This window comes from Nitrosomonas sp. Is24 (assembly GCF_033063335.1).
In the GTDB taxonomy this organism is placed as follows: domain Bacteria; phylum Pseudomonadota; class Gammaproteobacteria; order Burkholderiales; family Nitrosomonadaceae; genus Nitrosomonas.
In genome coordinates, this window is the sequence record NZ_JAWJZG010000001.1 from 1325686 (window position 1) to 1383356 (window position 57671).

Below are 57671 nucleotides of genomic sequence, written 5' to 3' on the forward strand. Positions count from 1 at the left end.
GAATTTTCTGTGTGACTCAAAGAGGATAGGAAGGAATTTTGCATGATGAGATTTTTTGAAAATAAATTGGCAGGATGGATAATATTTTTACTTGCTATTGTTTCCACTGAAGTCTGGTCAGCGAATCTGGATAGCGAATTGATCAGTGCCGCCGATAAGGGTAATTTTCCACTGGTAAAAAAGATACTGGATTCTCAACGTATTGAGCAAGAAGAACTCAATGCGGCTTTTCTAGCGGCGGTTAAAAAGGGCCATGCGACTGTAATCGAGCGATTTATACAAGCAGGTGTGGATGTCAATTTAAGAGCGGATGATGACTATACTCCGTTGATGCGATCAGCTCGTGATGGCCGTGATCAGGCGGTGGAAATTTTGCTGGCTGCCGGTGCCGATGTCAATGCGCCGGCTGCGGAAGATGGCACGGCATTAATGATGGCGGCCGAGAAAGACCGCAGGAAAGCCATCGATCTGTTGCTGGCGGCAAAAGCCGAGGTGAGTGCAAAACGCGCCGATAGTATGACGGCGCTGACGCTGGCCGCGCAGCAAGGTCATCGGCAAGTCATTCAGACATTGATCAATGCCGGCGCCGATGTTAATTATCAATTGGAAAATGGCGCGACAGCGCTGATGCTGGCGGCACAGCTTGGCCATTTAGGTGCGGTTCATACATTGCTGGCGGCAAACGCCAATCCCAATCTGAAAGCCAGCAATAGCGCGACTGCACTGACATTGGCCAAACTTTATCATCATAAGGAAGTGATTGAATTATTGATAAAGGCGGGAGCCAAGTAGTCACTACTATGCTATCTTGATGTCCATCCAGATTTGAAAATGCGTTGTTATTGTTATAACCCAATGAATAGAGGAAATTCTAGATGAATGTTTTGGCAGTTTTATTTCTTGCTGCGACTGTTGCATTGCTTGCTGGTTGCGATGGTGAACCGAAAAGTGATAAATCAGAAGCAGGCTCAATATCCGCACCGTTGAATGAGATCACCAAATTGGGTGAGATTCCGTCCATCATGAGCGAAGGGCTGACAGAGGAAGAGAAAGCTGAGTTAAGAGATCAGATTATGCCCGGCGGTGTCGGTGACGTTAAAGCCGCCGAAGAGAAATTTAAAGCATTAATGGCCGATGCCAGAGCAGGCGATCCGGCTGCGCAAAACAGCTTGGGTGTCATGTACTACACCGGGGAAGCCGTATCCAAGACCTTATCCGGTCAAGTGTTGAATACTGATCCGGAATTGGCTGCCGGCTGGTTCTTCCGCGCTGCCGAACAAGGTTATGCCGATGCGCAATTTAATTTAGGATTGATGTACGCGAACGGCGAAGGTGTGCCGCAGGACATGGAACAGGCGGCGGAACTGTTCAAGAGTGCGGCCGAACAAGGTCATGTCGATGCGCAGAATAACCTGGGGGCCATGTATTTCACCGGAGAAGGCGTAGACAGGGATGAGAAAAAAGCGGTCGAGTGGTTTAAAAAGGCGGCCGCGCAAGGAAATGAAGATGCGCAAGCTAATCTCGATGCGATTAAAGCATCCGGAAAATAATGGCTCATTTTTCAGGCCGTGCGCTGTATGGCACGGCCATTTGCTGTCATTCGGCCAGATAGCCTAAGCGATATTGACTTCGTTGGATAAATACACATCCTGAATGGCGTGCAGCAGTTTGACGCCTTCGGCAAAAGGTTTCTGAAATGCCTTGCGCCCGGAGATTAATCCCATCCCGCCCGCCCGTTTGTTGATGACCGCAGTACGGATCGCCTGATGCAAATCATCGCTGCCGGATTCACCACCTGAATTGATCATACCGATCCGTCCCATGTAGCAATTGGCGACTTGATATCGCACCAAGTCGATCGGGTGTTCCGTTGTCAGCTCACTGTATACCTTAGGGTGCGTTTTACCGAATTTAATCGCGTTGTATCCGCCATTATTGGTCGCCATTTTTTGCTTAACGATGTCGGCACCGATGGTTACCGCCAGATGATTGGCTTGACCGGTCAGATCAGCGCTGACGTGATAATCCTTTTCGGTGGTTTTAAACGCGGCGTTACGGGTATAAGCCCACAAAATGGTGACCATGCCCAAGTTATGCGCATGTTCAAACGCTGCTGAAACTTCTTGGATCTGACGGCGGGACTCGTCCGAACCAAAAAAAACAGTCGCACCCACTGCACACGCGCCCATATCAAATGCCTGATTGACGCTGGCAAAAAGTGTTTGATCGTATTTATTGGGATAAGTCAGCAGTTCATTGTGATTGATTTTAAGAATCATCGGAATTTTGTGCGCATAGCGCCGCGCTACACTACCCAGCACGCCCAATGTGGATGCGACACCATTGCATCCGCCTTCAAGCGCCAAATCGACAATGCTCTTGGGATCAAAAAACATGGGATTGGGAGCAAATGACGCACCGGCCGAGTGCTCAACACCCTGGTCTACCGGAAGCAATGACAAATAACCGGTACCCGCTAAACGCCCTTGATTATAAAGCGCTTGTAGATTGCGCAATACGCTGGGTTTGCGGTTGCTCAATGCCATGACGCGATCGACAAAATCAGCACCGGGCAGCTGCAGGCTTTGCTTCGGTATGGTATGGCAGACATGATTGAGCAGCAGCTCGCTTTCACTACCCAGAACGGCGGAAATATTGGTCATTTTTGCTCCTGATTGAGGGACTATGGCTTGGTGCCACTTTGACTTGCTTACGGAGAAGTCATCTTAATCGATGCGCCGGGTTGAGAAAATAAGCATTATGCTTATTTCCATTGCGCATTAACTAAGTTACGCTGTCATTTATGTCTGAATGACGTTATTGTTAATCGCCAGGCGAATCAGTTGTGTGGTATTTTGTAATTGCAATTTTCGCATCAGATTGACATGATGAACACCGACGGTTTTCGGGCTGATGGCGAGTTTTTCCGCGATTTGCGTGCTGGAGTTTCCTTCCGCGATCAGTTTGAATATTTGAAATTCCCGCTTGGTAAGCATATCCAAAGGGTTTTCGCAGGTATCCTTGCGTGTTGCGTTGAGTGCCAGTGTTGCGGCTAACTCCGATTCGATATAAATTTTTCCCGCATTGACTTGCCGCACCGCCTGAACCATTTCTCCAATGCCGCTTTGTTTGCTGAGAAATCCGGTGGCTCCGGCTTTTAATGATCGTTGCGCCATCGTGACATTATTCAGCATGCTGAATACCAGGACGTGTGCCGCGGGATCTCTGGCTTTGATGCGCCGGATGGTTTCGAGTCCGCCGATGCCCGGCATGTTCAGATCCAGAATCGTCACATCCGGTTGATATTCCAAGTAGTATTGGTAACCGGACTCGCCATCGTCGGCTTCCCCGACAACGCAGATATCGGGTGTGCTCTCCAGCAACCGGCGATAACCGGTACGCACTACGGGATGATCATCAATCAACAGGATAGAGATTGGTTTCGTCATAATTTGAGTGTTCAATTGGCAGTTTAATATTGATTTCCGTGCCTTCATTGCATGCGCTGCGCACCGACAATGTGCCACCCATGGCAATGACGCGCTCACGCATACCGAGTAATCCTAATCCGCGAAATTGTTGATTGATATTATATCCCTTGCCGTTGTCTTCGATGGTGAGCAGCAAACAATCTTCCATGCACTCTAAACTGCTTTCACGGCTGAAGCTTATTTGTGCCCAGGTGGCTTCGGAGTGGTTGTAGATATTGTTCAAACCTTCTTGGATGATACGGAAGATGGCGATATTGATCGATTCGTGCAATTTATCCAGTTCACCGCTCAATTTGAATTCAAGAATGATCTGCGGATGGTGCGTGCTCCATTGCCGTTTCAGTTCCAATAAAGCATCGACCAATCCCAGCGTATCCAGCAACACGGGCCGCAATTTATGCAGCATTTCATGGATTACTTCATTCATTTTCTGAGTACAGTCGCGGATTGCGCGCGCACTGGCAGAACTTACCGAATCGGCCGGAGCGTTATTCAGAATGACTTCATTCTCGATGCGAATCACCGTAAGCCATTGCCCTAACTCATCGTGCAATTCACGCGCGAGTGAACGCCGTTCTTTTTCTTGCACTTGAAACAATTCTTTCATTAACCGTCTGTTTTCATTTAATAGGTTGCGATTAAGATTGATGGTTTTCTTAAGCTGACTGATGTCGGACATGATCATGAGGCAAGTGCTGTTATCACACATCACTGTGCTTTGCAGCCTGAGATAGTTTAGATGCTCATCTGCGTTCTTGATTTTTAGATCAACTGTGGTTTTTCCTGTGGTAACGAAAACTTTCTGCAAATAATCGGTAAAAATTTGCTTGTTGATATCAAAAAAACATTCCATGAAAGATTTGCCGATCAGCGATTCCCGGTCATTGTTGAGTAATTTCGCGCCCCTGAGATTGAGCGATAAAATGTGCCCGGTTTTGTCTAAAGTCAAGTAGCCGACTGGTGCATATTCGTAAAGATCTTCAAAGCGGCTGTGAGATTCACTCAATTGCTGCTGTGTTTCTTTAAGTTCCCGGTACTGCATCTCCAGTTCAAAGTGAGACGTTTGCAATTCGCTCAGTAGCTCGGTTTTGCTGAATTTTATATCGTCATCTTTTCTTCTTTGCTCTTCACTTTGCGTCATACTATCTCCTATTACTCATCCTACGCGTATGCTGGAGCTGTGCCCGGTGATTCAAGCATAACTGTATTTCATCTGCTAAGAATACGTAATGTTATAGTACCAAATTATTACAAATCATAACGCTATAATTTTATGAGAAAAATCCTACAAACGAAGGAACTGGAGATTACAGTGAAAGTTGCGGGTGCCGTACTGATGTTTTAAGCATTGATTTGCACGTCATGAAGGTTGAAACGGTTTGTCAGTACGATTAAACATTCTGGCTTTTGTTTTGGGGGTTGGTTTGCTGCAGCAGCAAGCTGACTTGCCCGCACTCGATTGGGCTTGGGGTTTCATCCCGATCCTGGCCGTCAGCGGATTGCTTGCGCGTTATTCATCGGACGCATCGATTACGCTACGCGAAATCTTACTGTGTCTGTTTTTCCTGGGGATCGGGTTTTTCTGGGCTGCGGCTTTGGCACAGTGGCGTTTGTCCGATATCTTGCCGCCAAGCTGGGAGCGGAAGGATATACAAATAACCGGCGTAGTGGCGAGTGTGCAGCACAGCAATGAACGTGGTATCCGCTTCCGTTTTGATGTAGAGCAGGTGATTACACCCGGTGCGATTGTGCCTCAACATCTTCTATTATCCTGGTTCAAAGAGCGGCAAACAGGAACGTACCGTTTGGAGCGGCCAAACCTGCACGCGGGGGAACGCTGGCGTATTACCGTGCGGCTCAAGCAGCCGCATGGCAGCATAAATCCACATGGCTTTGATTATGAAGTGTGGGCGTTGGAGCGTAATATTCGTGCAAGCGGATACGTGCGCCCATCGGTTGATAATGAACTTCTGCAACCAATGGTTTCAGCGCCCAAATACTGGGTTGAGCATATCCGTGAGGATATTCAGCAGCGTTTTGCCGCCAATTTACCCGGCCATGCGTATGCGGGTGTATTGCAAGCCTTGGCTATGGGCGATCAACACGCTATCCCGCGCGATCAATGGCAAATTTTCACCCGAACCGGCACCAATCATTTGATGGCCATTTCCGGGCTGCACATCACGATGATTTCCAGCATGATGTTTGCGCTGGTTTTCTGGTCATGGCGCTGGTCGGCTTATCTGACGTTACGTTTACCGGCACGCCGCGCTGCTGTCGTTGCTGGGCTGGTTGTGGCATTGGCTTATGCGGTTCTGTCCGGTTTTGCAATTCCGGCGCAGCGGACACTCTATATGCTGGCCGTTGTGGCAATTGCAGTATGGCGAGGGCAGCAATCTTCCGCAACAACGGTGCTGGCTTGGGCGCTGTTTTGGGTGGTTCTGCTCGATCCCTGGGCCGTCATGGCGCCCGGATTCTGGTTGTCGTTCGGTGCCATCGGACTCATTATGCTGATAACGGTAGGGCGGATTGGCAAAGTTCACTGGTTTACCGATTGGTTGCGGGTTCAGTGGGCGATCACCCTGGGGTTAATTCCGCTGTTACTGATTTTCTTCCAGCAGGTACCGATGGTATCGCCGCTTGCTAATGCTATTGCCATTCCGTTGATAAGTCTTGTGGTCGTGCCGCTGACTCTGTTGGCAGTGATACCGCTGTTTGACTTTATTTTGCCGGTGGCACACGAAGTTTTAAGCTTCGTTATGACGATATTGCACGCGCTGAGTGATTTTCCACAGGCCGTATGGCAGCAGCATACGCCGCCGCTGTGGACAATCTTGGCAGCCGTTTGCGGAATTTTGTGGATGCTGTTGCCCGGAAGTTTGGCAAGCGGATTCTTTGCAGGTTTCCCAGCACGCTGGCTCGGAGCGGTGGCGTTATTGCCGATGTTTTGGGTATTGCCTGCGCAACCCAAAAGCGGTGAGTTATGGCTGACGATCCTGGATGCCGGTCAGGGATTGGCCGTTGTGGCGCGTACAGCGCATCATACGGTGTTGTTTGATACTGGGCCTGGTTTTGGCGATACCGATAGCGGCAGCCGTATTGTCGTACCATACTTGCGTGGTGAGGGCATACGGAAACTGGATGCCATGATCGTATCGCACGCGGATACAGACCATAGTGGTGGTGCATTGTCGATAATGGATGAAATTCCGGTTGAGTTGCTGTTGTCTTCTTTGAACGATCAGCATCCCATACGACGCACTGCAAAGCATCACGATCAATGCCATGCCGGACAGTCATGGCATTGGGATGGCGTGCATTTTGAGTTGTTGCACCCATTACCGCAGGATTATGCAAATTCACAACGCAAAACCAATTCAAACAGCTGTGTGCTAAAGATCACATCGCTGCATGGCAGCGTATTACTACCGGCGGATATTGAAGGTAAAGATGAATTAGCGTTGCTTAGCCGCGCCAGTGAGAAGCTTCCGGCAACCGTGCTGATCGCGCCACATCACGGCAGCCTGTCATCGTCAACAATGAATTTTGTGCGGCAGGTGAGTCCGGCAGTGACAGTCTTTACGGTCGGTTACCTTAATCGCTATGGCCATCCGCGCGAAGAAGTAATGGCACGGTATCTCAACTTGAACAGCCGCTTGCTGCGCAGTGACAGAGATGGCGCGATCTTGCTGCGTTTTGCCAGTAATGGCTGGTCGGTTGAGAGTTGGAGACAATCAAACCGGCGCTACTGGCATCACAGCACAATCGAATAGATTGGATTGAAATGATGGGACTACTGCAATGAGTATCAATAGGATAGGGTTGGTATCGATAAACGAAGGTTGTCAGTGGGTTTTCCCTAGTGATCGTCATCGGGCAATTCGATATCGTTAAACACTACGGTGAACGAAGTACCCGCGCCGGGTTCACTGGTCACTTTGATTTTTAATTTATTATTTTCTGCCGCGATTCTTACGATGGACAAGCCAATTCCGCTGGTTGCCTTGTTATGCAGTGCCGCCCTGGGCGAATAAAAATATTCGTTGAATATATTCGGTAAGTCTTTATTCTCTATGCCTATACCGTGATCAGTAATGGTGATACTAGCACTTCGGTCCCGCTGATTGATGGCGGATGTAATTTCTACCGCTGTATTATCATGCGAATAGGTGATCGCATTGGTAATAATATTTTCCAGAAGTATTTCCAGTTGATCGGGGATAACCTTGCAATAGAAATTTTCAATCGATAAATTGAATGCGATATGTTTGGCATTGGCAACGAGCGTTAATTTCTCAATACATTTTTGCAGTGTGGTTTGAATGTCGATTGTCTCGAACACTGCGGTATTAAGACAGGTATCTTTCAAGCGCTCGAGTCTGAGCAAGTCGAGAATCAAGCTCGACATACTTTGTGCGCGGCTATCAATCTTGTCCAATGCTTCATTTACGCCGTCTGAAGCATCTCCGCAATAACCCCCTTTAATCAAATTGATTTTGCTGCGGATGGCATCCAACGGCGATTTGAGCTGATGCGTCATCAGCACGGCGTATTGATCTTTTTCGACTTGCGCCTGATTGATTTGCCTATAAGCATCCAGCAGGTGGCGCTCATGCGCCCGGACGATCAGGGAAAGTCTCGACACTACATACCAAACGATAAAAAATAAGATATCGAGAAAAAACATCCATAACATTGCCCCATCTTTACGCGCATTTTCCGACAGCAGATGATTGTTGACCAATGTTGACAGTGGCGTTTGCGTTTGCGTGATCAGGAAGTTATCAACAATGATAACTATCGTATCCATGAGACACACTAAAATGGTGACATACAAGCTTTCGCGGGTAGAAAAAAAGATGCAGGCAAGCGCAATATGCAGCACATAGAAAAATGAAATGGGTGTAGTCGTGCTGCCAATATAATGTACAACAACAGACAAACAGATCAAATCGACAATGATCTGTACCCATAGATTGATCGAGGGGGAGTTATATTTACCCGGTTTGAAACGGTCTAATGCAAAGATGTAAGCAATATTAGCGACAACCAGTACGATGATGATGGCGACCGGCCATTTTTGCTGCTCGCTGATTCCAAATTGCGTCAATACATTCGACGCCGATAGCATCAGGATTTCGAAGAAAACCAAAGTGACAATTAATGCCCAGCGGAAAGTAATAAACCAGCGAATATTACTGATTAATACATCATCGCTGAGCTTGAGTTTGTCGCCTTTTATTTCAAGCAGAATATTTTGACTATTGGATTTATCCCAGGAAAATTCAGTTGTCGCCATTTTCACATAATCCAACTAGGCAGCCTCTCCCGTATGCTTTAATCGATCGTTGATCGTTGCCAATAAGCTTACCGGTTCGACAGGTTTTTCCATGATACACACCCATTCGTGCGAGCCATCCTCAAAATAAGGTCTGATCATATCGCCCAAGGAGGTGAGAAAAATGGTTTGTATTTGTGGAAAGCGTTTGTGAATCTTTGCATAGGTAGTCAAACCGGAATCCATGGATTCGACCATTACATCAAGAATTGCCAGATCAGGGCGTTTGCTTTCATCTTCCAGTGAATCGATAAAATCTTGCATGGACAGATAACTGCTAACTTCATATCCATTCTTGCAAAGAATCCGTTCAACCGCTTCGCGGATATCGGAATCATCGTCAACATGTGCTATTCGTGGTGCCATCATCATTCTCCTAACTTCATCGTGTGAACCCGGTCAGGCTTCTTACAAGAAAGAAACCGTTTGCTCACCGGGGATATTCTTGAGCCGATCATATCTTAGCAAATGTGAAAAATATGTGAAGTATAAAACGGCAGATATCGATAATATATGAGTTCTAGCAGGATATATGCTGTAACTCAATGAACCGTCGGCCCTGCCTCGCGGAATATGGTATCAACCGCCAGCGCATCCAGACGGTACTCACGATTGCAGATGTCATCGTTGACAACCACTTCGCCGAATTCTTTCAGGATTGAATCGACTTCCTCGCGGCCGAGCGAATGTAGCATGGCGTATATCTTGGCGGGATCTTCCCGGCAGCCGTACTGGATGGTTTGTGCATCGAAAATGCGGATGGTTTCTTGATAAAACAGGCGGGTCAGTATTTCTTCCACAGTCAAGTCGAATAGTGCATGATCATGCACTGTCGCCGCCAGTGCTTCGGCGCGCGCCCAGCCGTTGGGGTCTTGCAGATCGGCATTAGGCAGTTTTTGCAGCAATAAGCCAAAAATGGCGGTATCCGTGGTGATCAAAAATAAGCGCGAGGGCAGTTGCTCGGATTGGCGGAAGTAATGCTCAAAGATTTCGGCGATATTGTTGCCGTCGAGCGGTACGATGCTTTGATAACACTCGCGCATCGACGGCATGTCCAATGTGATCAGCAATTGACCATCACCGAGCAGTTCGGACACAGGCTGCGCTGCGATGTTTTCTGCGTGTTTTGCCATGCCGCGAATATGTAAAGTATCGGTGCAGTCGATAACCAACATCGAAACGGGACCATTGCCATTCAATTGGATGGTCAACCGGCCGGCTTGCTTGAGATTTTCGCCCAGCAGCAGGGTGACGGCGCTCATCTCTCCTACCAGCTGGGTCACCGGTTGTGGATAGTTGCGCCCGGTTAATAGGGCTTGCCAAACCGAGTCGAGGTGTACGATGGCACCGCGGATGTCCAGATTTTCCAGAAGAAAGCGTTGTACATAGTTGTTGCTCATTCTAAGGCCTTCGGTTGTAAGAAACCGTCATTATAACCGGTTGTGTTGCAATGCCACCCATGCCTGGCCTAATGCAACTGCGCTGTCATCCGGCAACATCTGCCGTGCGATGAAGATTTGGAGCGGCGATGCAATCAAGTGATGGATCAAGCCGTGCCGCAATATCGCGTTATGAAAACAACCGCCACCCAGCGCTACCTGTGAAATATGATGTTGCTCGGCCGCCTGCACAATCCACGCCGCCAATCCGGCAACCAGTGTGGCATGAAATAGCGCGGCGCCGTAGGCGGCATCATGTCCGGCATCACGGCAATCGATCAATGCCGACAGTAAGGACGAGAAATCCAGTTGGTTGTCAGCGCTGATGCGATAACCGTCCATCAGCGCACCAGTTTCTCCATGTTGTTCGGCGAGTTGCTGCAATTGTATGGCGGCTTGTGCTTCATGCGATTGAATCGCATTGACGTCCAGCAATCCGGCCGCTGCGTCGAACAAGCGCCCCATGCTGGATGTATGGGGACAATTCAGATTTTGTGCCAGCATCGCGGCAACCGTCGCCGCCGCCGGTTGATCTGGAAAACGCGAGGTAATTTCAGCGCTGCGGTTTAAGCGGAATAACGCTGCCGCGGCCATGCGCCACGGTTCTTGTGCGGCCCGATCGCCGCCTGGCAAAGCCAAAGTCGTCAGGTGACCGAGCCGGTCAAAACGAGCGCCATCGACCAATAGCAACTCACCGCCCCAAGGTGTGTTGTCCGTTCCCAGACCGACACCATCCAGCGCCAAGCCTAATACCGGCTGAATCAATTGGTGTTCGGCGCAAATGGCAGCGATGTGGGCATGATGATGCTGTACGGCCAATGCAGGAATACGCCGCTGTTCAGCGTATGTTTGCGCAAATTGCGTGCTGTAAAAATCCGGATGCAGGTCGTGCGTGACGATTTCCGGCTGAATGGAATAATCCTGGCATAGACGCTGCACGGTTCGATTTAGTTGCTGACGAGCTTCTACTGTTGCCAAGTCGCCAATCAACGGAGAGATATGTGCACGATGGCCTTGCGTTACACAAATGGTATTTTTCAGCCAGGCGCCGCAAGCTAGAACGGAAGGACCGCTGATGGCCAGCGGGATAGTGGTACCGCGTGGATTAGCCAAGCGCGGAATCGATATGTTGCGGAGACTCGCTTGCTGCTGCGCGAAGGCATTCCGCGCTAATCCAATCAATCCAGGCCTGCATGCCGCTGCCTTGCGTGGCGGAAATTTGCAGCACGGGTAATCCGGGATGAACGCGGTGCGCATAGTCAATGGTCAAATCGACATCAAAAGTTAAGTGGGGCAGCAAATCGCATTTATTCAGCAACATTAAATCGGCGGCATGAAACATGTCGGGATATTTCAGCGGTTTATCTTCGCCTTCGGTGGCGGACAGAATGACCACTTTGTGCGCTTCACCCAAATCAAAACCGGATGGACACACCAGATTGCCGACGTTTTCGATGAATAACACGCTGTTATCTGCTACAACCATTTGCTGTAAAGCTTGGCCAATCATGTGCGCATCCAAATGACAGCCTTTACCAGTGTTGATTTGCAATGCCGGGACACCGGTTGCGCGGATACGTGCGGCGTCGTGGTCGGTTTGCTGATCGCCCTCGATCACCGCAATCGGGAACCGGTCGCGCAGCATTTCAATCGTTTTGACGAGCAACGTGGTTTTGCCGGAACCCGGACTGGAAACCAGATTCAGTGCAAAAATACCGTGCTCGGCTAAATACCGGCGATTTTCAGCAGCGAATTGGTTATTTTTTGCCAGAATATCACGCTCAATTTTCACCATTCGCGTTTGATTCATACCGGGCGCGTGCGTACCCGCGATGCCGGTGCCGAAATGCAGCGTATCGGCTGCGTGATTGGCTGTTACGGGTGCGGCTACTTTTTCATGCGCATGATCATGCGCGGATTGCAACGGGCGATAGTGAAGCCGGGTATTTGAATGATGCCGCGACCGCATCGATTGACCGTTAATGCGCGTTTGCCCAATGCCGCAACCACAAGTTGTACACATAATCGATTCCTTTTATTCCACTTCCAGTTCCTTGATGCGCATGCCATCGCCTTGCGTGACATTCAGCCCATAGCCGCCGCACTGTGGACACGCCTGATGGTAGGCGGCGATCATAGTAACTTGATGGCATTGATCGCACATCGCCTGTCCAGTGATTTCGATAATTTCCAGCTTGGCCTGCCGGGCGATACTGTCTTCCGTTACCACAGCAAAAAAGAAACGCAGCGATTCCTGCTCGACACAAGCCAGTTGGCCGATTTCCAGCCATACCGTTTTGACTTGTGTGAATTTTTGCTCAACCGCGGCGTCTTCAATGAGCTGTAAGATGCTTTCGGCAAGCGATAGCTCATGCATGTATTACCTCATTATCCGGCGGCTTACGGGATTAATAAAAAACCGCCATAACCGGCAATGATGATACCGCTAAAACGAATCCACCGGGTGCCGGCAAATTTTTTGCACAACAGGGCCAAGCCGATGCCGCACAAATGCAATAGCATCGTCGCCAGCATAAAACCCCCAGCGTAGGAGGGCAGCGATATACTGGGCGGCATTTCGCTGCCATGCGCATAGCCGTGACTGAGCGCAAATAATCCGATCAACAGCAAGCTGACACTGAGCGGTAAATGTTTGCGCCAAACGAGTAGTGCACCCAGCATCACCAGCGACAGCATAATGCCGTGCTCCGCGAAAGCGAGTGGCAGGGTGATCGCGCCGAATAAACCGCCCAAACCCATCACCACGACAAAAATCAGCGGAAAAAGCCAGACAATACGACCATGCGCTTGCGCGGCCCATAAGCCGACGGCAATCATTGCCAGCATATGGTCCAGCCCGCTCAACGGATGCGCGAATCCGTGCAGCCACCCGTTATGCGGTCCGTCACCGGTATGCGCAAAAGCCAGGGGTGATGCGATCAGAATCGGTATGATCAATAACAAAAGCCAAAAAAATTTCAATGGCGGAACCGTTTTTTTCATCGTTGTTGTAAATACCATTGCTGAATTTTTAATATGGCGGCAGCCAGATTTTCATTGGCTTGAATGCTTAAATAATCTCCCAATTCAAAGCGATAACCGCGGATGCGCAGTAGAAAAGCAGGCGGTGCGGTATGCGAATGGATTTGCTGGTAAACATACAGCAACGCTGCCGGTGTTAAGGCATGACTGGTATAACTGCCGTCTTTTTCCGTAGTCACGGCTGAAAATTCAAAAGGTTCCTGGCACGACATATCCGCATCCACAAATATAATCCGGTCAAAGCCCGTTAAATCCGCAGCATGCTCAATCAGCAATTGCATGTCAACAAGGCAAGCGACATCCGCCAGTCGTAACTGAGCGATATGCTCCACTAGCAGGGGGCCTAATGCATCGTCCCCGCGTCCGGGATTTCCATAGCCGAATAGCAATAGCTTGTTCATGCGCTGCCTGAATACATTAGCTGGGTATTTTTATGACGGTGAGATTGTTTCATTAAAACTTTCTTGTGATCTGTGATGGTGATTTTATGTATTGTTTTACAGAAAGTATGATTTTTCTTTGACTGCTTGCGGATTAACTGCCGGTCCTGTTCAAGATTGATCTGTCAACCAGGATGAATAAACCGTCATTTTGCAGCTTGTATACTGGTACATCGCCTATTCGCAGTAATTACGATTGCAGCAATAAATTAGTCACTTACCATATTCAACCGAGCTGTAATCCGATACCGGCCGGGACACTAGCCGCTCACCTCCCGGTTAATCCCAACTACAAACCGACTAGGGCACATTCGGTGCATTCATCTTATTAATTTCATGACACTTTTCCCTATTTAATTCAGAGTGCTTACTGCATCATAGGCAGCATGATTTAGCAGTGAATTGTTTGATGCGCGGGTTAAATTTTAAAGGAGTGAAATGATGCAAAGTTATTTTCGATTGGTAGTGGTTTCTGTTGCACTGTGCTTGGGCTCAGTCACCAGTATGGCTAATGCCGGTGTTTTTGACGGACACACGATCAATTATCAGTACTATTTTCCGAACTTGAGTACGCCGTATGCTTCGGCGGGTAATGGCGATTATCTGGTGAATTCCGGTGTGGAAATATCGAATGTGGTCGATGGTTTCGGTACCATAGACTTCAGCGGCGATGAATTCGTGATTTCCTTTGCGCATAGCGGCAATTTTTCGCCTACCGAATTTAATGGTTTTGCAATTAGTGATGTATCTGCGAGTATCAATCCGTTTGCATCATTCAGTCTGGTTTCCAATACCGCGGTGAGCGGCACACCCACCTTGAGTTTTGATGCAAACCATTTGTATGTGAATTGGGCGGGGCTTAATTTCAATCGGGGCGAACTGGTTTTTTCGGTGAGTTCCCTGACGCCACATTCATATCCACACTCGCATCCCGTCACTTCTTTTTCCCGTACCATCAGCCCAGTTCCGGAACCCGATACTTACGCGATCTTACTGGTTGGGTTAGGTCTGGTAGGCTACAGTGCGCGCCGTAAGCAAATTTAATTTGTGTCTGTTGTCCGATATGTCTTGTGTACATCGGATTATGTAGCAATAAAAAACCGCCACTTCGGGCGGTTTTTTATTTTATGCTTTGTTACTTTAGGGTTAGTGCCCAGGTTTGCTGGTACCACCATAAGGCCGTGGATCTTGTCCTTCTTTGAGACATTCACCATTGCCACCTACGCCAAACTGACAATCGGCATTCGAAGCATTGGGATCACCCATGTTGGCGTTTGAACAAGCGGCTAAGAAAACTAATAAAGTTGCAGCAAAAATTGATTTTTTCATCATTCTAATCGTTCCTTTCTCTTTAAAATACCCAAATTTAATTAGGGATTCGAGTATATAACAGAACTCTAAATATTCAAACAAGTAGTTTACTGTCCTGCTGCTGACTCACAACTGCGAAGGATTTCAATCAGATAGCCGCCATATTTATCAAGCTTGCGCGCGCCGATACCGCTGACTTGGCGTAATTCTTCTTGCGTTTTCGGACACTGCCGCGCCAGTTCGCGCAAGGTCGCATCGTGAAAAATAACATACGCCGGTACACCATGTTCTTTAGCCATTTTTGCGCGCCATGCACGTAATTGCTCCCAAAGATATCGTTCGGTTGCATCCAGCAACATCAAATCACCGCTTTGCCGTTTTTCAAATGCCCGTCCCGCTTGGGTTTGCAGTCGCAGCTGTACGGCTTGCTGCCCCTTCAACACGGCGCGGCTTGCTTCGGTCAGGTGCAATGCGCCATGACTTACACTGTCAGCCGATAGCAGGCCCAGTGCGATGATCTGACGGAATACCGCGCGCCAGGTTTTTTCCGGTAATTCTTTACCGATGCCGAATGTAGTCAACCGGTCGTGATGCCATTCTTTGACACGTTCGGTCAGATTACCGCGCAAAATATCGATCAAATGACCCGTGCCGAAATTTTGCCCGGCGCGGTAAACACAGGATAATGCCTTTTGCACCTCCACCGTCGCATCCCAAACTTGCGGCGGATTCAAACAAACATCGCAATTGCCGCACGCCGTCATATCATCGGTGGTTTCACCGAAATAACTCAGCATGCGCAAGCGTCGGCAGGTGGTTGTTTCGCACAGTGATAGCATGGCTTCCAGTTTGCGGGCGGCAACTTGTTTGAATTTGAGCTGCGCGTCCGATTCTTCGATCATGCGCCGCTGCTGAATGACATCGCCAAGACCGTACACCATCCAGGCATTGGCCGCTTGTCCGTCGCGTCCGGCGCGGCCGGTTTCCTGGTAATAACCTTCAATGCTTTTGGGTAAATCCAGATGCGCGACAAACCGTACGTCCGGCTTATCAATTCCCATGCCAAAAGCTATGGTGGCAACCATCACAATACCTTCCTCGCGCAGAAATCTTTCCTGATTCAGACTGCGCTCCTGCATGCTCATGCCGGCGTGGTAGGCGACCGCGCGCAAACCCTGGGCGGTCAACCATGCCGCGGTTTCCTCGGCTTTTTTGCGCGACAGGCAATACACAATACCGGCGTCGCCGGGGTGTTCCGTTCGCAGGAATGTCAGTAATTGCGCCCGGCTGTTGGTTTTATCGATAATTTGATAGCGGATATTCGGGCGGTCGAAACTGGAAACAAAAATCCTGGCTTCGTCCAATCCGAGCCGCTCAATGATCTCCTTGCGGGTGTCCATATCGGCCGTTGCCGTCAGCGCGATACGCGGCACATCCGGAAAACGTTCGTGCAGTACCGATAACTGTATGTATTCCGGACGGAAATCATGCCCCCATTGCGACACGCAATGCGCTTCGTCAATGGCAAACAGCGCAACCGGAATACGTGCGATCAGATTGAGGAACCGCGCTGTCAACAGCCGCTCCGGCGCGACATACAGTAAATCGTATTCACCCGCCAGAAGCTTCTGTTCAACTTCCGCCGCGGCTTGCTGCGATAACGAGGAATTCAGCACCGCCGCGCGCACCCCTAATTCATGCAGCGACGCGACTTGATTCTGCATCAAGGCAATCAACGGGGACACGACGATGGCAACACCATCGCGCAACAACGCCGGAATTTGATAACACAGCGATTTACCGCCGCCGGTCGGCATCAAAACCAGGCAATCGCCACCGCTGGCGAGGTGTTCGATGACCTCAGCCTGTTGTCCGCGAAAGGCGGGATAACCAAAAACTTCCTTGAGTATAGTGAGTGCGTTGGACATTCCGGATGTGGCTACTACATGGTCTTGATTTTCTTCGGTAAGAAACGCTATTTTTCTGATTTCAGGGGAATAAGCAACACATTCAAGCGATCGCTCCGTCTTGCTATGGTGCGAATCGTAAAGACTTGACTGGCGATAGTACAGTAGAATGCACACCCTGACACTTGGAAGTTTCTGCTGGGTCAGTCCGCAATCGTTTGCATCGTTTCAAATCATTCGCGTTATTGTGCTGGTATAATTCTATCTAATTGCAGCTTTATTTATACAATTTGTCACGCTAGTCTGGAGAGAAAAAATGGTGGTAAATGATGTTTTGAAATTGATTCAAGACAATGAAGTTAAATTTGTTGATTTACGCTTTACCGATACTAACGGTAAAGAACATCATGTTACCGTACCTGCGCATACCTTCGATGCGGATAAATTTGAAGATGGTCATCCTTTTGACGGTTCATCGATAGGCGGCTGGAAAGGTATTCAAGCATCCGATATGTTGCTGATCCCCGATCCGGATACCGCTAACATGGATCCCTTCATGGATGAACCGACATTACTGATGACGTGCGATGTGGTCGAGCCGGCGGATGGCAAGGGGTATAGCCGCGATCCGCGTTCGTTGGCCAAGCGGGGTGAAATTTACTTAAAATCGACCGGGATCGGCGATGTGGCTTATTTCGGTCCGGAACCTGAATTTTTTATTTTCGATTCGGTGCGCTGGCATACCGGTATGTCCGGATGCTCGGTCAAAATTGAATCCGAAGAAGCCGCATGGAGTTCCGCGATCAAATACGAAAGCGGCAATATCGGTCACCGCCCGTCGATCAAAGGCGGTTACTTTCCCGTACCGCCAGTCGATTCGCTGCAGGATATCCGTTCCGCGATGTGCCTGACATTGGAAGACATGGGCATCGGCGTCGAAGTGCATCATCATGAAGTCGCCACGGCGGGGCAATGTGAAATCGGCACCCGTTTCAATAGTCTGGTTAAACGCGCGGACTGGAATCAAGTGCTCAAATATGTCATACATAATGTGGCGCATTCATACGGTAAAACAGCCACTTTCATGCCCAAGCCGATCGTGGGCGATGCCGGATCCGGCATGCATGTGCACCAATCCATCTGGAAGGACGGTAAGAATTTATTCTCCGGCAATGGTTACGCTGGCTTGTCCGAGATCGCACTGTATTACATCGGCGGTATTCTGAAACATGCCAAAGCGCTGAATGCCATATGCAATCCCAGCACCAACTCCTACAAACGGCTGGTCGCCGGATATGAGGCGCCGGTCAACCTGGCTTATTCCGCCAGCAACCGTTCGGCCTCTATTCGCATTCCGCACACCAGCAGCCCCAAGGGGCGGCGTATCGAAGTCCGTTTCCCCGATCCGACCGCCAATCCGTATCTGGCGTTTACCGCGCTGATGATGGCCGGACTCGACGGCATTCAGAACAAAATCCATCCGGGCGATCCGATGGACAAGAATCTGTACGATTTGCCGCCGGAAGAAGCAGCCAAAGTGCCGAATGTGTGCGCGTCATTGGACGAAGCGCTGGATTGCCTGGATAAAGACCGCGATTTTCTGATCCGCGGCGGTGTTTTTTCCAATGACATCATCGATGCGTACATTCAACTGAAAATGGATGAGGTGATTTTACTGCGCACCACGACGCATCCGGTTGAATTTGATATGTATTACAGCTTATAAATTTGAGAATACGGGAAATTCAAATTGATTTTAACCATCGTGACGAGATCGAGAGGCATGAAAAAATAGAACCGTAAAGCGCAATAAGCAGGATTTATTCGCTCTTTTTTTGCTTTTCGTTAGAGAAATCATTGGTAGACTGATCGGGTAGCGGTAATTGTGATCAACATTCTTCTAGCAAAATATGAAAACCGGAACATTATTAATCCTATTCGCCCTTATTTTGTTGAGCTCTATATCGCAGGCTATTGCTGAAACAAACATCTACAAGCATGTTGATAAGGACGGCAATATCACCTTCACTAACCGCCGCATCCCTAACTCGGAAAAAATATCCATTGCGTCGTATTCCAGAAATTCCGAATCCGCTCCGGCCAAATTACAGTCCAATGGAAATGCGCCGCGTATAAAAGATACGACGCAAAAGGAACGCGATACGGTACGCCGCCAGATTCTGCAAAAGGAATTGTCGGCCGAAGAAAAGCATTTCATCGATACGCAAACGCATCTGGATCAATTCGGCGATGCCGCTGAAGCAAACAATCCGCATGAAAAAGTGGTACAGCTTAGGAATAAGTTATTCCAGCATCAAAGAAATATCACTGCCTTAAAGAAAGAACTCGCCAGACTGTAGCTGCTCTATAAATCACAACCGGTCCATAGGGTAATGCATGAAAAGAAATAATTCCTTGTTGATTGTTCTGGCTTTTTTTTCCTATTCGATACAAGCCGGTGTTTATAAACATGTCGACGAGCGTGGCAATGTGACTTATTCCAACGTACCGTCGAGCAACGCCAAGAAAATTGATTTACCGCCGATTGTGGTGGTGCCTTCGGTCGATTCCGGCGATGTCGAAGAAAGAATCGCAAAACGCCGTGAAGCGATGAAACTCGAGGAACAGCGCGAGAAAATACAAAGCAAAATAACGGAAGAAGAGAAACGCCTGGGCGAATTAAAAAGTGAATACAAAGACGGTGCTCCGGATCGCTTGGGCAGTGAGCGTAATTATCAGCGCTATCTCAACCGGGTTGAGCGAATGCGTGAAGAAATGGACGCACGGGAAAAGAATCTGGAAACATTGAAAAAAGGACTTCAGGAAGTATCCCGCAGCAACCCGTAATCTCAACTTAGGCGGTTAATTCGGCCACAACGGGCGCGTGATCCGAAGGGCGCTCCAGCTTCCGTACCGCTTTATCTACCGCGCAGCTTGTACAGACATTGGCGAGCGCATCGCTGAGTAAAATATGGTCGATGCGTAATCCCCGGTTCAGGCGGAAAGCCATCATGCGGTAATCCCACCAGGTATACGATTTCTCCGCTTGCTCAAACAAGCGGAAGCTATCCGTCAAACCCAGCTTCAATAGATCACCGAATGCCGCGCGTTCTGGCTGACTGCACAATACTTTACCTTGCCACAATTGCGGATCGTAGACATCGCGATCTTCCGGTGCGATATTAAAATCGCCCAGGATGGCCAGTTTCTTATAATTCTTCAGTTCCTGTTGTAACCATCCGGTCAAGGCGGGCAGCCAGCGTAATTTGTATTGATATTTTTCCGATTCGACCGTATCGCCGTTCGGCACATACGCGGAAATGACACGCATATCGCCATAGGTTACCGCCACCACGCGTTTTTGCTCGTCTTCAAACCCGGGTATTGCGGTAATGATTTCGCTTCCTTTTTGCTTGCTGAGAATTGCGACACCGTTATAGGTCTTCTGCCCGGTAAAAACCGACTCATAGCCAACCGCGGCAATTTCAGCAGCCGGAAAGTTTTCATCGGTTAACTTGGTTTCCTGCAAACACAGCATATCCGGCTGGTTCGTTTGCAGCCAATCGATTACCTGCGGTAGCCTTACTTTGAGCGAATTTACATTCCAGGTTGCTAATTTCATGATTAATCCTTGGCGTTATGAATAACCAGCTGGTTAAACGGTATGACCCACTGCTGTTGATTACAAACCTCAACCGCATAACGTTGTAGCGCCCGTTTAATGGCGAACAGATCTCCCGCGGCGGTGCCATCGAAAGTGGCGACAATTTTGTAATCCAGCGACGACGTATTGGCATGAGCGAAATGCACCACCAGATCATTCAGTGAGTTACCGAAGGATTCCAACTGTAAACCGCGCCGGATACCCTCACATAAGATTTCCGGAATCACAGTGGCGCATTGCGCTTGATGCTGGTAATCGATACCGAAATCGCTGGTTACAGTAAATCCCAGGGAATAATTCTTCGGCTGGGCGGCCAGGAAATCGGCAATGCTATAGGTGATCGGCATCACGCCGTTGGGCTGCGATAACACGATGCATTCCAGGGTAATGCATTTCACCATGGCAAAGGTGTTATCGGTCAGCATCACGAAGTCACCCCTTTGGCATGGAAACCAAGGCTCGTCTGCGGAGTACGGACGGGAAACGTAATTGGCCAGTTCCGCCAAAGTGAGCCGTAGCTCCAACCCGGGCAGCATAGGATTGGTCAACTTACTGTAATAATTCAAACTTTCCACCAGCAACGGGATACCGTTATAGTTGATGCATTCGCCTTCCCTGACCGATCCGGTATTCAATAGTATCCGCAGCTCATTGATAAAACTGGGAATAGAGTTTTTCAGCAGCAGGATGATGCTGAGCAGCAGTAACACGGTAATACCGATTAATACCTGGTCGTTACGCACACTCAGCACATAAAACACCGCTGTGATCGACAACGCTGCCATCAGAAAATGATAAAACAATGTACTGATGCGCTGATAATAGGTTCTTCTTTCCTCTTTCTTGCGATGATTCAGCCAGTGCAGCAGTTTCTGCAACGATAGCATCGAGAAATACACGGCAATAAAAGCCGTCAGCGCCATCAACAATGTCGCGCCGCGTCCCGCGGCAAATTGCTGCACATGCTCACCCAAGGATATTTCCTTGGCGGATTGCGATTTAATCATCTCCTCGAGTTGTAATTGCGCAACTTCCAGAAGATGCTGGTTTTCCTGCAATTGATCGTTCCATTTTTTGCTGATGCGCTCAAACTCGGCATAAGCCTCTTTTTCAAAACCGGCTGTATTGATTTCCCCGATATGTTTAAGCACTTCAGTGATGACACGGATTTGCGATTTATAAAAATCGATTTTCTTTTGCAAGCTATCGGTTTTACGCTTATTTTCCGTCAATTGGCGCAATTCGCTCATGATCGGCTGCACGATTTCCAGTAAATCTTTCTGCCAATCGAATTCCTTCTTTTCTGTTGTTTCCTCTTTGCTCAGCTCCAAGCCCGCCGTCAGAATCATTTCAAATGACGATTTCTGCTCCGCGATAGCATTGCTCAATTCGGTCAACTCCGCCTGGATTTTGTTTTTCTCCTGCTCCGTCTTGGCTTTTGCCAACGCCTTTGACATCACTTCCGCTTGATCTTGTTGCAGTTTGATGCTGCTGATAATGTCATTGAGCTTCTCAACAGCCAGTTCTTTTTGCAGCTCCCTTTCGGTAGCAATCAAAGGAATGTCCAATGTGCTCGCACCGGCGCCGGAAAGCACCAGTGCCAGTAAAAAGAAAACAAGCCAACGTAAAGCAAAATTAATTTTCATGTTTTTCGAGTCAATAATTGGGTTTTGATTATCAGCACGGCCGTCTTGGGAAACCATCTCAGACAGCAAAGAAACGCTCGACTTCCGCCAGATCGCGCGTGCGTTTCATCGGCGGCAGGCTTTGCCATATTTGTTTGCCATAGGCTTTCGTAGTCAAGCGCGGATCGCAAATCATCAGCACCCCCCGGTCCGCTTCATCGCGGATCAACCGGCCGGCGCCTTGTTTCAGATTAATGACCGCGCGCGGTAATTGATATTCCATAAACGCGTTGCGTCCTTCATGGTTCATTTTATCAATCCGCGCAGCCAGCACCGGATCGTCCGGCGGAGCAAACGGCAGTTTATCGATGATGACCAGCGACAATGCGTCGCCGCGTACATCGACACCCTCCCAGAACGATTGGCTGCCAATGAGCACGGCGTTGTTCAATGCACGAAAACGTTCCAGCATATTGGAACGAGAACCTTGTCCTTGCAGCAGCAACGGAAAATCGAAATCCTCGGCGGTTTGCAACAATTCGTGCACACGCTGCATGGCACGTAAACTGGTGCAAAGGAAAAAGGCACGTCCGCGGCTTGCGCGCAATACCGGTAGCGCCGCCTGAACCACCTGATCGGTGTAGTTCTTCTGCTGCGGCTCCGGCAAACCGGACGGCACGTACAATAACGCCTGCTGCGCGAAATCGAACGGACTTTCCCAGCACGCCGTTTGCGCCGCGGTCAATCCCATTTCGTTATTGTAATGGCTGAAATCCTTTTTCACCGACAAGGTCGCGGAAGTAAAAATCCAGGCACGCGGCGATGAAATCATTTGTCTTTGGAAAATTTCCGCAATCGACAACGGTGTTGCGTTCAGCTGTAAAGCATGGTGATAGACTTCGACCCAACGCACATGTTCCTGCATTTCCGTTTCATCGCGCCAGCGCTGCAGCAGATACAAATGCGCCGCCGCGCGCTGACGGCAATTCTCCAGCCCTTCGGATCGCTCCGCCTGACTTTCCAGTAACTTGACCAGCGTGGTCAGTTTTTCCAGCATATCGCCCAGTGCTTGACCGAAACCGCTATTTTGCTTGGCGGCTGCCAGCGACAAGCGCGTATTCTCTTCCGCAATCGTCAAGCGCAAATCGCGCACGGCTTTTTCCATCGCCGCAATCGCGTCGGGCAATCCGGTAAAATCCCCGGCGGCTTGAACCGCTTCTACCTTGGCATCGCGCGCCAAATCGAGTAATTGGCCGGTACTGATCGATTCGCCAAAAAACAAACTGGCGGTTTCCGGCAGTTGATGCGCTTCGTCAAAAATAACCGTATTGCAGGCAGGCAACAACTCGGACAATCCTTCATCGCGCAGCATCACATCGGCGAAGAACAGGTGATGATTTACCACCACGATATCCGCCGTCAGCGCTTGCTTGCGTGCTTCCATGACGAAACATTTTTTGTAACTGGGACATTCCGAGCCCAGGCAGCTATCGCGCGTGGACGTGACGTTTTGCCAGATCGCGGCATTTTCGGGCACTTCGCTTAGTCCACTTTTATCGCCGCTCTGACTGCGGCTGGCATAACGCTCGATCAGTTGCAGATAGTGAATCTCATCGCGGTTGATAAAGCTGAGGTGGGTATCCTGCAAACTTCTTTCCAGATGGTAGTGACACACATAATTTGCCCGTCCTTTCAGCAAAGCCACCGTGACCGGGATTCCCAACGCCGCGCGCACGGTCGGAATATCGCGATTGAATAACTGATCCTGCAATGTTTTGGTGCCGGTCGAAATAATCACCTTGCCGCCCGCCAGTAACGCAGGTGCGAGATAAGCAAACGTTTTGCCCGTACCGGTGCCTGCTTCGGCCACCAGAATTTGATGCTTGGCGATTGTGTCTGCTATCGCCTGCGCCATTTCCACTTGCTGTGCGCGCGTACGGAAACCTGCAATGTGTTGGGAGAGCACGCCGCCGGGCGCAAAAATGGCATCGATATCAAGCATAAAATCAGAAAAATGGCTGTCCGGAATCAGTCTACAGTCTGCTTTGATGGAACCGCCATGCTCGGGAATGGATCAAGAAAAACTTAATGCATTATACTGCGATGCACACCGGTTAGCGACGGATGTTCGTTGTGCCGGGCAGTATGAGGGAGATAATGCAAATTAGATGAATCATTCAGGGTCTACGCAGGGTGAAATTAACGCAGTCCCTTGTATTCCCGCCATCCTCCAAATTCTGTTATTTCTTGCATCCCCTCGCAAAGATAGGATTCTCCAAGGATTCCTAATACTTCCCGGTTGTCAGCCAAGAGAATTTTTCCAACTGTGAGTCCGGCCGGTTCGCGGCCTAACAATTCACCAATATGGGATGAGTCTATAGACCATATTTCCAAGGATATTTGTCCGCCGCTGGCACAGCGCTGCATTGCGGGGTGCCGATCGTTAATCGACCAAAGGCGATAGAAAGGCGCGGTTAGCGTTTCTTCCACAAATACAGCACCTAACTCCAGCAGATTGTGGTTTAACGCTAAACCTCTCATTAACGTACCGTTCACGGCTAGCTTAATTTTCATAATTGTATGATTACTAAATATATTAAGGCAATGGATTGTGTTGGTTTGTGTTGCGTGGAATTCCTGACATTGCGCTGACAGGATACTTATAAAGTAAAAAAGCACTTAGGATTTTATTCCTAAGTGCTTGTTTTTGGTAGGTCGTGGCAGATTCGAACTGCCGACCAACGGATTAAAAGTCCGCTGCTCTACCGGCTGAGCTAACGACCCAAAGCGCGGCATTATACCTGAATCAATTGCCGATATAAATGGCTTTCTTAGATTGAGCGCTCATTTTTGTCATAAGAAGTGAATATAATGTTTTGTTGACTGACAATATTGCGAGTATCGGATAAAATATTCACATAGGTTGAGGTTGGCAAAGTTAGGTAAAAAATTTACAGTAAATCGCATTAAAAACTCGACGTTGTAAATAATATTCCCTGAGCTATAAATCAAAATCCACATCCCGTTTGGGATTTATTCTGTCTAGGATTAACGGACGTTTTTGGCGTGCTAATCACTATTCTGCGGCAGTAAATGACTACAGGAAAAGTAATCATTTCGTATTAAATGCATCCAAGGCAATTTAATATAATGCTATACCGGCTGCGTTTACCAATAAAGGAAACAATTAATAATGCTGACTCATTTACAGCGCCTTGAAGCTGAGAGTATTCAGATCATGCGGGAGGTGGTTGCGGAATGCGAACACCCGGTGATGCTCTATTCCATTGGAAAAGATAGTGCAGTGATGCTGCATCTTGCGGTGAAAGCGTTTTATCCTTCAAAACCGCCATTTCCGTTGCTGCATGTCGATACCACGTGGAAATTCAGGGAAATGATTGAATTTCGTGATGTTATGGCGAAAAAGCTTGGACTCGAGTTGATCGTTCACATCAATCCGCAGGGCGTGGAAAAGAATATCAATCCGTTCACCCACGGTTCGGCGATTCATACGGATATCTGGAAGACTGAAGGACTGAAGCAGGCGCTGGATAAATATGGTTTTGATGTGGCATTTGGCGGTGCGCGCCGCGATGAAGAAAAATCCCGCGCCAAGGAACGTATCTTTTCCATCCGCTCCGCGCAACACCGCTGGGATCCCAAACTGCAACGCCCCGAACTCTGGCGGCTATACAATGCGCGTAAGCATAAAGGCGAAAGTATCCGCGTGTTTCCGCTTTCCAACTGGACAGAACTCGATATATGGCAGTATATCTATCTGAATAATATTCCTATTGTGCCATTGTATTTCGCCAAGGAACGGCCTGTGGTCGAACGCGATGGCACCTTGATCATGGTGGATGACGAGCGTTTACCGATGCGGGAAGGTGAGCAGCCGATGATGAAAAGCGTGCGATTCCGTACGTTGGGTTGTTATCCGCTCACCGGTGCGATTGAAAGTGAAGCCAATACGTTGACGGCCATCATTCAGGAAATGTTGCTTACTAGAACATCCGAACGGCAGGGACGGTTGATTGATCACGATTCAACCGGTTCCATGGAGAAAAAGAAGCAGGAGGGCTATTTCTAATGGCGCATGTATCTGATTTGATAGCCGAGGACATCGAGCTATACTTAAAAACACACGAGAACAAAAGCCTGCTTCGTTTTATTACTTGCGGCAGCGTGGATGACGGAAAAAGCACTTTGATCGGGCGTCTGTTGTATGAATCCAAGATGTTGTTTGAAGATCAACTGACTCAGTTGGAAGCCGATTCCAAGAAAGTGGGTACGCAAGCCGGAGATTTGGATTTCGCGCTTTTGGTAGATGGACTGACGGCTGAGCGCGAACAAGGTATTACCATCGATGTCGCGTATCGCTTTTTCTCCACGGATAAGCGCAAGTTTATCGTAGCGGATACGCCGGGGCATGAACAATATACCCGTAACATGATCACCGGCGCATCGACTGCGGATGTGGCCATTATTCTGATCGACGCACGCAAGGGCGTATTGACGCAAACACGGCGGCATAGCTATTTGGTGTCATTAATCGGCATCAGGCATGTGGTGCTGGCGATCAATAAGCTCGACATGGTGGGGTATTCGGAAGAGGTTTTTAACCGGATTGATCACGACTATCGTGTATTCGCCAAAAAGATCGGATTACAAAACATTGTCGCCATCCCAATGTCGGCTTTGAAAGGCGATAATATTACCGAGTTGAGCAGGAATACACCGTGGTATAGCGGCGACACCTTGATGAGCTATCTGGAGAATGTGCAGGTAGAAGATGCCGCTGAACAATCCGGTGTTTTTCGTATGCCGGTGCAGTGGGTAAATCGCCCCAATCTGGATTTCCGCGGTTACTCCGGCATGGTGGTGCGCGGTAGTGTCAAACCGGGCGACGCCATTCGCGTTCTGCCATCCGGACGAGAAAGCCGCGTTGCGCGCATCGTCACGCAAGACGGCGATCTGGAAAAAGCTATTTCCGGTCAATCGATTACGCTGACACTGACGGATGAGATCGATATCAGCCGGGGTGATGTTCTGGCAACTACCGATTCACCGCCCGGAGTAGCCAATCAATTTGAAGCCACGGTGGTTTGGATGACCGATGAGGCGATGTTGCCCGGCAGGCCCTATTTGATGAAAATTGGCACAAAAACAGTAACGGCCAATGTCTCAACGCTGAAACACAAAGTGAATGTCAATACACTCGAGCAAGTTGCTGCGACGAAATTAGAGCTCAATGAAATCGGGGTTTGCAATCTGAGTACGGACCAATTGATCGCATTCGATCCTTATAATGAAGATCGCGATACCGGTGGTTTCATCGTGATTGACCGGTTAACCAATAATACCGTCGGTGCCGGTATGTTGCATTCGGCCCTGCGTCAGTCGCACGATAATAGCCAGTGGCAAGATATCTCTGTTAATAAGCAGGCGCATGCCGCGCTCAAAGGACAAAAGCCTTTTATCATCTGGTTTACCGGGTTGTCCGGCAGCGGCAAATCGACCATCGCTATGTTGCTCGAGAGAAAGCTGTATTCGCTCGGCAAGCATACTTATTTGCTGGACGGAGACACTATTCGCCATGGCCTGAATAAAGATCTCGGTTTTACCGATGCCGACCGGATTGAAAATGTCCGGCGTACTGCGGAAGTGGCTAAATTGCTGGTTGATGCGGGGCAAATCGTGCTGGTTTCAATGATTTCACCATTTTCCGCCGAACGCGAGATGGCGCGTGAATTGGTAGCGCAGGGTGAATTCTTTGAAGTATTTGTCGACGCACCGATTCAGGCGGCGGAAGAGCGGGATCCCAAAGGATTGTATAAAAAAGCGCGTAGCGGCGAACTGAAGGATTTCACCGGACTCGATTCACCTTACGAAGCACCGGAAAACCCCGAAGTCCGCATTGATACGATGACTCAAACACCCGAGCAGGCGGTCGAGCATATTATCAATTACTTGCTGGACATCGGTGCTCTCGGTTGATGCAATGATAGTCAACCGTATTGGCAAGAACACAACAGTACGCGTACCGGGATGGCCGGACCGGTGAGATTCCGGTCAATAAGTTGACAAATCAAAGCCCGGCAAGCTTGAATGCATTTCGCTACACGGCAGCTGGAAAATAGCACCTTACGATTCCTGGTGCATTCTTTGGCGCTGCATACCGGTCATTTATAGTCGAGGTCTCACATCATGACTCTTGTTACGGGCGGTGCCGGATATATTGGTTCGCATACTTGCGTGGAATTATTGAATGCAGGGTTTGACATCACTGTTTTCGACAATTTTTGTAACAGCAACCCCGAAGCATTGGTCCGGGTGCAGAAAATTACCGGCAGAAAACCCGCATTAATCACAGGTGATTGCCGTGACCGCGCCGCCTTGGTCAGCGCTTTGCAGAAAAGCAAAGCCAAAGCAGTAATCCACTTTGCCGGACTCAAAGCTGTCGGGGAATCGGTGCAACAGCCGCTGTCCTATTACGATAATAACGTAACCGGTACATTACGGTTATTGGAAGCGATGCAGGAATGCGATGTCAAAACCTTGGTATTCAGTTCCTCCGCCACAGTTTATGGCGATCCGGTGCGGTTACCGCTGACCGAGGATCATCCGCTATCCGCAACGAATCCCTACGGACGCAGTAAGCTGATGATCGAAGAGATTCTGCGCGATGTACAGCACAGCGACGCTTCATTCCGCATTGCCATCTTGCGGTATTTTAATCCGGTCGGTGCGCATGCGAGCGGGTTAATCGGCGAAGATCCACAGGGAATTCCCAATAATTTGATGCCTTTCGTGGCGCAGGTCGCGATAGGGCGAAGGGAAGCACTGAATGTGTGGGGGGACGACTATCCCACACCGGATGGTACCGGCGTGCGCGATTACATTCACGTGGTCGACTTGGCTCTGGGGCATCTGAAGGCGCTGGAAGCGCTTGAAGCCGCGCGCTCCGAGCAAAGTGATCAATATTCCGGTTGTTTGACCGTAAATCTGGGCACGGGGCAAGGTTATAGCGTGCTGGATGTCGTGCGAGCCTACCAGCAAGCGAGCGGGCGGCCTATTCCTTACAAGATCGCCCCCCGGCGTCCCGGTGACATTGCTTCTTGTTACGCGGATCCAAAACGTGCGCTTGAGCTATTGGGCTGGCAAGCAAAGCTTGGACTAGAAGATATGTGTGCAAGCAGCTGGCACTGGCAAAGTATCAACCCCAAGGGCTATCAAAGCTGACTGAAATTTTTGTTTTGGTTTACCGGAATCGCATTAATGCGATAGTGGCGACTTAATATTAAGGAGAACTATAAATGAAAGCGATCAGAAAAGCAGTCTTTCCCGTGGCCGGATTAGGCACGCGTTTTTTGCCAGCAACCAAGGCGAATCCCAAGGAAATGCTGCCTATCGTTGATAAGCCGTTGATCCAATTCGCTGCTGAAGAGGCGGTTGCCGCGGGTATTGATGTTTTGATTTTTATCATCGGGCGTAATAAAAGCTCAATACCCGATCACTTTGATAAAGCGTTTGAATTGGAAGCAAATCTTGAAGCAGGAAGAAAACAGGACATGCTGAACATTGTCCGCAATATTTTGCCGCCGCACGTGGATTGCGTTTATATCCGTCAAGCCGAAGCGCTCGGGCTGGGACACGCTGTTTTGTGCGCGCAATCGGTTGTCGGTGATGAACCTTTTGCGGTATTACTGGCTGATGATTTAATCGATGGCGGTGACCGGAGCTGTCTCAGTCAGATGGTGGATATATACGCGCAGCATCATTGTTCGATTCTGGGAATCGAACAAGTTCCGCCGAATACGGTTAACCGCTACGGCATCATCAGCAGTGCGCCGATTGCCAGTAACTTGTCCAAGGTCAATGCCATTGTTGAGAAGCCGCCGATTGACAAGGCGCCGTCGAATCTCGCGGTGGTTGGCCGCTATATTCTGACACCGCGTATTTTCAAACTGCTGGAAAAAACGGAACGGGGAGCGGGTAACGAGATTCAGCTGACGGATGCCATCGCGAAGCTGTTGCAAGACGAAACGGTGCTGGGATATGAATTTGACGGCAAGCGCTTTGATTGCGGCAGCAAATCCGGGTATTTACAGGCAACGGTGGAGTTTGCTTTACAGCACCCCGAACTTAAACAGGAATTTGAAGCCTACTTGAGCGATTTGGTTAGAAAATTTCCCCAAACGAATTAATACGCTGACCGCATCTCCTCGCGTTAAGTCCAGGTTGCTGCAGGCTGCTGCTCAATTCAGTAGCGGCAATCACAAAGAAACCGGCCGGATAAATCCACAACTGGATGTATCCGGCCGGTTTTTTATTAATGAATTGATCGATTGCTGCTGAACTTAATCAGCTTTCTTTGTGCGAAACGGGATTTTCTTAAACAGTGGAATGCACAGTAGCCCGATCAGTGCGCCAATCAGCATCATGCCATAGTTCTGAAAATTATTATTCGTGAACGACGTAATTTGCCGCACCATTGCGCTTTGTTCGGCTTTATCAGAGACTTTGGGCAGATTTTCCGCTTCGTAAGTATCGTTGATGTTATAGGGCGTTACACCGGGAATACTCGGTATGTTTTCGGCTCCTTTTCCAACAACTAATTGCGCTTTCATGCCTTTTTCCATGTGATGGGAAATGTCGCAATGGACGAGAAACGTATCGTCCGATCCAGGTACGATGATGGTGCCGGAGACCGTTTTGGGCCCGGTTACTTCCAGGTGGAACATGCCATATTTATACAGATACTTGGGTAATCCGTGCATCATGAACTGGTGGCGGATATTATCTTCGTTGACAAAGTGCCAAGTGACTTTGGAGCAAGGTTTGACATGCCATTGCTGTTGATCGAATGCAAAAGCGGTACCGGGAAATTTAGCAGAATACTTTCTGCCGGCGCGCACGGTAATTTCAACTTCCTCGGAAATGCTTTTACAGCTGCTGGGCAGTTTGTCGAGGTTTTGCCCCATGATCATGGTACCTTCGTGATCCATAATATGGTCATGATCCATGTGGTGGTGATGGTGCCCATCGCCGTGTTCCGCGGATTGCGCGCTGGTGTCATGTGCGCTGTGATCAATATGTTGTTCTGCGCTAATGTCATGCGCACCACTATGATCATGTGCAGCACTTTGGTCATGTGAACTGTGATCATGGCCGCTATGATCCTCGGTCTGCTGTTTCTCAGCCGCTGCCGGAGCTTGATTCACGCCATGACCGCTATGACCGGAGTGATCATGTTCAGCACCGTTTGTTTTTTGCTGAGCAATGGCATTCGAGCTGATCGCGAGAATTCCAGTCAGTAAGAAAGTAATGGTTGTCGTCTTTATCATTTTTGGTTACTCCCTTTGGCCCCTTTCAGGCGAGAAACTGCCGCAATAGCACTTTGTTTGATTTGCTCCCGTTTGGCGAAAATCAGATAAATTACCAGTCCTATCAACAGACCGATCACACCATTCAATAATGAGGTCTGTGTTTGTGCGCTGAGACTGGTTTGCCCGCCGGGTGAGCCTAGACTGGACCATTCATCCAGATCCTGCCAGACTGGAATTCTTCTTTCGTAATATTCCTTGGTAAAGAATTTATTGAGATCAATGCCGAAGTGACTAACCTGCGGCAAACCGCTGTCATTCAGGTAGGATTTGTACACAATTGAACTCATACTGCCGCCTTCGGCCATGCCGTTGGTGGTAATCCCTTTTTCCCGGTGATCATGAATCAACCAATCGCCTTCGCCATAACTGTGTTTTCCATCGTTGACGGTTTCCAGTTTCAAGTCAAGGCGTTGCGCTGGCGCCATGTCGAATACGTCGCGCATGATCTGAGCAACCGGATTATGTTCTACGCCGTCATAATGCGTGATCGTGGCATGATGGCCGTGCGTATGAACGGCGATCAGTTCGCCGCCACTGTTGAGCAGACGCAATTTTATTTTTTGATCGGGTTCAACGATGATCAGTGATTCTCTTAACGTATAAGGAAATGACAAACCGTTCAAGGTGTAATAATCCTCGGTTGCATCGGTGATGTCATAGCGTTGATTCATGTCGCGCGCGATGAGTCGCGGATCGTTGTATTTCTGTGTGATTTCACTGAGTTCTTTATCCATCGCGTGGTAGTGAAGATCGTATTCCTGATCGTAATTTTCACGCACGGCAACAGAGGAATGGCGGACATGACCTGCGCCGATATTCAACGTCTGCAACCAGTTATTCGGTCTATTTTCTTCAACGACGATCATGCCGGCTAATCCCATTGCCAAGTGGGTATGCGTTTGCACGTGGCAATGATAAAACATGGTGCCGGGCTGACGCGCCTGAAATTCATAGATGCGCCGTTCGCCCGGCATCAATTCTTTTTCGCTGGTTTGCGGCACGCCGTCGTTGCCGCCATGATCTTTATGCGAGAAGGGGTGATCGACACCGTGCAAATGGATGCTATGAGGAAAGTAGTGCGTGTTTTCCAGTACGATTTGAACGATATCGCCCACTTCAACCCGAATCACGGGTGAGGGAAGTCTTAACAGCGGATTCGCTCTGACGCTTTCAAAATTCTCGGTCGACATGCCGCTGGTTTTCGGTGCAAATACCCAAGCGCCCGGTTGTACGCCCGGAGCAATGTCGAATGTTGGCACCAAGCCGGGAAAATCCGGGGATTTGCCATTCAGCTCCATGATTTCCAGTTTGATGATAATCCGGTCGGGGTCACCGTCGCCGTCCAGATCGTCGGTTTTGATGATGGCGTCCGGCGAAAGGCCAGTTTTCATCAAGGTATCCATGGAAACGTGATTGGTTCCTTTGACTGCCGCTGCGATCCAGGCGGGATTGTCCGGACTGCAGCCGGGTGATGCTGCAATTTTTACGCCATCAATTTCCTGAGCTTCCCGCCATGCCGGTGAAATCTTAGGATCGCACATCGGTTCAGCTGTTAACGCGGCCGGATCAACTTTCACTGTTTCTGGCAGCTTCAGCGATGCCTGGACCGCTGCTGACGACAGCAAGGAGAAAATCAATAGGGCAATAACAATACGAATAGGCATATTAACGCACCTTTAAAATTTATCGAGTATTAAAAATAAATATGGCTGATCAGATCAAGCAGTTTTAATACGACCGGTATCAGTTCAATAGCCAGATCTAACGGCTATGACAGAACTGTAGGCACAAACACTTAACTGTGTATTTGCTGGCAGGTAAAATTATGAGGAATATCTTATCTTCATATATGCAATACTTCTACATTATCCGTCAAGCTACCATGAGCGGCTATTATACAGAACCCATTTCTGCTTTTGTGGTTTTTCCATAGTGAATAGATTTTTGAATTTTTAATTTTTGAAGTAATGACTCGAGTGATAATCCCCGGTTTTTTAGCTTTTTTCGGCCACTGCTATCCAAAGTTCCCGCGAATCGCTGGAATCGGCAAGCAGGGCTGCGTCAATTTCTGCGGTTACGTTTTAATGGCTTTGTTGCTGATGGCATGTAGCGGTAACAAACCTGCGCAACCGGCACCCGTTAAAAATCAAGCCATACCGGCCACGATTGTGGCTGTGCAGCCGGTGATGATGCCGGTCAGCCTGGAAACGATCGCGCAAACCGAAGGCGCTAAGGAAATTGAAATCCGTCCGCGTGTAGGCGGTATTTTGCTCAAGCGCTTGTATACCGAAGGAATGCCTGTGGAAGCCGGGCAGCCGTTATTTTTGATTGATCCGGAACCATTTCAGAACGCTTTGGCGGAAGCCAAAGCGGCGTTGCAAGAACAGAATGTGCGGGTATTGCGCGCGAAAAGCGATGAAGACCGGCAACGGCAGTTGTTAGCGGAAAATTTTGTCAGCCAGCGCGCCTATGACTTGGCTACAGCTGACCTGGCGATTGCCGCGGCTGCATTTCAGGCAGCCAAAGTCCGTGTGCAGCAAGCGGAACTCAATCTTTCCTATACTACCGTTAGAGCGCCGGAAAAGGGTGTGACAGGCCGCTCGCAATTGTCCGAAGGCACGCTGGTATCAGCCAATAGCAGCTTGTTGACGACTTTGACGCAATTATCGCCGATCTGGGTGAGATTCAGTTTCGCGGATAATGAGATGGCTCGATTGGGCGGTCACTTAAGCGAAAAAAATGTGCATCGAGTGACAATGATTCTGCCGGATGGATCGGAATATCAGCAGGAAGGAAAAATTAATTTTGCCGCGAGTAAAATCGATCCGCAGCTCAGCACGCAGCAACTGCGCGCAACCTTTGCCAATGAGGATCAGCGTATATTTCCCGGACAATTTGTCCGGATACGGGTCACTGCCGGAGAACCGAGGGCTGTTTTCACGGTGCCGCAGGTGGCCGTGCTGACTTCGGATAGAGGGCGCTTTGTCTATGTGCTGAACGACAGCGATGAAGCCACACAACGTCCTGTTATCGTGGATAACTGGATGGGGAAAGACTGGATTATTCTGGAAGGATTGCAAACCGGTGATCGTGTGGTGGTTGACAATCTCATCAAGCTGATGCCGGGCAAAAAGATCGAGCCGCAAGTACGGGATCAGCCCCTTTCTTTACCATCGGGCGCAGGCTCTATCAATAACTAGCAACAGCATTCATGGCGCAATTTTTTATTACCCGGCCGATTTTCGCATCGGTATTGTCGATCATTATCGTTTTAGCCGGATTGGCGGCGGCTACGCAATTGCCGATTGAACAATATCCGAAAATCACGCCGCCGACGGTTATCGTAACTGCCACCTTTCCGGGCGCAAATGCCGACACGATGATCAAAACGGTGGCTGCGCCGATTGAGGAAAAACTCAGCGCCATTGAGGGTTTGCTGTATTTCAGCTCGAGCGCGGATTCCAGCGGGCGGCTGACCATTACCATTACATTTGAAATCGGCACGGACATAGACCGCGCTACATTCAATGTCAGTAATGAAATCAACACGGCATTGGCGCGTTTGCCCGATGAAGTCAGACGCTCGGGTATTACCGTGCAGAAGCGCTCAAACGATCTGCTGCTGGTCTTTGCCGTGACTTCAAAGGATCCCAAACATACCACGCTGTTTCTGAGTAATTTCATCACCAATAACCTTCTCGATGATTTGCGGCGTGCAACCGGTGTTGGCGAAGCGCGGATTTTCGGTGCACAGGATTACTCCATGCGCATTTGGCTGCGGCCAGACCGGATGGCGCAGCTGGGCATCACCACCAGCGATATCGCGAATGCCGTCCGCACGCAGAATGCGCAGCAGGCCGTCGGTAAAATCGGCCAGGAGCCTGCGATTGCGGATCAGCAATTGGTCTATACCGTAACCGCAAAAGGCCGGTTACTGGAACCGGAAGAGTTTGAAAATATTATCTTGCGCTCGGACGGACCGCGCGGCGTGCTGTATCTCAAGGATGTGGCGCGCATTGAACTGGGCGCGCAGGATTATTCCGCGCAGACACTACTGAATGGTGAACCGGGTTTGGGGATTGGCATTTTTCTGCGCACCGGCGCTAACGCGCTGGAAACCGCCGCGGCGGTGAAAGCCCGCATGAACGAACTGAAGCATTATTTTCCCGAGGGGCTGGAATACTTTATTTCATATGACACCAGTGTATTTGTGAAAGCGTCTATCTGGGAGGTGGTGAAAACGCTGGGTGAAGCGATGTTGCTGGTGGTTTTGGTGGTTTATGTATTTTTGCAGAGCTGGCGGGCGACGTTGATTCCGGTTATTGCCATCCCGATTTCCTTGATCGGTACGTTTGCCGGATTGTGGTTGCTGGGGTATTCGATCAATACGCTGACGCTGTTTGCAATGGTGCTGTCGATCGGCATTGTGGTCGATGATGCGATTGTCGTGCTGGAAAATATCGAGCGGTTGATGTCGCAGGAGAATCTGTCTCCGATCGATGCCGCCATCAAGGCGATGCAGCAAGTATCGAGCGCGGTGGTGGCGATGACGATGGTTTTGGCGGCGGTTTTTATTCCGGTGGCTTTTCTAGGCGGTATTGCCGGTGAGCTGTACCAGCAGTTTGCCGTGACGGTCGCGGTTGCCGCTGTGATTTCCGGTATCGTGGCATTGACACTGACGCCAACACTGTGCGCGGTATTGTTGCGATCCTCTCATCAGCACTCGGTTTTTTTTAATTGGTTTAATGATCATTTTGAGCGTGTGCGCCGGTTGTATGTCGATATGGTCAGTTTGAGCCTGCGTCATTCCGGCCGGAGCATATTGCTGTTTGTGGTGATGATTGCCGGTCTGGCTTATCTGGTGAAAAATATTCCGGATAGTTTCGTGCCGCCGGAAGATCAAGGTTACGTGATTGCGGCGGTCATCCTGCCCGATGGTGCAACGCTGGCGCGGACCAGCAAGACGGCTAACGCCATCAGTACCGAGATGGGCAAGGAACCCGCCGTGGCTTTTCAGTTTGCCGTGAATGGACTGGATTTCATTGGTGGCGGTAATAAAACCAACGTATCGACCATGTTTGTGCGCTTGAAAGATTGGTCGGAACGCACAACGACTGCACCCGAAATAGTCAATAAGCTGTTTATGATCGGCGCACAGCAGCCGGATGGCCTGGCGATCGCGTTTAATCCGCCGGCGATACGCGGCCTGGGAAATACCGGCGGTTTTGAATTATACGTGCAGAGCCGTACCAATTCGGATACCGCGCAACTGGCGGGTGTCGTCAATGAGTTCATGCAGGCATTGAAGCAAGATCAAAGGCTGGCGACGGTGAATACTTTCTTGCGCTCCTCGGTACCACAATATTTTGTCGAAGTAGATGAAGCCAAAGCGATTACACAAGGTGTTTCCATTTCGGATATCTATGCCACGCTGCAAAGTACTATGGGATCATTTTATGTGAACGACTTCAACCGCTCCGGACGGACTTATCGCGTGCAGTTGCAGGCTGAAGCGCCTTATCGCATGACAGCGGAAGATTTGGGAAAAGTGTATGTGCGCGCGCAATCCGGGGCGATGATTCCCTTGTCGGCGTTGAGCAAGGTGAAACATATTGCCGGTGCGGAGCAATTGGAGCGGTTTAATGGATTATTGTCGGCCAAAATAGTCGGCAGTGCGACACACGGTGTCAGTTCCGGTGAGGCGATTGCGCTGGCTGAGCGTATTGCCGCCGAGACGCTGCCGGAAGGATATCAAATTGCCTGGACCGGTACCGCATTTCAGGAAAAGAAAATGGGTTCGGCGGCAATTTTCGCTTTCAGTTTGGCGGTGGTGATGGTTTTTCTGATTCTTGCGGCGCAATTCGAAACCTGGGCTTTGCCGCTGGCGGTCATCATGACGATTCCATTTGCGATGGTAGGCGCGCTGGTGGCGATTTTGCTGCGCGATATGCCCAATGATATTTATTTCCAGATCGGTATGGTGACGTTAATCGGCTTGACCGCAAAAAACGCCATTCTATTGGTTGAATTCGCTAGCCAGAAAATGAAGGAGGGCGTCAGTATTAAAGAAGCGGCGATTCAATCGGCGCAGTTACGTTTCCGGCCTATTGTCATGACGTCGATGGCGTTCATACTGGGCGTGGTACCTTTGGTGATCGCCACCGGCGCAGGTTCGGCGGCGCGCCAATCGATGGGAACCGGTGTTTTTGGCGGGATGATTATGGCCACTTGTGTGGCGACGATATTCGTACCGTTATTTTTTTCCTGGTTTGTGCGCAATCAGAAAAGCCTGCAAGCTGAAACCCGGCAGAATGCGGCGCGGCAACCGGCAACATTATCTTATAAACCCATCAAGAAGCCCCGGGAGTAGTTTATTGGCAGCGCTGAAACCGTAGGTGCCCCTGCGAACGGAATGCGAATTCGGCTACAATCGCACCTATGAATTTAAGCAAAACGAAAATACTGCAACCCATTCAGAAAAAACTGGGGAACACCAATATCATTCTGGTCGGTATGATGGGGGCCGGAAAAACGACTATTGGCAAAGCCTTGGCGAGTTCATTGGATAAGGAGTTCGTCGATTCCGATCATGAGATTCAGGAACGCACCGGGGTAAAAATTCCGGTCATTTTTGAGATTGAAGGTGAAGCCGGTTTTCGCAAGCGGGAATCGGAAGCGCTGCTTGAGTTGAGCCAAAAACGGAACATCATTTTAGCGACCGGCGGCGGCGCCATTCTGAATGCTGAAAACCGGCAATTACTGAAGCGCAGTGGCATTGTGATCTATTTACGCGCATCGGTTAACGATCTGTACCGGCGCACCCGCCATGATAAAAACCGGCCATTGCTGCAAACACAGAATTTGTACGCCCGCTTGAATGAGCTCTATGTGCAACGCGATGCGCTATATCGTGAAACCGCGCATGTCATCATCGACAGCGGAAAACAAGGTGTGCGCTTTTTAGTGCAAAAACTGATTAACAAATTAATATCGATTGATTTCAACACTATCATGCAAGGTGATCAGAGCAATATTATGCAAACCATTACGGTTGATTTTACTCCGTCAGCGGAAAAGCGCAGTTACCCGATTCATATCGGACACGGGATTCTGCAGCACATTGATTTGATCGTATCGTGCTTGCCGCAAAAGCGCGTTGCTATCGTCAGCAACTCCACCGTGGCGCCGCTCTATCTGGAGAAACTGCAAACCGCGCTGGAAAAGCAGGGTGTTCGCGCGATGCCGATTATTCTGCCGGATGGGGAGGCGCATAAAAACTGGGAAACGCTCAATATCATCTTCGATGCACTGTTAAAAAATCACTGCGAACGGAATACCACGATATTGGCGCTCGGTGGTGGCGTGGTTGGCGATCTGACCGGATTCGCAGCGGCGACTTATTTGCGCGGCGTGCCTTTTATTCAGATTCCGACGACACTGCTGGCGCAGGTGGATTCATCGGTGGGCGGTAAAACCGGCATCAATCATCCGCTGGGTAAAAATATGATCGGCGCTTTTTATCAGCCGCTGATGGTGTTGGCGGATAGTGCGACGTTAAATACCTTGCCCGATCGAGAGCTTCGAGCCGGGCTGGCGGAGGTCATCAAGTACGGCTTGATCCGCGATCCGGCCTTTTTCGATTGGCTGGAGCAAAATATGCACCGCTTATTGGCGCGCGACCCGGTGACCTTGAACGAAGCGATTCAGCGCAGTTGTGAGAACAAAGCGGAAATCGTCGCCGCGGACGAAAAGGAAAAGGGTATCCGCGCTTTGCTGAATCTGGGACATACTTTTGGCCATGCGATTGAGAACGGCATGGGATATGGCGTCTGGCTGCATGGTGAAGCCGTGGCAGCCGGTACGGTCATGGCAGCGGAATTATCCCGGCGCATGAAGCTGATCGGCGAAGCCGATGTTCAGCGCATCCGCAAGATTTTTATCCAGGCCGGATTGCCGGTTGTCGCGCCGAAAATGCCCGCGGAGAAATATTTGGAGCTGATGTTGCTGGATAAGAAAGTGGAATCTGGAAAAACGCGCTTTATCGTGCTCAATCGCATCGGTGAAGCGGTGATGCGCGCGGATATCGCAGCCGCCATTCTGAACGAAACTATCCTGGCTTGTATCGCGGAATGAGTCATCGGGTTGCTTATGCCGTGTCTTCTGAAAATTCGCGCGGGCGGGCGATTCATGAAGAATTGGCGAGCGGGCGCAGTGAGTTTCAGCGCGACCGCGATCGCATCATACATTCCGCCGCTTTCCGCCGTCTGGAATATAAAACCCAAGTATTCGTCAATCATGAAGGCGACTTGTTCCGCACGCGTCTGACGCATAGTTTGGAAGTGGCGCAGATCGGGCGCTCGATTGCGAGAAACTTGGGATTGAATGAGGATCTGGTCGAAGCCATCACGCTGGCGCATGATTTGGGGCATACGCCGTTTGGGCACGCCGGTCAGGATGCGTTGAACGACTGCATGCGCGATTTCGGCGGTTTTGAACATAACCTGCAATCCTTACGTGTGGTTGACGTGCTGGAAGAGCGTTATGCGGCTTTTGACGGTCTGAATCTCTGCTATGAAACGCGCGAGGGAATAATCAAACATGTGGCGAGGAAAAATATTCCCAAGCTGGGTTCATTAGGCGAACGTTTTTTGCAGCATAAAAGACCTTCGCTGGAAGCGCAGCTGGCCAATTTCGCCGATGAAATCGCTTACAACAATCACGACATCGATGATGGGCTGCGCTCCGGTTTAATCACATTGGAACAGTTGCAAGAAGTGTCGATTTTTTCGCGCCACTTGCAACAGGTGCAAGATAAATACCCCGTGCTGCCGGAACGCCGAATGGTTTATGAAACAATCCGCAGCATGATCAATACATTGGTCACCGATCTGACCCGGCAAAGCACCTGCAATATCAAGGATGCCGGTATCGAGGGGCTGGCCGATGTGCATGCAGCGCCGCCACTGATCGGTTTTAGCCAGCAGATAAAGCTGGAGCAGCAGGAGTTGAAGAAATTTTTGTTTGATAATTTGTACCGGCATTTTCGTGTCGTGCGGATGAGTAACAAAGCGCGCCACACGATCGAGCGGCTGTTTGCGGCATTCAGCACGGAAGTGCAATTGCTGCCGGTCAAGTATCAGAAAAAATTTGTACAGGAAGGACACCAGGCAATCGCGGATTATATTGCCGGGATGACAGATCGCTATGCGATCAAAGAATATCAGCGCTTATTTACCATCGCGGAAAGTTAATTTTTCAGCGTTTGTTAAAGTGCCGGCTGTCGCATTTGCCGGATTAGCAATATACGTGATCGCTATTCGCTGGTAATATTAACGATTGAAAAAAGGCCTGATTCTGGATAGAAGCAGCCTTTCAAAAGAAAGATAAAACATAGGCTTTTTAATGACAACACTCAAGAATGATACATTTCTACGCGCATTACTGAAACAACCCGTTGAATACACGCCTGTCTGGCTGATGCGGCAAGCAGGCCGCTATCTGGCGGAATATAACGCTACCCGGGCACGCGCCGGGGACTTTTTATCCTTGTGTAAAAATCCTGGATTTGCGACTGAAGTTACCCTGCAGCCGTTGGCTCGTTTTCCTTTGGATGCCGCCATATTGTTTTCGGATATTTTGACCATACCAGATGCGATGGGACTGGGGTTATATTTCGCCCAGGGCGAGGGACCGATGTTTAAACATCCTCTGCGCGAGGAAAAAGAGATTCGCGCATTGAAAGTTCCGGATCCTAATACGGATTTACGCTATGTCATGGATGCGGTTTCGGAAATCCGCAAGGCATTGGATAACCGTGTGCCCTTGATCGGCTTTTCCGGCAGCCCCTTTACATTGGCGTGTTATATGGTGGAAGGGCGGGGTGGTACGGAATTCCGTGAAATTAAAACCATGCTGTATCAGCGTCCGGAGTTGCTGCATCATATACTGGATGTGAATGCAAAGGCGGTGATCGCTTATCTGAACGCGCAAATTGAATCCGGTGCGCAGACGGTTATGATTTTTGATACATGGGGCGGCGCGCTTTCGCATGCGGCTTACAAGGAATTCTCGTTGCGCTATATCCAGCAAATTATTGCCGGATTGAAAAGGGAACACGATGGCGCGCGTATTCCCAGCATTGTGTTTACCAAGGGAGGGGGGCTGTGGCTGGAAGCCATTGCGAACATTGGCTGCGATGCAGTCGGATTGGATTGGACAATTGATATTGGCGATGCGCGGCGGCGTGTGGGCAATAAAGTTGCTTTGCAGGGAAATTTGGATCCGTCGGTGCTTTTTGCATCTCCGGAAGTCATCACCGCAGAAGTAGCAAAGATATTGGCCAGTTATGGCAACGGCAGCGGCCATGTGTTTAATCTGGGCCATGGCATTTCTCAGTTTACGCCGCCGGAAAATGCAGCAGCCCTGGTGGATGCTGTTCATACCTTAAGCCGTGAATTCCATGCGGTAAGAGGTTAACAAGAATTAAATCATTACTGCAGGTGGCTGTATGCATATACTGATTATTGAAGACGATTTGGCGATTGCCGCCAATCTGTATGATTTTCTGGAGTCCCGGGGGCATACGGCGGATGCGGCTGTCAATGGTGTAGCAGGACTTCATCTTGCAGTGACACAGCGATTTGATGCCATTCTGCTGGATCTGGGATTGCCCGGCATGAACGGTATGACGTTGTGCCGGAAATTGCGCCAGGAATCGCAGATCGATACGCCGATTCTGATGCTCACTGCTCGAGACACGCTGGAAGATAAACTGGCGGGCTTCGAACAAGGGGCGGACGATTATCTGATCAAACCCTTCGCGCTAAAAGAGGTTGAAGCGCGTTTGCTGGCAATGCATAAACGCTATGTCGGTAAAGTTGCTAACCGTACATTGGAATTTGACAAACTTTCTTTTGATCCTAAAACACTTTCCATTCGTTTTGAAAACAAAAACGTCAAGCTTCCGCCTAAGTGCATCCGTCTATTGGCCTTGATGATGAGCGAACCGGGTAAAGTATTCAGCCGGGAAGAACTCGAATTGGAGGCATGGGAGGATGTTCAGGAAACCAGCGATACGTTGCGTAGTCATATGCATATTTTACGGCGCGCACTGACCAAAGCTGGCGGATATGATCCTATTGAAACGGTTCATGGACTTGGCTACTGCTTAACTTCTCGTGCACAGATTTCCGATAGAACGTAGCCTGCGCTACCGTGTCGCTGTGGCATTGGCGACATTCAGTATTTTTACTGTAGGCACCTTGTGCATCATTCTTTATTTTGCTTCCGACAACATCGAGGAAGCGCATATTGAACAAGTGATTAAGATGGAAATGGATCATCTTGTTCAACGCTATCAAAAACACTCGGACTTTATTTCCCAGGTTGGTTCACATCTGAAGAGCTACGTCGTCCATAATATGGAGGAGGAGCTGCGGCTTCCCGCCTATTTGCGGGGGCTGAACCCGGATTATCATAAAATCTATTACGGAGTGGATGATTTTCATGTCTTAGTGCATGCCATCGGTGAAGTGAAGTTTGTGGTGGCCTATCGCATTACGTTACATAAGCAACGTTTGCAGGAACTCAGACTATTGATTGTGTTGTCATGGCTTGTCGTGGTTGCGATCGCTTTTTTTGTGGGTTATTTACTGGCCAGAGTGCTGGTTCAGCAAGTGACGGACTTGGCGGAGCGAGTCAATCGATTAGCCCCGGGTGATGTTCAACATGGGCTTTTGGCTCAACAGGATATGGACGAGGAAGTTGCCCAGCTTGCGCGAGCACTGGATGATTATCAGAATCGGATTAAACGGATGTTGCAGCGTGAACAAGAGTTTACGGCGAATATCAGTCATGAATTAAGAACTCCGATTACGACCATTCTGACCAGCTGTGAATTGCTGATCGCTGGCGCTGACATTCCAATTAAAGCCTACCATCGCGTGAAGATGATCGAAGCAGCTGCCGCCCGTATGGGGGAGCAACTGCAAGCTTTGTTGTTTCTAGCACGAGAGCAAGCGTTGGGTGTCATTGAAACTGTTGCTGTGGCGGAATGTGTTTATGACGCCGCAGATCCATTATGTGTCGAGATTGCCAGGAAAAACCTTACTTTTGAGGTTCTAATTGCGCCGGATGTTGTGCTGACGGTCAATCGTCAAGCATTACATACGACATTAATGAATTTGATTCGTAATGCTGTGCAATATACTCAGAAAGGTTATATCCGGATCGAATTTAATAATCGGCGGCTATCCGTTTCGGATTCCGGTATAGGAATAGAACCAGCCTATTTGCCGCTGCTCTACGAGCGGTTCTTCCGCGGTTCGACGCAAGGAGAAGGGCTGGGGATAGGGCTTGCGATTGTTAAGCGGATTTGCAACCACTACGGTTGGAGTATCGAAGTCGATAGCACGCCAGGAAAAGGCACGACTTTTCATATCATTTTTCCTTAATTATTTAGTAAATAACATTTCATTATCTTCACGATTTCTTCACATTTCCTGTGTTAACGTTTCCGTGTGAAAGGCAATTCACTCACGGGTTTCCAGATCTAAGACGTGCGCTACTTGTGTCACAGATTTCCTAGATTCTTACTTTTTGTAAAATCTCGGTTTTAACGAAATGGATTTCCCCAAGAAACCTCACGGTTTCCTGGAATATTTGTTGCGTTTTTAATCTGCGGCATCTTCTTGGATGCTGTTTGTTAAAGATTTTTATAAACTATATAACTAATAAATAGGGAGTGTTGAATGACTACTATACAACCAGTAGTTTTCTTTTTTGTTGCGGGGGTCTTGGCAGGTGTCATTAAATCTGACTTGAAAATCCCCGAAGCGCTGTATAAGAGCTTAAGTCTTTTTCTGTTAATCGCTATCGGTTTTAAAGGTGGCGTATCAATGGCTAAGTACGAGATTATGGAAGTACTACCCATTGCCGCTTCTATGGTTGTTTTAGCAGCATTGATTCCTTTAACCGCATATCCGATTTTAAGATTCCTTGGTAAATTCACCCAGGCGGATGCAGGTGCTATATCTGCACACTATGGTTCGGTGAGTGCGGTAACTTTTGCCGTGGGTGTGGCTTTCCTGGCGGCGAAGGACGAGCCTTCCGAAGGTTATATGGTTCTCATCATGGCGCTGATGGAGATTCCTGCACTGGTAACCGGTACAGTTTTGGCGCGCGCGGGTGCTGGCGGTGAAAAAACCCAGTGGGGCAAGTTGATGCACGAAATTTTGACCGGTACCAGTCTTTATCTATTGATTGTTGGCGTACTGATCGGTTATTACGCAGGCGTGGTTAAGCTGGTGTCACCGTTGGATAAAATGTTCATGGATTTATTCATGGGCGTTTTGGCATTTTTCCTGCTGGAAATGGGGCTGCTCGCAGCAGCACGGTTGAAAGCGGTGGTTGACAAAGGGATTTTTATTGTAGCATTTGGTATTCTGTTTCCATTAACAGCCGGAATGTTTGGCGCCTATTTGGGTTGGATATTCGGTTTGTCAGAAGGTGGTACGATGTTGCTGGCCGTGTTATATGCCAGCTGCTCTTATATCGCCGCTCCCGCAGCGATGCGCATTGCCGTACCGGATGCCGATCCTGCGTTGTCGATTGGCGCTTCTTTGGGCGTGACCTTCCCCTTTAACATCTTTATCGGTGTACCGATTTACTGGGAAATGTCGCATTGGTTCCATGGCATTGCAGTCTAAAAACTATTGCCGTTTATTTAATAATTATCTGACTTTTCGGGAAAAAATATGAATAATTCAATCGCAATGAAACGATTCGAGATTGTTGTTGGTATTGAACAACTTGAACAATTGACGGAATTGTTAGAAAAATGCTCAGTGCGCGGTTACACTGTTCTTAAACAGGCTGGTGGGCTCGGATCACGTGGTGTACGCGATCCTGGCGATGTTTTGATGGAACAGGAGAACGTGATGGTTGTTCTTGCCTGTAAAGACGAGCAAGCACAAAAGATTGCCAGTGAATTGAGACCTGTGCTGAAAAGCTTGGGTGGCATGTGTCTGATCTCGGATTGCCTGTGGCTTGAAGGACCGGCTGTTTCTTATTAGTTGTTGATGTTTTTTGTATAGATTCACTGTTTAGTTTCTGTAATACACGCAAAAAAATCTTGCGTGTATTACAGTCCTCTGAGTTTTTTTGCAAAATAATGGTAGAGTAGTTGCAGCAACCATTATCAAGGCAGTTCCTCTGCACACTCTCTGCATGCAAAAAAATACACCACTGCTATTGCGTATCATCCGCCTGACTCATTTACTACTGCACGTTATTTCAGGCTTATTGCAATCGATTGTTTATCCCTATTTTCCTTTATCGATTCAACGCACCATGATGCAACGCTGGGCGACTGGATTATTGTCCACTCTTGCGATCCGGTTGCATTGCCACGGTAGATTACCTACGGCGGATATGCCGAGGGTATTGTTAGCAGCTAATCACGTATCCTGGCTGGATGTTTGTGTTTTGATGGCGGCATGCCCGACTCGTTTTGTCGCCAAAGCCGAAATTAGCCGCTGGCCTGTCTTAGGCTTGCTAAGCCGGAATGCCGGTACACTGTTTATCGAACGTGCAAAACGGAGCGATACGCTGCGTATCAATCAACAAATCAGTGATGTGCTGGATAAGGGAGAGCGAGTAACGATATTTCCTGAAGGCACTACAACGGATGGCACACAGATCAACCATTTTCATGCCTCATTGCTGCAAGCGGCTGTCACTGCGGATGCCATGCTGTATCCGGTTGCAATTGGCTATCGCAATAGCTTCGGCGGTATTTGCAAGGAAGCCGCTTATATCGATCCCTCATTGATTTTGTCGTTGCAAAAAATTCTGAGTCTTACAAGTATAGATGTAGAGCTGACATTTGATTCGCCGATTCCCTGCGGCATGAAAAACCGGCGGGAATTGGCGCGTTTGTCTGAACAAGCGGTTGCGAATGCTTTATCGCTGCCTATTGCGCACAAGGAATCTGAAAAACTTTCCGGTCTTCCAATCGGATAGCGGACAACTGACCTCCCCATACACAACCACTATCCAATGCGATTAAATGATCCGTGATGTGCAGTCCTAATCCGGACCAATGGCCGCAAATGATGGTGGTGCTCTGACTGATCCGGTGCGGTACGCTGAACCATGGCATATAGCCGTCCGGAATGGATTGCAGATTACCTTTAAAAGCGAAATTCATCCGCCCGTCCGGCGTGCATACGCGCATGCGTGTCATTGCATTGATGATGACCCGAAGCCGGATATAACCGGTCCAATCGTCTTGCCAGTAATTGGGCTCGTTACCGTACATCCGTGCGAATAGCTCATGGTGATCGTCGTGACGTAACGCAGTTTCAACTTCACGAGCAAGTTGTCCGGCTTGTGCAATAGACCACGATGGCAATAATCCGGCGTGCACCATGGCATACTGGTCTTCAACGTGAAATAATTTTTGCTGCCGCAGCCAATGCAACAGCTCATCACGGTCAGGTGCATCGAGAATCGGTTGAATCGTGTCGCTGGGGTGATTTCTGGCCATTCCCGCCGCAACCATGAGCAAATGCAAATCATGATTGCCGAGAACCATGCGTATCGCATCGCCGGCCTGTTTGATATAACGCAACAATGACAGTGAACCGGGGCCGCGATTAACGATATCGCCTACCAGCCAAAGTTTGTCCTGGGCGGGATTAAAGCGGATAACTTCGAGCAGCCGTTGAAATTCAGTGAAGCAGCCTTGTAAATCACCGATTGCATACGTTGCCATGAAAATAGCGGTACAGAATGTTAACGCAAACCCAGTACATCCTGCATATCGAACAAACCATTGGGCTTATCGGCAAGAAAACGCACGGCGCGCAATGCGCCCATAGCAAAAGTCATCCGGCTGCTGGCTTTATGGGAAATTTCCACGCGTTCACCGATACCGGCAAACATGGCGGTATGATCACCGACAATATCGCCGGCACGAATAGTCGCAAATCCGATGGTCTCCGGTTTTCTTTCGCCGGTTACGCCTTCCCGGCCATACACTGCCACTTTACTTAAGTCTCGTTTCAATGCATCGGCGATGACTTCACCCATGCGTAACGCGGTACCGGATGGTGCATCCACTTTATGGCGGTGATGCGCTTCGACGATTTCAATATCGTAGCCTTCATTGAGCACTTTCGCGGCGATTTCCAATAATTTGAAAGTAACGTTCACACCGACACTCATATTGGGGGCAAATACGATGGCGATATCTTGAGCGGCTTGTTGCAGTAAAGCTTTTTCTTCCGGCGAGAAGCCGGTGGTGCCGATCACCATTTTTACACCCGCTTCCCGGCACACGGAGAGATGGGCAAGGGTACCTTGGGGGCGCGTGAAATCGATTAAATGATGGCAACTTCTCAGGGCTTGCGCATAATCGCTGACAATAGAGACGCCGCAATGCGCGCCGATTAACTCGCCGGCATCCTTATTCAAATAAGGGCTGTCAATTCTCTCCAATGCGGCTGCAAGCTGCATATCGGGTGCTTGTGTCACGGCTTCCAGCAAAGTGCGGCCCATGCGGCCGGAGCTTCCGGCAATAGCGATTTTTTGCGTAATCATTTTTTGCAATATTTTGATAATTAAGGTTTTATAGAGACTGTGCTGGGTACGTTACAAAGATCGTCATCATCGTCGGGTACCATTTCTTTTTGTCCGGCTTTTTGCTCTGTTTTTGCTTGAGCCGGTTTGGGTTTTATGGGATCTGGAGAACTCGCTAAGTAATTTTCAATACTGGATAAGTTATCATCTACAAAGAAAAGAGTTACCCGTTTTTGTTCAACGAGATCACCATGCTTACGAAAAAGATAAACATAATCCCAACGATTGTCACGGAAGGCATCCATGATGAGCGGGGATCCTAAAACAAAAAGCACTTGGGATTTGGTCATGCCGGGTTTTAGTTTTTCCAGCATTTCTTCTGTCACAACATTACCTTGCTGCACATCTATTTTATAGAGAACATGAGGAAGCAATGAACATCCTGTCAGCAGCAAGAAAGCGATCAATACGGAAAATTTTGCAACCATTTTGTTGATATTATATGTTTCCAAAGTGAACACAGCATATGATACAGTAAATAATTTTCCAGGCAGAGATAACCATGGGTAACTTCGACGATCTGAAAAGTATTGATCTCAAAAATATTGGTCTTAAAACAACACTGCCCAGACTTAAAATATTAAATTTATTTGAGCAAAGCAGTGTGCGTCATCTGTCGGCGGAAGATGTGTATAAAGAGCTGATCAGCGAAGGCGAAGATATTGGTTTGGCTACTGTCTATCGCGTTTTGACACAATTTGAGCAAGCCGGATTGTTGGAGCGGCATCATTTTGAAAGCGGTAAAGCCGTGTTTGAGCTGAAAGGAGATGGCCATCATGATCACTTGGTATGTCTGCAATGTGGCCGCGTAGAAGAATTCTACGATGCTGAAATTGAGAAGCGGCAGATAGCCATAGCGAAAGAACGCGGTTTTACGCTGCAAGAGCACTCGTTGTCACTTTATGCGGATTGTACGAAGCAGAACTGCCCGCACCGAAAATAATATGATACCAGCGGCCATTCCTCATCACTTGAGAAATCTATTTCATTTCGTGCAAAAGCGCAGCTGGCGGAAAACAGGATGGGGTGCGGCATTCATAATGTTAACGTGCACACAGCCGGTCTATGCCGATGACAGCGGTTTTGGCGAATGTATTGCCCGAATGAAATCGCAAGCGCGCCTGGAAGGTATTTCCGATAACACAGTCAATCAAGTGCTGAGTAAGGTCAAACGTTTACCACGTATTATTGAGCTGGATCGGCGCCAACCCGAATTCACGCAAACATTTGCAAATTATTTCACGACCCGGATCAACGAAGAGCGCGTACAGCGTGGCCGGGATTTGTATGCCAAACATCATGTTTTGCTGAATCAGATTCAACGGGAAAGCGGTATTCCGGCACAATTCCTAATTTCCTTCTGGGGACTGGAAACCAGCTATGGCGGTCATTTTGGCGATTGGTCAGTGCTTGATTCACTGGCGACGCTGGCTTGTGACACGCGCCGGAGCACCTTTTTTACTCAAGAGCTGCTCAACGCCATGCGGATTGTCGATGCGGGCGATATCACCGCGGAACGCATGATCGGTTCCTGGGCAGGTGCGATGGGGCATATGCAATTCATGCCATCGACTTTTTTGCGCTATGCCAAGGATGTCGACGGAGACGGACGGCGCGATCTATGGGGCAGTATTCCCGATGCGATGGGATCCGCGGCCAATTTTTTGCAGCAGTTAGGCTGGGTTCCCGGTTTAAATTGGGGGCAAGAAGTGCTTTTGCCGCGATCCTTTGATTATTCGCTCGCTGGGCGGGATCAAATGCTGAGTTTGGAAGAGTGGACAAACTTAGGAGTCACGACGACTTCGGGAGCGCCATTGGCGCCGTCGGCACAAAAAGCAGCGTTAATCATTCCTTCGGGTTATCAAGGCCCTGCATTTCTGGTGACCAAGAATTTTTATATCATCATGCGTTGGAACCGTTCCGAGTTTTATGCGTTATCCGTTGGACACTTGGCGGACCGCATCGCGGGTGCGGCTCCTTTATTCCGCGCGCCACCGGTGGATTCGGCAAAAATATCCCGGGAACAAGTGCGTCAGCTTCAAATGGATTTAACCACGCTGGGAATTGATGCCGGAGAAGCCGATGGCATATTAGGTTCAGCCACCCGCAAGGCAATCAGTCTTTTTCAACAGAAAACGCAACGTATTGCGGATGGGCATTTGGATGCGGGAATATTGATTGCCGTTCGCGAAGCGGCTAGCATCGGATCGCGCTAAAGCGCTCAACAAAGCGGATTGCAATTTCTTATCGAGTAGTGCTGCGGTTTAAGCCAGTAAGTGCTTGATCGCTTCTTGTTCGGCAACGAGTTCCTGATAACTTTTTTGCATTCTTTCCCGGTCCGATGGACTGATTTCCAATCCCTCGACAATTTTATATTGACCGTTTTGACAGGTCACGGGAAAACTGTAGATGACGCCTCGTGGTATATCGTAGCTGCCATTAGAGGGCACACCCATCGATACCCAGTCTCCTTCCCGGGTGCCAAAAATCCAATCCTGCATGTGATTGATAATGGCATTGGCCGCGCTAGCCGCGCTGGACTTGCCGCGGCGCGCTTCAATAATGGCTGTGCCCCGTTTTTGCACGACCGGAATGAAATGATTTTCTATCCACGAAGGATCGGTAATTAAAGAGGAAACACTAGTGTTCCCAACGGTGGCATGGCTTAAATCAGGAAATTGCGTATTGGAATGATTTCCCCATACGATCATTCGTTTGATATCCGATACCGGCACGTGAAGTTTTAACGCGACTTGCGACAACGCGCGATTGTGATCCAGTCTCAGCATCGCGGAGAAGTTGTTTGGATTGAGATCAGGGGCGTTTTTTATCGTGATATAGGCATTCGTGTTGGCGGGATTGCCAACGACCAATACTTTGACATCACGTTTTGCAGCAGCATTAAGTGCCCTGCCATTTTGGATGAAAATGGGACTGTTGGCTGCCAGCAGATCCTTGCGTTCCATATTTTCCCCGCGCGGACGTGCGCCCACGAGCAAAACAATATCCGCGTTATTGAATGCGACTTCGGGATTATCCGTGGTGACAATTCCGCTTAGCAACGGAAAAGCACAGTCATATAACTCCATGACGATACCATCAAACAATGGTTGTGCGTCGGTAATGTCATGTAATTGCAGAATAACCGGCTGATCTTTGCCAAGCATCTCGCCTGCTGCAATGCGATATAACAGGTTATAACAAATCTGTCCGGTTGCGCCGGTAACAGCAATTCGAATAGGCGGTTTCATTTTTTTCCAATCCTCGAAAAGCCACCAATAAGACTGGAAAATTGGCGGTATATGGGGAAAAGTGAACGGAATTATACTTGCAATCAGAGTCTCGCGGAAGAGCAAGTTTGTTTATGAAAATAAGATTGCGATAGCGTGTTGATTGCATAACAGAATAGTAAGTGGCAACCAGTCCGGCCAAAGTTGCATCGTAGGATTCGACGCGTAGCTTATGTGGTATGACCTATTCTATTCGCACTCGTTACTTGCATCATGGCAAGCATTGCGTATGATGCGAAAGTTCATAAATTTATTAGGAGATGTCATGGCAGATACCAGCTTTCCTTCCGCGATAGCGACCCCCGCGGCTACAATCGATGAAGTGATCGTGCAGCTAACTGCCATCGTTGAGTGGTCGAAACAGAATAATTCCCGCATGGGCTACTTTGCTGCTCTATACCGTAAGGTCACGATACAAGTGAAGCAAGGGATTGCAGAAAACTACTTTGATGACGGTCCGCGCATGGAACGTCTCGATGTGATCTTCGCCAACCGTTACATTCATGCATGCTATCTATACCAGACTGGGCAAACACCGACAAAATCCTGGATACGCGCATTTGAGGCGACGCAACATTGGTGGCCGATTGTGTTACAGCACTTGCTGCTCGGCATGAATGCACATATCAATCTGGATCTGGGGATCGCCGCGGCGGAAACCGTACCGCCAGGAGAATTGCAAAACCTCAAAGGGGATTTTGAGAAAATCAACCAAGTATTGGCGAGTTTGGTTGGCGGTGTGCAAAGTGAACTGGCGGACATATGGCCTATTCTGGGGTTGCTCAATCGCTTTCTCGGCAGTGTCGAAACCGCCATCATCAACTTCAGCATGGAAAAAGCGCGCGATGCCGCCTGGTCATTCGCGGAAAAACTATCGCCTTTGTCCGAAGTGCAGCGTAAACAAGCTATTGTTGAAAAAGATGTCATGATGGCATTGTTCTCAAACGTGATTTCCCACCCGGGTTTTTACGGATCACTGATTATCGGCATCATTCGCCTGGGCGAACGGGGAACAACGCGTCAGCGCATTGAAATTCTGGAATGATGCGCCGGTGTGTGTTCAAGACTATTTGCAGCTAATGAAGGATAATAATTCAAAGCGAAACAGCAGCCATCTGCTTAAATCTTATTGCCTAATACAGGAGCCATCCCATGAAAATAATCTTTACCGCTATTGGTAGCATTTTAATACTGTCTTCCTGCGCGTGGGTGCAAGTCACACCGCAAGGCGAGGGTGTGCGCCTGGTGCAATCGGCTAAAGCGGTCGAACCCTGCAAACGGCTGGGGAAAGTGAATTCAAAAGTAATCAGCCGTGTCATATTCAGCCGCGACGCAGACAAGGTAGCCGAAGAATTGGCCGACCTCGCGCGCAACGAAGCGGCATTGATGGGAGGCGATACGATCATCCCTATTTCGGAAATTGGCGATGGCAGACGCAGTTTTGCTGTTTATCAGTGCTTCCAACCCAAACGCACGGATATGAATTAACTTCATTTTGTGGCCCGAAGAACAAGTGGTTGTCCCGGATACGTTGCATGATTGCGCGTTGATCCGGACTTGTAAAGGATGGATTTCCAATAAAAAGGTCAAATGGATAATGAAATCCATTTGACCGGGAAATAGCTTCAGCTTTATCTGCGATAAGTTGAAGCGCTGAGCAGAAGAGGAAGAAAGGAGATTCGGTTCTGCATTCTAGCCATTGCAGTATCCAATAATTGCTCCCCGATGTATGTGATTTTTGCCACAGCGATGCGCAAGCATTCGTCAGTTAGATGAATACCATAATACGGAACTGAAATTATGCTTGTCGGCCGAGCCGCAATGGAAGTATGCCTGTCGCGCGAAACCACAGTCACATTCAATTGGGTGTATTGCGCTGTGTTTTTTACCATACCAGTGGTGCTCGTTGAGTGTGCCTGGATTACCGGGAAAAATAGATTCTCGTTCATACTGCGTTACCTTCTCATTCGATAAACTGATGCCTTCCTATACACAATCATTCAATAGCCACATAGAGAGGTTAATCATGAAATCGATGTGCTACAAAGGTGTTGCACTCATGCTTTTGCTGATGGTTACATCGATACCGCAGCCGGGTTTTGCCGGACCCTTTCTGATGGTCGCTGAAGGCTATGTCTATGGCCAACTCAGCAATGTGCGTCAAGAAAGAAGTATTAACCAGGTTTACGTTGGAGAAATTTCACTCGGGCATGAGAGTTTTTCGAATATCGGTTCAACGCATTTGTGGCAATTCTGTTTTGAGAAAAACCGGTATGAGGAAATTGAAAGTTTTATCGGTAAGAATGTGGTCATTGAGTTTAAATTTCCAAAAAGCAATGATTTGTTATCTTGTGTACAACCTAATGAATTACTGGAAATTTACCTGGTCGATCAGGATTCTTCATGGGAGCAGAAGCATTTTATTGGCGATATCCATACTTCCGATCCCGAGGTGTCACGCGGAGTCAAAATCGGCAGAATTACCAATCTGACCAAAAATAAGAATATGAGCCGGATTTATTATATGACGATGCAGATTGGCCGCGGCGGTAGTAACTTTCATCAGTTCATGATCGATGATCACGATCTGTATGATTTTGCGATCAACGCATTAAAAAATGCCGCGTTGGTGAAAGTACATTACAGCGATCGCAGATCATACGGAAATGCCTACGGATTAGGTCTCAGATCGATTGTTGCGGAAATCGAAGTCATCGATCGATAAACTCGATAGGTCAATGGAGTGGATTGCGGTTTTTTATGCGGCACAAGTTGGTTATTCTCATGCGCCCGTTTTATAATCCGCGCATCGCAACTAATCTAATCTTTCTGGATGAACGGAGCAAATGCAAATAGCTGAGCACTGCGTCCAATAACGTATGAATCCAAATCTGAATCTACTGCAACCTTATCCATTCCAGAAACTGCGGCAACTATTTGACGGCGTGACACGTAATGCGGCACTAAAACCCATTGAGCTGCAAATCGGCGAGCCGAAACATGCAACACCCGGTTTTATCCGCCAGGCATTGGCGGGTAATCTGGATGGTTTGTCGACTTATCCGACGACATTGGGGATACCGGCGCTGCGCAATAGTATTGCGGCATGGGCCAAGCGGCGTTATAACCTTGCAGGAATCGACCCGGAGACTGAGGTCATTCCGGTCAACGGCAGCCGCGAGGCGCTGTTTTCTTTTGCGCAAACCGTGATCGATAGCAGCAACGCCAAGCAACCGGCGGTGGTTTGCCCTAATCCGTTTTATCAGATTTACGAGGGTGCTGCATTTCTGGCGGGCGCTGAGCCGCATTTTATTAACACCTTGCCGGAAAATCATTTCAAGCTGGATTATGGTCAATTACCGGAGGCGGTATGGTCGCGCACGCAATTGATTTATGTGTGCTCACCCAATAATCCGACCGGCAGCGTGATGACGCTGGACGATTGGCGGGCGCTATTTGCATTGTCGGATCGTTACGGTTTCGTGGTGGCTTCGGATGAGTGCTATTCGGAGATTTATTTCGATGAAAAGAACCCGCCACTCGGCGCGCTGGATGCAGCGCAGCAATTGGGGAGAACCGGTTTTCCTCGCTTAGTGGTGTTTAATAGCTTATCAAAACGCTCGAATGTGCCGGGATTGCGTTCCGGTTTCGTGGCTGGGAATGCGCAATTGCTGGAAAAATTCCTGCTGTACCGCACCTATCATGGTTCGGCGATGAATCCGGCGGCTCAAGCAGCCAGTGCGGCAGCATGGGGCGATGAAGTGCATGTCATAGAAAACCGCCGTTTATATGCGCAGAAGTTTTCCGATGCCATTGTGGTGTTATCGGGTACAACCGAAGTGCAAATGCCGGATGCGAGCTTTTATTTGTGGATTAAAACACCGATCAGCGATACCGAATTCACCAAACGGTTGTATCAAGATTATAATGTGACGGTGCTGCCGGGCAGTTTTCTGGCGCGTGACGCGCATGGTGTCAATCCGGGGAAAGATTTTGTGCGCATTGCGCTGGTTACGTCACCGGAAGAATGCATTGAGGCCATGGAAAGAATTAAGCGTTTGTTGCAAACACTATGATTCGACAAAGTTGAGAATTAAATTACAGGAAAAATTAAATGACGAATGAATTGCAGGCCACTATTGAAGAAGCTTTTGATCGCCGTGCGGAGATTACTCCGCGTAATGTCGATGCCAAATTGAAAGAATCGGTTACTCAAGTTCTTGCGATGCTGGATGGCGGTAAATTGCGCGTGGCTGAGAAAATCAGTGGCGAATGGGTGACGCATCAGTGGTTGAAGAAAGCAGTGCTGTTGTCATTTCGCATCGAAGACAATAACTTTATCAAAGGCGGTTTTTCCAATTATTTTGACAAAGTACCATCGAAATTCGCGGATTACAGCTCGCGGGATTTCCGTGATGGCGGTTTCCGTGTTGTGCCGCCTGCTGCCGTGCGTAAAGGCTCGTTCATCGCCAACAACGTTGTGTTGATGCCGTCGTATGTCAATATCGGTGCGTATGTCGATGAAGGTACGATGGTCGATACCTGGGCTACGGTTGGTTCGTGTGCGCAAATCGGTAAGAATGTGCATTTATCCGGCGGTGTCGGTATCGGCGGTGTATTGGAGCCAGTGCAGGCGAATCCGACGATTATCGAAGATAATTGTTTTATCGGTGCGCGTTCGGAAGTTGTGGAAGGCGTTATTGTCGGTGAAAACTCAGTGATTTCGATGGGTGTTTACATTGGCCAAAGCACAAAAATTTATAACCGTGAAACCGGCGAAGTAAGCTATGGCCGTATCCCGCCCGGATCGGTTGTCGTCTCGGGCAATTTACCCGCTGAGAATGGAAAGTACAGCTTGTATTGCGCGGTGATCGTCAAACAGGTAGACGCCAAGACCCGGTCAAAAACGGGTATCAACGAGTTGTTGCGTGGTATTTGATCTGATTAAAGATTCCAATAGAACACAATAAAAAATCCCCGTTCAGGGGATTTTTTATTGATAGGTATTTATCTGATAGTCACTTGGTTGTCGACTTTTTTCACGCCGTCCACGATCCAGGCGTGCATGTTGATGCGCGTGACTTGATCTTCGTTACTGACAGCGCCTTTTAAGGCGACATTGCCGTCTTGTACTTTGATATCGATGTTGGCGCCTTGTAACACAGGATCCGATTGTATCGCCTGTGTAATGCGCGCGAAAATGGTCGAATCGTCATAAACCGGGCCGGACGGCGGTGTGATCCAGGATTCGTGTGTTTTTTCGGCGTAGTTTTCACAGCCGATCAATATAATCATACTTATCAAGAGTATGATTAAAGTGAATAAATGAATGCGCATTTGCATAATGTTTCTATCCTATCGATGATTTCCTGAAATTAAATTCGAGTATTGTTAAATACGACGAAAGCGTTATGTCATGTTATTTTTAGTGAGGTATGATATTTATCCCTTGTCGTAGTATGGAATCATAACGCTACAAGCCGCAGCTAGACAAGCCGGTTTATGCAAAAAGTATCGAGAACAAGCGTTTTCCCATACTACATCAATTTTTTTCAATCGTTGCTTGCAAAAAATGTTGTACGTGCGCGGACAAATTGTTAGCCAGGCAATCGAATTCTTGCACTGTACTGGTTTTCATGCCGCGAAGCCAGGTGAGCTGACGTTTGGCCAATTGGCGGGTGGCGGCTATGCCCATATCATGTAATTCAGTGCTGGTTATTTCGTTATCCAGGTAAAGACAGGTTTGACGATAGCCGACGCAGCGCATCGCGGGTGATTCAGTACCGAGTGAAGAAAATTTACCGCGAATTGCTTGAACTTCATCGACAAGACCATGCTTCAACATCGTTTCAAAACGATGTGCGATGCGCAGGTGCAATTGACTCCGTTCACTGGGAATGAGTGCGATGTTGATGGCCCGGAAAGGAAAATTACTTTGCCGGGGTGTTTTTAGAATTTCGGACATCGGTTGTTGTGTTAGGTGGCATACTTCAAGTGCGCGCTGAATCCGCTGACTGTCGGTGGGCTTGATTCGTGCAGCAGTTTCCTTATCCAGTTCCGCAAGCTTTTGATGCATGGCTGGCCAGCCCAGTTC

53 protein-coding genes, 1 tRNA gene and 1 pseudogene (1 of these 55 running past the window's edge) are annotated in these 57671 nt (G+C 48.8%); 29 read left to right on the forward strand and 26 right to left on the reverse strand.

The window, feature by feature from the left end; translation table 11 throughout:
- Positions 1-42 precede the first annotated feature (42 nt).
- A complete protein-coding gene (locus tag R2103_RS05945) occupies positions 43-792 on the forward strand; it encodes an ankyrin repeat domain-containing protein (RefSeq protein ID WP_317530581.1) in 750 nt (249 codons plus the stop codon).
- Between the two features lie 83 nt (positions 793-875).
- On the forward strand, positions 876-1550 hold the full coding sequence (locus tag R2103_RS05950) for a tetratricopeptide repeat protein (protein WP_317530582.1): 675 nt from the start codon (positions 876-878) through the stop codon (positions 1548-1550).
- A gap of 63 nt (positions 1551-1613) precedes the next feature.
- Here the strand turns inward: R2103_RS05950 and R2103_RS05955 are convergent, their stop codons facing one another.
- The 3 genes from R2103_RS05955 to R2103_RS05965 form a co-directional block, all read right to left on the reverse strand.
- Positions 1614-2663 carry a class I fructose-bisphosphate aldolase gene (locus R2103_RS05955; RefSeq protein WP_317530583.1) on the reverse strand — a complete coding sequence of 350 codons (1050 nt, stop codon included), beginning with the start codon at positions 2661-2663 and terminating at the stop codon, positions 1614-1616.
- A gap of 138 nt (positions 2664-2801) precedes the next feature.
- On the reverse strand, positions 2802-3449 hold the full coding sequence (locus R2103_RS05960) for a response regulator transcription factor (protein WP_317530584.1): 648 nt from the start codon (positions 3447-3449) through the stop codon (positions 2802-2804).
- Entirely contained in the window at positions 3418-4632 is a 1215-nt protein-coding gene (locus R2103_RS05965) for an ATP-binding protein (protein ID WP_317530585.1), read from the reverse strand. Before R2103_RS05965 ends, R2103_RS05960 begins: the two co-directional genes overlap by 32 nt.
- A 238-nt stretch (positions 4633-4870) precedes the next feature.
- Between R2103_RS05965 and R2103_RS05970 the strand changes: the two genes are divergently transcribed.
- Positions 4871-7264: a DNA internalization-related competence protein ComEC/Rec2 gene (locus R2103_RS05970; protein WP_317530586.1), complete on the forward strand. Its 2394-nt coding sequence runs from the start codon at positions 4871-4873 to the stop codon at positions 7262-7264.
- Between the two features lie 86 nt (positions 7265-7350).
- Here R2103_RS05970 and R2103_RS05975 read toward each other — a convergent pair whose 3' ends face one another.
- The 8 genes from R2103_RS05975 to R2103_RS06010 all read right to left on the reverse strand — a co-directional run bounded on the left by R2103_RS05975 (position 7351) and on the right by R2103_RS06010 (position 13711).
- Positions 7351-8790 (reverse strand): HAMP domain-containing sensor histidine kinase, encoded by a 1440-nt coding sequence (locus R2103_RS05975; RefSeq protein WP_317530587.1) that lies wholly within the window; start codon positions 8788-8790, stop codon positions 7351-7353.
- Positions 8791-8805: 15 nt separating this feature from the next.
- Positions 8806-9195: a response regulator gene (locus R2103_RS05980; RefSeq protein ID WP_317530588.1), complete on the reverse strand. Its 390-nt coding sequence runs from the start codon at positions 9193-9195 to the stop codon at positions 8806-8808.
- Between the two features lie 176 nt (positions 9196-9371).
- The gene (locus R2103_RS05985) at positions 9372-10229 is read right to left on the reverse strand and encodes an Hsp33 family molecular chaperone HslO (RefSeq protein WP_317530589.1); all 858 of its coding nucleotides are present in this window, start codon (positions 10227-10229) and stop codon (positions 9372-9374) included.
- 30 nt (positions 10230-10259) lie between these two features.
- Positions 10260-11450: a carbamoyltransferase HypF gene (locus R2103_RS05990; protein WP_317530590.1), complete on the reverse strand. Its 1191-nt coding sequence runs from the start codon at positions 11448-11450 to the stop codon at positions 10260-10262.
- Positions 11374-12291 (reverse strand): hydrogenase nickel incorporation protein HypB, encoded by a 918-nt coding sequence (gene hypB / locus R2103_RS05995; protein WP_317530591.1) that lies wholly within the window; start codon positions 12289-12291, stop codon positions 11374-11376. Before hypB ends, R2103_RS05990 begins: the two co-directional genes overlap by 77 nt.
- 12 nt (positions 12292-12303) lie before the next feature.
- Positions 12304-12645, reverse strand: coding sequence for a hydrogenase maturation nickel metallochaperone HypA (hypA, locus tag R2103_RS06000; RefSeq protein ID WP_317530592.1), 342 nt, complete (start codon positions 12643-12645; stop codon positions 12304-12306).
- A gap of 23 nt (positions 12646-12668) precedes the next feature.
- Positions 12669-13271, reverse strand: a complete 603-nt coding sequence (locus tag R2103_RS06005) for a HupE/UreJ family protein (protein WP_317530593.1) — start codon at positions 13269-13271, stop codon at positions 12669-12671.
- Positions 13268-13711, reverse strand: coding sequence for a hydrogenase maturation protease (locus R2103_RS06010; protein ID WP_317530594.1), 444 nt, complete (start codon positions 13709-13711; stop codon positions 13268-13270). The genes R2103_RS06005 and R2103_RS06010 overlap by 4 nt, the downstream gene beginning before the upstream one ends.
- A gap of 477 nt (positions 13712-14188) precedes the next feature.
- Here R2103_RS06010 and R2103_RS06015 point away from each other — a divergent pair, with 477 nt between their 5' ends.
- The gene (locus R2103_RS06015) at positions 14189-14794 is read left to right on the forward strand and encodes an FxDxF family PEP-CTERM protein (RefSeq protein ID WP_317530595.1); all 606 of its coding nucleotides are present in this window, start codon (positions 14189-14191) and stop codon (positions 14792-14794) included.
- Positions 14795-14896: 102 nt separating this feature from the next.
- Here the strand turns inward: R2103_RS06015 and R2103_RS06020 are convergent, their stop codons facing one another.
- Together R2103_RS06020 and recQ are read right to left on the reverse strand one after the other, a co-directional pair.
- On the reverse strand, positions 14897-15082 hold the full coding sequence (locus R2103_RS06020; protein WP_317530596.1) for a membrane lipoprotein lipid attachment site-containing protein: 186 nt from the start codon (positions 15080-15082) through the stop codon (positions 14897-14899).
- Positions 15083-15168: 86 nt separating this feature from the next.
- The gene (recQ, locus tag R2103_RS06025) at positions 15169-16989 is read right to left on the reverse strand and encodes a DNA helicase RecQ (RefSeq protein ID WP_317530597.1); all 1821 of its coding nucleotides are present in this window, start codon (positions 16987-16989) and stop codon (positions 15169-15171) included.
- Between the two features lie 295 nt (positions 16990-17284).
- Between recQ and glnA the strand changes: the two genes are divergently transcribed.
- The 3 genes from glnA (at position 17285) to R2103_RS06040 (ending at position 19815) form a co-directional block, all read left to right on the forward strand.
- Positions 17285-18694, forward strand: a complete 1410-nt coding sequence (glnA, locus tag R2103_RS06030; protein WP_090316785.1) for a type I glutamate--ammonia ligase — start codon at positions 17285-17287, stop codon at positions 18692-18694.
- A 184-nt stretch (positions 18695-18878) separates the two neighbouring features.
- Positions 18879-19328 (forward strand): DUF4124 domain-containing protein, encoded by a 450-nt coding sequence (locus R2103_RS06035; RefSeq protein ID WP_292666105.1) that lies wholly within the window; start codon positions 18879-18881, stop codon positions 19326-19328.
- A 37-nt stretch (positions 19329-19365) separates the two neighbouring features.
- Positions 19366-19815, forward strand: a complete 450-nt coding sequence (locus tag R2103_RS06040; protein ID WP_317530598.1) for a DUF4124 domain-containing protein — start codon at positions 19366-19368, stop codon at positions 19813-19815.
- Positions 19816-19822: 7 nt separating this feature from the next.
- Here R2103_RS06040 and xth read toward each other — a convergent pair whose 3' ends face one another.
- From xth to R2103_RS06065, 5 genes are all read right to left on the reverse strand, one after another.
- Positions 19823-20590, reverse strand: a complete 768-nt coding sequence (gene xth, locus R2103_RS06045) for an exodeoxyribonuclease III (RefSeq protein WP_317530599.1) — start codon at positions 20588-20590, stop codon at positions 19823-19825.
- 2 nt (positions 20591-20592) lie between these two features.
- Positions 20593-22278 (reverse strand): hypothetical protein, encoded by a 1686-nt coding sequence (locus R2103_RS06050; protein WP_317530600.1) that lies wholly within the window; start codon positions 22276-22278, stop codon positions 20593-20595.
- Positions 22279-22336: 58 nt separating this feature from the next.
- The gene (locus tag R2103_RS06055) at positions 22337-24259 is read right to left on the reverse strand and encodes an ATP-dependent DNA helicase (RefSeq protein ID WP_317530601.1); all 1923 of its coding nucleotides are present in this window, start codon (positions 24257-24259) and stop codon (positions 22337-22339) included.
- A gap of 197 nt (positions 24260-24456) precedes the next feature.
- Positions 24457-24831, reverse strand: coding sequence for a hypothetical protein (locus R2103_RS06060; protein WP_317530602.1), 375 nt, complete (start codon positions 24829-24831; stop codon positions 24457-24459).
- A gap of 134 nt (positions 24832-24965) precedes the next feature.
- Positions 24966-25041: transfer RNA gene (locus tag R2103_RS06065), tRNA-Lys, on the reverse strand.
- A gap of 409 nt (positions 25042-25450) precedes the next feature.
- On the opposite strand from R2103_RS06065, the gene cysD reads away from it, so the two are divergent.
- The 4 genes from cysD (at position 25451) to galU (ending at position 30464) form a co-directional block, all read left to right on the forward strand.
- Positions 25451-26347 (forward strand): sulfate adenylyltransferase subunit CysD, encoded by an 897-nt coding sequence (gene cysD, locus R2103_RS06070; RefSeq protein WP_132426562.1) that lies wholly within the window; start codon positions 25451-25453, stop codon positions 26345-26347.
- Entirely contained in the window at positions 26347-28254 is a 1908-nt protein-coding gene (cysN, locus tag R2103_RS06075) for a sulfate adenylyltransferase subunit CysN (protein ID WP_317530603.1), read from the forward strand. The genes cysD and cysN overlap by 1 nt, the downstream gene beginning before the upstream one ends.
- 210 nt (positions 28255-28464) lie before the next feature.
- Positions 28465-29499 (forward strand): UDP-glucose 4-epimerase GalE, encoded by a 1035-nt coding sequence (gene galE / locus R2103_RS06080; protein WP_317530604.1) that lies wholly within the window; start codon positions 28465-28467, stop codon positions 29497-29499.
- A 74-nt stretch (positions 29500-29573) separates the two neighbouring features.
- Positions 29574-30464: a UTP--glucose-1-phosphate uridylyltransferase GalU gene (galU, locus tag R2103_RS06085; RefSeq protein ID WP_108697728.1), complete on the forward strand. Its 891-nt coding sequence runs from the start codon at positions 29574-29576 to the stop codon at positions 30462-30464.
- A 153-nt stretch (positions 30465-30617) separates the two neighbouring features.
- On the opposite strand, the gene R2103_RS06090 is transcribed toward galU, so the two are convergent.
- Entirely contained in the window at positions 30618-31604 is a 987-nt protein-coding gene (locus tag R2103_RS06090; RefSeq protein WP_317530605.1) for a cupredoxin domain-containing protein, read from the reverse strand.
- Complete coding sequence (locus tag R2103_RS06095) at positions 31601-33310, reverse strand: multicopper oxidase domain-containing protein (protein WP_317530606.1); 1710 nt, start codon at positions 33308-33310, stop codon at positions 31601-31603. Before R2103_RS06095 ends, R2103_RS06090 begins: the two co-directional genes overlap by 4 nt.
- A 435-nt stretch (positions 33311-33745) precedes the next feature.
- Between R2103_RS06095 and R2103_RS06100 the strand changes: the two genes are divergently transcribed.
- The 11 genes and pseudogenes from R2103_RS06100 (at position 33746) to R2103_RS06150 (ending at position 46667) form a co-directional block, all read left to right on the forward strand.
- Positions 33746-34846, forward strand: a complete 1101-nt coding sequence (locus tag R2103_RS06100) for an efflux RND transporter periplasmic adaptor subunit (protein WP_317530607.1) — start codon at positions 33746-33748, stop codon at positions 34844-34846.
- 11 nt (positions 34847-34857) lie between these two features.
- Positions 34858-38016: a multidrug efflux RND transporter permease subunit gene (locus R2103_RS06105; protein WP_317530608.1), complete on the forward strand. Its 3159-nt coding sequence runs from the start codon at positions 34858-34860 to the stop codon at positions 38014-38016.
- Between the two features lie 146 nt (positions 38017-38162).
- Positions 38163-38621: pseudogene (locus R2103_RS06110) on the forward strand (shikimate kinase); the annotation flags it as partial.
- A gap of 60 nt (positions 38622-38681) precedes the next feature.
- The gene (aroB, locus tag R2103_RS06115; protein WP_317532063.1) at positions 38682-39779 is read left to right on the forward strand and encodes a 3-dehydroquinate synthase; all 1098 of its coding nucleotides are present in this window, start codon (positions 38682-38684) and stop codon (positions 39777-39779) included.
- The gene (locus R2103_RS06120; RefSeq protein ID WP_317530609.1) at positions 39776-40897 is read left to right on the forward strand and encodes a deoxyguanosinetriphosphate triphosphohydrolase; all 1122 of its coding nucleotides are present in this window, start codon (positions 39776-39778) and stop codon (positions 40895-40897) included. Before aroB ends, R2103_RS06120 begins: the two co-directional genes overlap by 4 nt.
- Before the next feature lie 151 nt (positions 40898-41048).
- Positions 41049-42122: a uroporphyrinogen decarboxylase gene (gene hemE, locus R2103_RS06125; RefSeq protein ID WP_317530610.1), complete on the forward strand. Its 1074-nt coding sequence runs from the start codon at positions 41049-41051 to the stop codon at positions 42120-42122.
- A gap of 31 nt (positions 42123-42153) precedes the next feature.
- Positions 42154-42849 carry a response regulator transcription factor gene (locus R2103_RS06130; protein WP_090449262.1) on the forward strand — a complete coding sequence of 232 codons (696 nt, stop codon included), beginning with the start codon at positions 42154-42156 and terminating at the stop codon, positions 42847-42849.
- A complete protein-coding gene (locus R2103_RS06135) occupies positions 42824-44098 on the forward strand; it encodes a HAMP domain-containing sensor histidine kinase (protein ID WP_317530611.1) in 1275 nt (424 codons plus the stop codon). Before R2103_RS06130 ends, R2103_RS06135 begins: the two co-directional genes overlap by 26 nt.
- Before the next feature lie 297 nt (positions 44099-44395).
- Complete coding sequence (locus R2103_RS06140; protein WP_317530612.1) at positions 44396-45352, forward strand: sodium-dependent bicarbonate transport family permease; 957 nt, start codon at positions 44396-44398, stop codon at positions 45350-45352.
- A 48-nt stretch (positions 45353-45400) separates the two neighbouring features.
- On the forward strand, positions 45401-45718 hold the full coding sequence (locus R2103_RS06145) for a P-II family nitrogen regulator (RefSeq protein WP_317530613.1): 318 nt from the start codon (positions 45401-45403) through the stop codon (positions 45716-45718).
- Positions 45719-45872: 154 nt separating this feature from the next.
- Positions 45873-46667, forward strand: coding sequence for a lysophospholipid acyltransferase family protein (locus R2103_RS06150; protein ID WP_317530614.1), 795 nt, complete (start codon positions 45873-45875; stop codon positions 46665-46667).
- On the opposite strand, the gene R2103_RS06155 is transcribed toward R2103_RS06150, so the two are convergent.
- The 3 genes from R2103_RS06155 to R2103_RS06165 are packed head-to-tail and all read right to left on the reverse strand — an operon-like array spanning position 46618 to position 48739.
- Positions 46618-47421: a symmetrical bis(5'-nucleosyl)-tetraphosphatase gene (locus R2103_RS06155; protein WP_317530615.1), complete on the reverse strand. Its 804-nt coding sequence runs from the start codon at positions 47419-47421 to the stop codon at positions 46618-46620. The genes R2103_RS06150 and R2103_RS06155 overlap by 50 nt on opposite strands.
- A 20-nt stretch (positions 47422-47441) precedes the next feature.
- Positions 47442-48248, reverse strand: coding sequence for a 4-hydroxy-tetrahydrodipicolinate reductase (gene dapB, locus R2103_RS06160; RefSeq protein WP_317530616.1), 807 nt, complete (start codon positions 48246-48248; stop codon positions 47442-47444).
- A 20-nt stretch (positions 48249-48268) separates the two neighbouring features.
- A complete protein-coding gene (locus R2103_RS06165) occupies positions 48269-48739 on the reverse strand; it encodes an outer membrane protein assembly factor BamE (RefSeq protein ID WP_317530617.1) in 471 nt (156 codons plus the stop codon).
- 50 nt (positions 48740-48789) lie between these two features.
- On the opposite strand from R2103_RS06165, the gene fur reads away from it, so the two are divergent.
- Together fur and R2103_RS06175 are read left to right on the forward strand one after the other, a co-directional pair.
- Complete coding sequence (fur, locus tag R2103_RS06170) at positions 48790-49230, forward strand: ferric iron uptake transcriptional regulator (protein ID WP_090316694.1); 441 nt, start codon at positions 48790-48792, stop codon at positions 49228-49230.
- 97 nt (positions 49231-49327) lie between these two features.
- A complete protein-coding gene (locus R2103_RS06175; RefSeq protein WP_317530618.1) occupies positions 49328-50503 on the forward strand; it encodes a lytic murein transglycosylase in 1176 nt (391 codons plus the stop codon).
- Positions 50504-50551: 48 nt separating this feature from the next.
- Here the strand turns inward: R2103_RS06175 and R2103_RS06180 are convergent, their stop codons facing one another.
- Positions 50552-51538, reverse strand: a complete 987-nt coding sequence (locus R2103_RS06180) for a malate dehydrogenase (protein ID WP_317530619.1) — start codon at positions 51536-51538, stop codon at positions 50552-50554.
- Positions 51539-51842: 304 nt separating this feature from the next.
- On the opposite strand from R2103_RS06180, the gene R2103_RS06185 reads away from it, so the two are divergent.
- The 5 genes from R2103_RS06185 to dapD all read left to right on the forward strand — a co-directional run bounded on the left by R2103_RS06185 (position 51843) and on the right by dapD (position 56516).
- On the forward strand, positions 51843-52622 hold the full coding sequence (locus tag R2103_RS06185) for a DUF5995 family protein (protein ID WP_317530620.1): 780 nt from the start codon (positions 51843-51845) through the stop codon (positions 52620-52622).
- Between the two features lie 107 nt (positions 52623-52729).
- The gene (locus tag R2103_RS06190; RefSeq protein ID WP_317530621.1) at positions 52730-53065 is read left to right on the forward strand and encodes a DUF4156 domain-containing protein; all 336 of its coding nucleotides are present in this window, start codon (positions 52730-52732) and stop codon (positions 53063-53065) included.
- A 538-nt stretch (positions 53066-53603) separates the two neighbouring features.
- Positions 53604-54302, forward strand: a complete 699-nt coding sequence (locus R2103_RS06195) for a hypothetical protein (RefSeq protein ID WP_317530622.1) — start codon at positions 53604-53606, stop codon at positions 54300-54302.
- A gap of 154 nt (positions 54303-54456) precedes the next feature.
- Positions 54457-55653 (forward strand): succinyldiaminopimelate transaminase, encoded by a 1197-nt coding sequence (gene dapC, locus R2103_RS06200; RefSeq protein WP_317530623.1) that lies wholly within the window; start codon positions 54457-54459, stop codon positions 55651-55653.
- A 38-nt stretch (positions 55654-55691) separates the two neighbouring features.
- Positions 55692-56516: a 2,3,4,5-tetrahydropyridine-2,6-dicarboxylate N-succinyltransferase gene (dapD, locus tag R2103_RS06205; RefSeq protein ID WP_317530624.1), complete on the forward strand. Its 825-nt coding sequence runs from the start codon at positions 55692-55694 to the stop codon at positions 56514-56516.
- Positions 56517-56584: 68 nt separating this feature from the next.
- Here the strand turns inward: dapD and R2103_RS06210 are convergent, their stop codons facing one another.
- Complete coding sequence (locus R2103_RS06210) at positions 56585-56872, reverse strand: BON domain-containing protein (protein WP_317530625.1); 288 nt, start codon at positions 56870-56872, stop codon at positions 56585-56587.
- Between the two features lie 247 nt (positions 56873-57119).
- Positions 57120-57671, reverse strand: partial view of a tRNA (adenosine(37)-N6)-dimethylallyltransferase MiaA gene (miaA, locus tag R2103_RS06215; protein WP_317530626.1) — the 3' portion only. The gene runs 408 nt beyond the window's last position; the window shows 552 of its 960 coding nt (coding positions 409-960); the start codon falls outside the window, past its right edge; it ends in the stop codon at positions 57120-57122.

Bases quoted from the DNA above. Each gene is read 5' to 3' on its own strand.
- R2103_RS05945 (WP_317530581.1), top strand. From the start codon at position 43: ATGATGAGATTTTTTGAAAATAAATTGGCAGGATGGATAATATTTTTA.
- R2103_RS05950 (WP_317530582.1), top strand. From the start codon at position 876: ATGAATGTTTTGGCAGTTTTATTTCTTGCTGCGACTGTTGCATTGCTT.
- R2103_RS05955 (WP_317530583.1), bottom strand. From the start codon at position 2,663: ATGACCAATATTTCCGCCGTTCTGGGTAGTGAAAGCGAGCTGCTGCTC.
- R2103_RS05960 (WP_317530584.1), bottom strand. From the start codon at position 3,449: ATGACGAAACCAATCTCTATCCTGTTGATTGATGATCATCCCGTAGTG.
- R2103_RS05965 (WP_317530585.1), bottom strand. From the start codon at position 4,632: ATGACGCAAAGTGAAGAGCAAAGAAGAAAAGATGACGATATAAAATTC.
- R2103_RS05975 (WP_317530587.1), bottom strand. From the start codon at position 8,790: ATGGCGACAACTGAATTTTCCTGGGATAAATCCAATAGTCAAAATATT.
- R2103_RS05980 (WP_317530588.1), bottom strand. From the start codon at position 9,195: ATGGCACCACGAATAGCACATGTTGACGATGATTCCGATATCCGCGAA.
- R2103_RS05985 (WP_317530589.1), bottom strand. From the start codon at position 10,229: ATGAGCAACAACTATGTACAACGCTTTCTTCTGGAAAATCTGGACATC.
- hypB (WP_317530591.1), bottom strand. From the start codon at position 12,291: ATGTGTACAACTTGTGGTTGCGGCATTGGGCAAACGCGCATTAACGGT.
- hypA (WP_317530592.1), bottom strand. From the start codon at position 12,645: ATGCATGAGCTATCGCTTGCCGAAAGCATCTTACAGCTCATTGAAGAC.
- R2103_RS06005 (WP_317530593.1), bottom strand. From the start codon at position 13,271: ATGAAAAAAACGGTTCCGCCATTGAAATTTTTTTGGCTTTTGTTATTG.
- R2103_RS06010 (WP_317530594.1), bottom strand. From the start codon at position 13,711: ATGAACAAGCTATTGCTATTCGGCTATGGAAATCCCGGACGCGGGGAC.
- R2103_RS06015 (WP_317530595.1), top strand. From the start codon at position 14,189: ATGATGCAAAGTTATTTTCGATTGGTAGTGGTTTCTGTTGCACTGTGC.
- R2103_RS06020 (WP_317530596.1), bottom strand. From the start codon at position 15,082: ATGATGAAAAAATCAATTTTTGCTGCAACTTTATTAGTTTTCTTAGCC.
- recQ (WP_317530597.1), bottom strand. From the start codon at position 16,989: ATGTCCAACGCACTCACTATACTCAAGGAAGTTTTTGGTTATCCCGCC.
- glnA (WP_090316785.1), top strand. From the start codon at position 17,285: ATGGTGGTAAATGATGTTTTGAAATTGATTCAAGACAATGAAGTTAAA.
- R2103_RS06035 (WP_292666105.1), top strand. From the start codon at position 18,879: ATGAAAACCGGAACATTATTAATCCTATTCGCCCTTATTTTGTTGAGC.
- R2103_RS06040 (WP_317530598.1), top strand. From the start codon at position 19,366: ATGAAAAGAAATAATTCCTTGTTGATTGTTCTGGCTTTTTTTTCCTAT.
- xth (WP_317530599.1), bottom strand. From the start codon at position 20,590: ATGAAATTAGCAACCTGGAATGTAAATTCGCTCAAAGTAAGGCTACCG.
- R2103_RS06050 (WP_317530600.1), bottom strand. From the start codon at position 22,278: ATGAAAATTAATTTTGCTTTACGTTGGCTTGTTTTCTTTTTACTGGCA.
- R2103_RS06055 (WP_317530601.1), bottom strand. From the start codon at position 24,259: ATGCTTGATATCGATGCCATTTTTGCGCCCGGCGGCGTGCTCTCCCAA.
- R2103_RS06060 (WP_317530602.1), bottom strand. From the start codon at position 24,831: ATGAAAATTAAGCTAGCCGTGAACGGTACGTTAATGAGAGGTTTAGCG.
- cysD (WP_132426562.1), top strand. From the start codon at position 25,451: ATGCTGACTCATTTACAGCGCCTTGAAGCTGAGAGTATTCAGATCATG.
- cysN (WP_317530603.1), top strand. From the start codon at position 26,347: ATGGCGCATGTATCTGATTTGATAGCCGAGGACATCGAGCTATACTTA.
- galE (WP_317530604.1), top strand. From the start codon at position 28,465: ATGACTCTTGTTACGGGCGGTGCCGGATATATTGGTTCGCATACTTGC.
- galU (WP_108697728.1), top strand. From the start codon at position 29,574: ATGAAAGCGATCAGAAAAGCAGTCTTTCCCGTGGCCGGATTAGGCACG.
- R2103_RS06090 (WP_317530605.1), bottom strand. From the start codon at position 31,604: ATGATAAAGACGACAACCATTACTTTCTTACTGACTGGAATTCTCGCG.
- R2103_RS06095 (WP_317530606.1), bottom strand. From the start codon at position 33,310: ATGCCTATTCGTATTGTTATTGCCCTATTGATTTTCTCCTTGCTGTCG.
- R2103_RS06100 (WP_317530607.1), top strand. From the start codon at position 33,746: ATGGCATGTAGCGGTAACAAACCTGCGCAACCGGCACCCGTTAAAAAT.
- R2103_RS06105 (WP_317530608.1), top strand. From the start codon at position 34,858: ATGGCGCAATTTTTTATTACCCGGCCGATTTTCGCATCGGTATTGTCG.
- aroB (WP_317532063.1), top strand. From the start codon at position 38,682: ATGCAAACCATTACGGTTGATTTTACTCCGTCAGCGGAAAAGCGCAGT.
- R2103_RS06120 (WP_317530609.1), top strand. From the start codon at position 39,776: ATGAGTCATCGGGTTGCTTATGCCGTGTCTTCTGAAAATTCGCGCGGG.
- hemE (WP_317530610.1), top strand. From the start codon at position 41,049: ATGACAACACTCAAGAATGATACATTTCTACGCGCATTACTGAAACAA.
- R2103_RS06130 (WP_090449262.1), top strand. From the start codon at position 42,154: ATGCATATACTGATTATTGAAGACGATTTGGCGATTGCCGCCAATCTG.
- R2103_RS06140 (WP_317530612.1), top strand. From the start codon at position 44,396: ATGACTACTATACAACCAGTAGTTTTCTTTTTTGTTGCGGGGGTCTTG.
- R2103_RS06145 (WP_317530613.1), top strand. From the start codon at position 45,401: ATGAATAATTCAATCGCAATGAAACGATTCGAGATTGTTGTTGGTATT.
- R2103_RS06150 (WP_317530614.1), top strand. From the start codon at position 45,873: ATGCAAAAAAATACACCACTGCTATTGCGTATCATCCGCCTGACTCAT.
- R2103_RS06155 (WP_317530615.1), bottom strand. From the start codon at position 47,421: ATGGCAACGTATGCAATCGGTGATTTACAAGGCTGCTTCACTGAATTT.
- dapB (WP_317530616.1), bottom strand. From the start codon at position 48,248: ATGATTACGCAAAAAATCGCTATTGCCGGAAGCTCCGGCCGCATGGGC.
- fur (WP_090316694.1), top strand. From the start codon at position 48,790: ATGGGTAACTTCGACGATCTGAAAAGTATTGATCTCAAAAATATTGGT.
- R2103_RS06175 (WP_317530618.1), top strand. From the start codon at position 49,328: ATGTTAACGTGCACACAGCCGGTCTATGCCGATGACAGCGGTTTTGGC.
- R2103_RS06180 (WP_317530619.1), bottom strand. From the start codon at position 51,538: ATGAAACCGCCTATTCGAATTGCTGTTACCGGCGCAACCGGACAGATT.
- R2103_RS06185 (WP_317530620.1), top strand. From the start codon at position 51,843: ATGGCAGATACCAGCTTTCCTTCCGCGATAGCGACCCCCGCGGCTACA.
- R2103_RS06190 (WP_317530621.1), top strand. From the start codon at position 52,730: ATGAAAATAATCTTTACCGCTATTGGTAGCATTTTAATACTGTCTTCC.
- R2103_RS06195 (WP_317530622.1), top strand. From the start codon at position 53,604: ATGAAATCGATGTGCTACAAAGGTGTTGCACTCATGCTTTTGCTGATG.
- dapC (WP_317530623.1), top strand. From the start codon at position 54,457: ATGAATCCAAATCTGAATCTACTGCAACCTTATCCATTCCAGAAACTG.
- dapD (WP_317530624.1), top strand. From the start codon at position 55,692: ATGACGAATGAATTGCAGGCCACTATTGAAGAAGCTTTTGATCGCCGT.
- R2103_RS06210 (WP_317530625.1), bottom strand. From the start codon at position 56,872: ATGATTATATTGATCGGCTGTGAAAACTACGCCGAAAAAACACACGAA.